Genomic DNA, 56,364 nt, shown 5'->3' on the forward strand with positions numbered 1-56,364 from the left:
ATGTGCAAAAAGCAGTGCTCTATGTTGCTGTGGGTGTGGCTTATGTGGATGCATTGTATGCCTCTCAATGGCATCTCGTCACCAAGAAATTAATAAAATTAAACCAAGACATAGTTTCTGCAATAGATCGCCGTGTAAAAGCGGGAGCTGGAGCGGAATTAGATTTACGATTAGCCCAGGTGCGATTGGGTGAAGCGCGTATTCAAGAGAATAAAGCAGGACGTGAGGCCTTGTTACAGCGCGCAAAATTGGCGCGGTTATTAGGAACTAGTTTCCGTATTGATAATGTATTGGTGGATAGAGGATTGCCAGGTACGTTGTGGGACTGGCCGCAATTATTGAAGAAAATAGCGGGAAGCCCGCAATTACTGCAAATGAAACTTCTGCTGCAAGCCAAACGCGCCACCATTACTGCGGTAAAAAAATCGGTTTGGCCTGATTTAAACATCCAATTGGGTGGCCGTCATTTTTCAGACGATGGCAGTAATGCGGCTGTTGCCTCAGCTTATGCCCAAGTTCCTGTATACGAGCGAAACCAAGGAAAAATTCTCACAGCTGAAGCACAATACACTCAAACTGCTCATGAATATCGAGGAACCCAATTGGAATTGCGCCAAAATCTCTACGCGTTCTTTTTACAGGCACAGCAAAACAATTATGAAGCACAATTGGTTACTAAATCGTTGTTACCCTTAGCACGTAAATCCATAAACCTTGCTCAAGAAGGGTATCAAATGGGGCGTTACACCTACATTGAATTATCCGTAGCTTTAAATGCGTTATACGAGGAAGAGCGACATTATCAACAAGCTCATGCCGATTATCATAAATCATTAATTCAGATCACAGGACTTTTGGGGCTGGATAATCCCAAGGAGAGCAAATGAACTTTTTAAAACCCTTCATTATTATAGTCAGTGTTCTGTGTTTTTTTCATGTATGGGCGGGAGAAGATTCAACCGCTGCGGAAGAAACTGAACATCAAGAAAGTATAGAAAAAGGACCACAAGGCGGTCGTTTATTTAAAAAAGATTCATTGGCTATGGAGCTTTTAATTTTTGAACGGGGCATGCCTCCTCATTTTCGTGCCTACTTTTATGAGAATGGAGAAGTCATGTCACCTGATAAAGCGCGATTAACTGTTGCGTTAACTCGCTTTTCTGGAAAAAAAGAAACTATTCATTTCACACCTGTTGAGACTTTTTTACAAAGTAATGAAGTGATTCGTGAACCCCATTCATTTGAAGTAGGGATTAACTTAAACATCCAGGGGCAAAACATAACCTGGCATTATGAGACTGCGGAAGGGCGCGTTAAAATTCCCCAGACCGTTTTAAAAGCTGCAGACATCCAAACAGTGGTCGCACAAAGCCAAACCATTAAAACTCAATTAAAGGTAGTAGGAAAAATTGTTCCCAATCGCGATACCCTTACCCCTATTTATGCCCGTTATTCAGGTATTATTAAAGCCATCAATAAAAATTTGGGGGATGAGGTGACCAAAGGCGAGGTGCTAGTCACGATTGAAAGTAACGAGAGCTTACAAAATTACACTATAACCGCACCGATGACCGGGACTATTGTACAAAAATATGCAACCAATGGTGAGTTGGCACAAAGTACAAAACCCATTTTTGAAGTGGCTAATCTTGCTAATGTATGGGCAGATTTTACCTTATATCGCAAAGAAGCACCTTTGATAAAGTCAGGTATGGAAGTCACCGTAACAGGTGATGAAGGTAAGCCCCAATCCACGAGCATCATTTCTTACATTGCTCCTTTAGGGATTGAAGACAGTCAAACCACTTTAGCTCGAGCAATAATCCCCAATGAAGCTCGTGCGTGGTTACCTGGCATGTATGTGAATGCAGCCATCACCATTAAAGAAAAAGAAGTGCCTGTTGCGGTGCTTCTTTCTGCCATTCAACGTCTAAATGATCGCGAGGTGGTTTTTGTACAGCAAGGTGATTATTTTGAAGCCACTCCAGTGACTTTAGGGCAGAAGGACGACGAGTGGGCGGAGGTAGTGTCAGGTCTTGATAAAGACCAACGCTATGTGAGTAGAAACAGTTTCTTTATGAAAGCTGAATTAGGTAAAGATGGCGCAAGCCATGAGCACTAAGGATCAATAATGCTTGAGAAAATTATTCGGTTTTCCTTAAAACACCGTTGGTTTGTGTTGTTGTTTACTGCTGCTATTGCTGGTCTTGGGGTTTATAACTTTCAACGCCTTCCAATAGATGCCGTGCCTGATATTACGAACGTGCAAGTACAGATTAATACTCAGGCTTCGGGGTACTCCCCATTTGAGGTGGAGCAACGCATTACCTTCCCAATGGAATTGGCGATGAGTGGTTTGCCAAGTCTTAGTTACACCCGCTCTTTATCACGTTATGGATTATCTCAGGTGACGGTGGTCTTTAAAGACGGTACCAATATTTATTTTGCACGGCAGCTCATTAATGAACGCTTGCAAGAAGTGAAAAATAAGCTACCCCCTGAGGTGGAAACAACTCTTGGACCCATTTCTACCGGTCTTGGTGAGATTTTTATGTACACCGTGACCAATCAGGCGAACGTGCCTGTCAGCCAACGGTACAATCCTACAGAGCTGCGTACCATTCAAGATTGGATTATTAAACCGCAATTACGTAATGTTGAAGGCGTTGCAGAGGTTAATACGATTGGAGGTTATGAAAAGCAATTTCATATCACGCCCGACCCCATGAAACTGGTGCGCTATCGGTTGAGTTTAAATGATGTCGTTGAGGCTTTGGAACGCAATAATGCTAATGTGGGTGCTGGCTATATTGAAACTAATGGCGAGCAAAATTTAATTCGTGTTCCAGGTCAAGTAAAAGATAGTGCAGATATAGAGAACATTGTTATTGCAAGTTTTGAAGGAACTCCTGTTCGTATACGCGATGTAGCTGAGGTGGCTATAGGAAAAGAATTACGTACTGGTGCTGCGACTGAGAATGGTAAGGAAGTCGTTTTAGGAACGGTATTTATGTTGATGGGTGAGAACAGCAGAACCGTATCTGAGCGTGTGGCTGCAAAAATGAAGGAAATTAATAAATCACTTCCGTCCGGGGTTGAGGCCGTGACAGTCTACAACAGAACCTTATTAGTAAATGCAACGATTAATACAGTCAAGAAAAATTTACTGGAAGGGGCGTTATTAGTCTGTGTGATTCTGTTTCTCTTTTTAGGTAACGTTCGCGCGGCTTTAATTACTGCCATGGTTATTCCCTTATCAATGTTACTAACTATTACAGGGATGGTTGAGAATAAAATCAGTGCCAATTTAATGAGCTTAGGAGCGCTGGATTTTGGTTTGATAGTGGATGGTGCGGTGATTATCGTTGAAAATTGCATCAAACATTTAGGAGAGCAACAGCATGCTTTGAAGCGCATTTTAAATCTTGAAGAGCGCTTAAAAGTCATCTCCTATGCCACAACAGAAGTCATTAGACCAAGCATCTTCGGAGTGTTCATTATTACCGTGGTTTATTTGCCCATTTTAACCTTAACCGGAGTTGAAGGTAAAATGTTTCTGCCTATGGCAGAAACGGTCATCATTGCCCTGTTAGCTTCTATGCTCTTTGCCTTAACCTTTGTGCCTGCAGCAGTTGCTATCTTTTTAAATGGTCGGGTCCAAGAAAAAGAAAATTGGTTAGTGCATCATCTGAGTCTAGGATATGCCGTCGTATTAAGACGGTGTTTTCATGCCCGAAAAGTGGTCTTGGGTGCCGCATTATGTTTAGTAGCAGTAAGCCTTTTCCTGGCTTTTCGTTTAGGCGGAGAATTTATACCCAGCCTTGATGAGGGAGACATCGCCATGCATGCGATGCGTATTCCTGGAACCAGTTTAACCCAAGCCCTTACCATGCAGGATTTAGTAGAAAAACGGGTAAAAGAGTTCCCTGAAGTAAGCACTGTGTTTGGAAAATTAGGTACTGCAGAAGTCGCTACTGATCCCATGCCGCCTAACGTGGCAGATACCTTTATTATGCTAAAGCCACGTAAAGATTGGCCTAATCCTAAAAAAACTAAACAGGAATTAGTCCAAGAAATTGAACAAGCAGTTCAGCAAGTTCCAGGTAACAATTATGAGTTCACTCAACCCATTCAAATGCGTTTTAATGAGCTGATTTCAGGGGTTCGCAGTGATGTGGCTGTGAAAGTATTTGGTGATGATATGGATGTTTTGTTAAAAATTGCTGAATCTATAAGCGCCCAATTAAAAAAGGTTCCAGGGGCTGCGGATGTAAAAGTCGAACAGGTGAGCGGGTTACCTCTTTTAACCGTTAAGATTAATCGTGAGGCTTTAGCACGTTATGGACTACAAATCAGTAGCGTACAAGATGCCATTGTCATTGCGACAGGCGGTAAGAAGGGAGGGGAGTTGTTTGAAGGGGACAAACGTTTTGATTTGATCGTCCGTCTGCCAGAATCCATGCGCTCAGATCCTAATGTATTGCGCCAAATATTTATTCCTCTGCCGCCCTCAAAAGATGGAGAGCGTCATTTTATACCTCTAAATGAAGTCGCCTCTTTTGTTCGAAGTGAAAGTCCGAATCAAATCAGTCGTGAAAGTGGTAAGCGCCGTGTTGTGGTCAGTTCCAATGTACGAAATCGTGACTTAAGTTCTTTTGTGAATGAAGCAAAACAACGAATTGAGCAAAATGTCAAGATCCCTAGCGGTTATTGGATTACCTGGGGAGGACAATTTGAACAATTGCAATCCGCCACGCAACGCCTCCAAATTGTAGTGCCGATTACTTTAATCGGGATTTTCTTACTCCTTTTTATGAGTTTTGGGAGCGTTAAAAATGCCTTATTAGTATTCTCAGGAATACCCTTGGCCTTAACAGGTGGGATTATTGCTTTATGGTTACGGGATATTCCTTTATCTATTTCAGCAGGTGTAGGATTTATTGCTTTATCGGGTGTTGCGGTACTCAATGGCTTGGTTATGATTACCTTTATTAATAAATTGCGGGAACAAAAAAAGTTTTATTTAAAAGATGCAGTATTGCAAGGCTCACTAGCACGACTTCGCCCAGTATTGATGACCGCGTTAGTCGCCTCCTTGGGTTTTGTGCCTATGGCACTTGCAACAGGTACCGGTTCTGAGGTGCAACGCCCTTTGGCAACAGTAGTTATTGGCGGGATTATTTCATCCACTTTCCTGACCCTGTTGGTTTTACCAGGACTATATTACATTTTTCATGACCGCCGTAAAAATGGGCAACTCAGTCCACAAAAAAAGTCAGAGTGAATTTGACAAAGCACGGTATTTAGCTATAGTAATAGTTAAATACTTGTTTAACTGTTTAAGTCATTATGCTAACACACGATCAAATGATAACGCTAAGTGATATTTTACATTTAATGGGTGAACCTAATCGCTTAAGACTTTTGGTGACTTGTTTAGAAGGTGCTAAGTCTGTTTCTGAACTGGCACAACAATTACAATTATCGGTACCACTAACCAGTCATCATTTGAGTTTACTTCGTTCGGCTCGACTGCTCGTTGCTAACCGAGAAGGCAAACACATTTATTACAGTATTTATGATGCGCATGTACGCTGTATTTTAGATGACATGCTAAAGCACTTTACCGAAGAGACGGACAGTTAATAGGTTTTTTCTAATGGAACACGTCTTTGAGAGCAAGGTGTTGAATATCTTAATTGGTAGAACAAGGCCTATTTGGAGTGTTAACTATGACCGCACCTTTAACATTAACGACCTTTTTTGTTGCAGGCCTTGATTGTCCTTCTGAGGAACAATTAATCAGAAAGCAATTACAAACGATACCTGAAATAAAACAATTAGATTTTAATTTCATCGCGGAAGAAGTAACCGTACACCATTCTTTATCTACTATTGAGCCCATACAGCAAAAAATTGAAAGCCTGGGTATGAGCGTTCGTTCTAAAAGTAGCAATGTGTCAGACCAAAAGGGCAAGCGTTTTGGTATTGATGCGTCTTGGGGTGCCATTGGAATTGCTGGATTATTTGCACTTTTTTCAGAATTAGCTGCGTATTATTTTGCATCAGAACAATCCATTTGGGTCATTGTTCCTGCCTTATTAGCTATAGCGTTAAGTGGTCCTGCAACCATTAAAAAAGGGTGGATTGCTTTACGCACGAAAGCGATGAACATTAACAGCTTAATGTTAATTGCCATAACGGGTGCTGCCTTTATTGGTGCATGGCCAGAAGCTGCAATGGTGACCGTTTTATTTGCACTTGCTGAGCGTATTGAGCGTTATTCCTTAGATAAGGCACGTCAGGCGATTCGAAGTTTAATGGAAATTGCCCCAGAGGTCGCTCTGGTTAAAGGGGACAATGGTCAATGGCACACACTACTTGTTACAGAAGTACAACCTGGTGCCGTATTTAGAGTGAAACCCGGTGAGCGTATTCCTCTCGATGGTCATTTGATTTCAGGTCAAAGTACGGTGAATCAAGCGCCTATTACTGGAGAATCAATGCCGGTGAGTAAACGAGTAGGGGATAGTGTTTTTGCCGGAACACTCAATGAACATGGTTCGTTTGAGGTTAAAGTGAGTAATGCTTCAGGGGATACCCTACTTGCAAAAATTGGCAAAGCAATTGAACAAGCACAAAGTGAGCGTGCGCCAACTCAGCGATTTGTCGATCAATTTGCGAGATACTATACCCCAATAATGGTCCTCATTGCCGTTCTAATCGCCCTCATCCCACCCTTGGTATTTGGCTATCCCTTTTATGATTGGATCTATAAAGCATTAACCTTACTGGTCATTGCGTGTCCTTGTGCTTTAGTTATCTCGACACCTGTTACAGTGGTAAGTGGTTTAGCCGCTGCAGCAAAGAGCGGGATACTCATTAAAGGGGGAAGTTATTTAGAGAATGGATATCGCTTAAAATTAATTGCTCTGGATAAAACAGGCACATTAACCGAAGGAAAACCGGTAGTTACTGATTTTATTGCTTATGATAAAAACCATACAAAGAGCGAGTTATTACTCTTGGCAGCAAGCCTTGATTCTCACTCCGAACATCCCGTAGCACACGCATTGGTGGCCTATTGGCATAAAGAGCAACCTAATGAAGAAATGCTCTCTATAGATCAATTTACCGCATTACCCGGTCGAGGTGTTAAAGGCCTCGTTGACCAAGAACTTTATTATGTGGGTAATCATCAATTAGCTGAAGACAATGAAGTATGTAATTTAGGAGTTGAACAAGAGCTTGAGCGATTGGAAGAAGAAGGCAAAACAACAGTGATTTTAAGCAATAAGATGAAGGTTTTAGCGATTTTTGCCGTAGCAGATACACTTCGTCCCACCAGTAAAAAGGCTATTGAAGCCTTGCATCAACAAGGCATAAAAACTGCGATGCTCACCGGAGATAATGCCATTACCGCTCGTGCTATTGCAACGCTTGTAGGAATTGATGAAGTACAAGCGAATGTATTACCTACAGACAAAATGAAGGCTATTGGTCTTCTTCTGAAGGAATATAAAGCAGTAGGGATGGTCGGTGATGGAATTAATGATGCCCCAGCCTTGGCTGCAGCTACTATAAGTTTTGCTATGGGAAAAGGCACTGATACTGCTTTAGAAACAGCCGATGTCGCTTTAATGAATGATAATCTGGCGATGCTGCCTTTATACATTCACTTAAGTCGTAAAACGTCTCGTATTCTACAGCAAAACATCAGCCTATCCCTGATTATTAAATTGGTGTTCTTTATTTTAGCTCTTAGTGGATTAGCTACCCTGTGGATGGCTGTATTTGCTGATATGGGTGCTAGTTTAATTGTGGTGGCAAATGGTTTACGATTGCTGAATTCTCATAAAAGCTATATGAAAAAGAGTCATTTAGCCGAAAGTGACACGTTAATTAAGTAATTAAAGGGCGTAAATAGTACGCTTGTTACATGAGTCAGGAGGTCGTTATGTTGCAGTATAAAGGCTACATTGGACATGCGGTATTTGACGATCTCAATGAATTGTTTTTTGGAGAAATAATTAATACGCAGACGGTAATTACTTTTCAGGCAACCATGTCTCATCAGTTAAAAAATGCGTTCATGGAAGCGATTGATAATTATCTAAAAAGTTGTGAGAAACAATTGAAAGAGCCTGAATTACCTTTATCAGGCCAATTGGCACTCACTGTTTCGCCCGAACTTCATCGGGATGTATTCATGGCTGCAAAAAACTCAGGAGTGAGTTTGAATGTTTGGATTTGTAGTGCTTTAAGGCATGCCGTGTGTAGACAATAAAAATTAAGAAAGAAGGTCGTGTTAACGAAAGAGGCTATGTATTGAGAGGTGGTAGATGAATGGCATATTGCATTTCTTAGTAACCGAACCCTCTCTTGGCGCACGTATTATTATACGCGCTCAAATAACTCAATTGGGGCATTGTGTCGATATGGCCTTAGATATTGAATCGACCTTGGTTTTGGTGGAATTAAAAACCTATCATGTCATTTTGATTGATGCTGAACTTAATAAAGAATGCGATTGTTTTGAACTGATTGATCTTATCCGGGAACAATCAATTTTTAATAAACTGACACCTATTATAGTACTGAGTACATCACCTCATAAAATTTTAAAAAACAGTCTTTACCCTTGCTTTGCAAAGCCTATGAACATTAACGATGTCACCAAGATAATTAATTATTTGGAGGAATATAATAAAAATAAATGATGTAGTGTTGGGGTTGGGACATATTATCCTCAAATAGAAGAGGAATACATACTAATATTCAGTATGTTATGCTTAATAAGTATCGATACAAAAGGAAATTAAAAATGACTATGGGATTTAAAAAAATTATTGTTTTGATAGGGGTATTCTTATTAGGTTGCAGTTTAATGTCCTGTGCAAAAAACAATCCTGATACAGCTCATCCTGAGGAAGGATATCAAGGAGGGTTTGGTGGTGATGGTGGACATATGCATGAACCTAAAGAATAGCTCAGGTGTTTAATCAGTCAAGGAAAGATGATGGAACTTACTCCATGGTTTTTAGTCGCTCTGTCTGCAGCAGTCATTGTGTTATGCGGGCTTTCTCTTTTCATGTTTAAAAAAAGAAAAAACCGGCATTTCATTATTGTTCTCTTTATTTTTCTAATGTTTGCAGCCATTTTTTTACATGGGGTTTCATTTAGAATGTTATAAAGGGTGTGCCAAGTGCCTTTAAGTGCTAATTGTTAGATGCATCGGGAGTGATGTGACACATCATTGTTAGGAAGACATTATGGACAAAAAGATTAAGCCCAATGTTCAAGGAGTTTCGAGAGAACAATCACTTTGGTGGGCTCTTTCATTAACAGGTGGTTTTTTGATTGCTGAGGTAATCGGCGGTATTCTAACCGGCAGCCTTGCATTAATCTCCGACGCTGCGCATATGTTAACCGATGTTACTGCGTTAATTATTGCACTAATTGCTATTCATGTAAGTAAACGACCGGCTGATGCACGCCGTACTTTTGGTTACTATCGATTTGAAATTCTAGCTGCTGCATTTAATGCCGCTCTTCTTTTTGTAGTAGCGCTTTATATTATATATGAGGCATATCAACGGTTAAAACAACCTCCTGAAATTTATTCCACCGGTATGTTAATTATTGCCAGTCTCGGTCTGCTTATTAATTTAGCATCTATGTATTTATTATCCCGTGACAAAGATAAAAATTTAAATTTAAAAAGTGCTTATCTTGAGGTATGGAGTGATATGTTAGGCTCTGTAGGGGTGATTATTGCAGCGCTTTTAATTCGCTTCACAGATTGGAGCTGGGTGGACTCAGCTATCGCAGTTTTAATTGGATTGTGGGTATTGCCCCGCACGTGGATACTTCTCAAAGAGACTATAAACATCCTTTTAGAAGGCGTACCCGCAGGAATTGATTTTAACCAAATTAAGTCTCGAATAATGTCTATAAAAGGTATTTTAGACGTACATGATTTACATATTTGGGCTATTACTTCCGATAAGATTAGCTTAACAGCTCACCTTGTCATTGATTCTCGTTTTAAGGAAGAACTGGTCAGGGATGAAGTTCAGTTATTATTATTAAACCAATTTAAAATTTCCCATACTACCCTACAAACAGAAAATAAAAAGACACTTAGTCTGTGCAATAGGATTAATAATAATGAGTAATGACCAGGATTATCCAGTTAATCGTAAACGTTTTTTCGATGTCCTATATGGACAATAAGAATTATAAAATGATCGTCTTCAATTTTTGCGATAATACGATAATCCCCCGTACGATAACGCCACAGCCCCGAAAGGTTACCTGATAATGGTTTACCAAATGATCGCGGATCTTCAGCAGGAATTACTTGCTCCTTTAGATATTTAATAACTCTCTTTTGGGCAGAGTGTCCTAGTTTTTTTAGATCTTTTTCTACATCAGTATCAAATTCAATCTTCCAGGCCAAGGCGGTTTTCCATTTCTTCAAGAGTTATACGAGGATTTCTCTTTTCTAATCGTGAAAGGACAATAAGGTGCTCTTCCTGTTCATTTAGAAAATCTTCGATTGCTTGTTTTACATAATAACTTTTAGAACGATGTGTTTGTTCTGCTAAGCGTGACAAACGTTCTTCAAGTTTCTCCGGTAAGCGAACGGCTAACATAAGTTTCCTTTAAGTGTAACACATGTATTACAAGTATAGCATAGTGCAAGAGTTTGCACTATGCTCAGAGAATTTAAATTCTTATTAGGGCTGTAAGTTTTATATTTATTTGGCAGGAAAAAATTAAGCCTTAAATAGCATTAGTCCAAAAAATAGAAGGCTTATAAATTATATATTTTTATACAATCGAACGATACAAGACGATATCATGACGTCATTGCGTTCCCTGCCAGGGAATTTTAATAGTCAATTGTGTAAAGAGGCAAAAAATGAACACCACCAAAATCAGAGAAACATTAGATACTTGGCAAATTAGCATTTATTTTGGTGCGGTTGTAGTGGCAATCTTAATTTCTATGATTTTTTCAAGCACAATAGCTTTTGAACATGTAGTAAATCCGGCATTAGCACTGATGTTATTTGTAACGTTCCTCCAAGTGCCAATTGCTGATTTGAAGAGGTCACTCTTACAGTTTCACTTTCTAGGCATCCTGCTTTTAGTCAATTTTATGGTACTTCCGTCATTAGTTGCGATTTTAGTTCCATTTCTTCCCACGGATTTTATGGTGCGACTTGGAGTACTGTTGGTTTTGCTCACTCCTTGCATCGATTATGTCGTAACCTTTTCACATCTCGGGCAAGCCAATGCTCGCTTATTGCTGGTAGCTACACCAGTGCTTCTTATCGTACAGATACTACTGCTCCCAATTTATCTCGGTTTGTTCCTTGGAGAGAGAGCCACACACTTAGTTCAAATTGGTCCATTTGTTCAAGCGTTTATATGGTTAATTGCTATTCCCCTTTTATTTGCACTATTCGTGCAGGCATGGGCATCACGTAGCCTAACAGGGAAGAGAGTTTTAATAGCACTTGGATTACTTCCAGTACCAGCAACAGCTCTTGTGCTTTTCTTGGTAATTGCGTCGGTAATCCCACAACTTGGACTTTCCATTAAGTTGGTTTTAAAAGTAATTCCGATTTACATTGCCTTTGCAATTATCGCGCCTCTAATCGGATGGTTTGTCGCCCGAATGCTCCGACTGGATGTGCCGGCCAGTCGTTCAGTAGCTTTTAGCGCAAGTACTCGCAATTCACTTGTAGTTTTACCGCTTGCCCTAGCAATTCCAGGTGCTACTCCAATACTTCCTGCAATCATTGTTACTCAGACACTCATAGAACTGCTCTGTGAATTGATTTATGTGCGCTTAATTCCTAAATTGATGTACTCAAAATAATAAACAATTATATGGTATAAAAATTATCTACCAAATAAACAAAACGACTCATTTGGGGTAGATAACGTACCTTATCTACCCCAAATGAGGTAAAATGAGAAAAACACTCATGGAGCATGCCTTGAACTTACTGAATGACAAAAACGACAAAAATCGAAAGTTTGGGGTAGATAAGGTTTTTCATCCCTTGGATGTTCATTTTGATACCAATTCGTTATCGGCCTGGTTGTCATTTTATGTTCAGGTTCATGTCAAAGGTGCACCGGAAAAAACAGTTCAGGCTAAACAAAAAGACTTATCTAAATTTTTAAATTTTTTTCAGGTCGAAGTAGGGCACGACCAGGTAGATAATTGGACACCAGCAGTAAGTAAACAATTTCAACGTTCCTTATGCAATACCATTTCGGAGAAAACCGGAAAAGCATACAAAGCGACTTCCATTAATCGGACCATGGCAACCATTCGTCATGCAGGCCGTTGGCTTTATCAACAACGACCCTTAATTGCGGGCGATCCTTTATCAGGGGTTAAAGATTTACAGACAGATGCTCCAGAATGGAATGGCTTGAACTCGAAACAGCTTATGCGCTTAAAAGCAGCCTGCGAGCAACGCGCTAAAATATGTACTCGAAAAAATCAAAATGCATTATTGGAAACTGCTGTTTTTTATGTGTTGTTGGGAACAGGTTTGCGGGAATCTGAATTGGTCTCATTAAATGTACACCAATATCATTCAAAAGGGCTTCATTCTGTAGTACGACATAAAAGTAAACGGGTGACTACTAAAATTCCCTTACCGCAAGAAAGTAGAGAACATTTGGATAATTATTTAAAGAGTCGAGCTATAGAATCTGACCAACCCTTATTTATTAATAGGGCAGGGAATCGTATTAATACTCGGAATATATTTCGAATATGTCAGCGAGTTTTAAAACAAGTGCTTGCACTTTTACCAGAGAATGAGCGATTTGAATTTACACCTCATAAACTTCGGCATACTTTTTTGAAAAAAGTAACAGATAAGCATGGAGTGCATTTTGCTCAGGAACTTAGTGGAAATGTTTCAATAAAAGAAATTTTTCGTTATGCGAAGCCCAGTCAGGACGAAATGCAGGAAACAATAGAAGAATTATTTGACTCATAATTTGGTCTTATTTAAGCCATTAAAGTAAAGTAGATGTTAATGAGAATAAAATACAAAACGGTGGACAACTAATGAATAACAGAAATGATCTCATGATCCGCTTTGATAAGGCTTGGAAGCAAGGTGTAAAAAAAGTTGGTGTTGAATTTTTTAACCTAAAAGCATCCTCACTCAATGATGCTCACAAAAGATGGCAGTTAGAACCCAACTATCAATTCATTAAAGAGTCCATAGGCGGTTATAGCCATAGCAAACAAGTATTGCTTGCTATGATGTACTCTTTTTTTGATCCTGAGTGCGGTCAAGAACTACTTGAAAAAGTTGGTACATCAAACTTTGTTGATGCTCGATCCTACCTTGATGAAGAGGGGGTTTACATTATTTCTGAGCTTTGGAATAGCCATTACGGATGGTGAAATTCTCCCGAAATTCAGCATGTCCTTTATTTCTATAAGGTTAATATTCTGGATTTCCATCTATCAGGATTTAATCATTTAGAATTTATCTGTTAATAATTGGGTTAGTATTTGGGTCAGTATTTCTTGAAATATAGAACTGAGTGCTATATAATTACACCATATAATAAAAAGAAATATGGAATGTTATTTTGCGGGTTTTTAAAAACAAATGGTTTACTAAATTTGCAAAGAAAGAGCGTATTTTAGATTCTCAATTATGTAAGTTAATAAAAGAGATTGAAAAAGGATTAATCGATGTTGATTATGGTGGTGGAGTTATAAAGCAAAGGCTTGGCAGAGCAAACCAAGGAAAGTCGGGTGGGTATCGGTGTATTATTTTATATCGATATAAAGATCTGGCCTTTTTAGTGTATGGATTTCCAAAAAATGAACGTGACAACATAAGCCAGGAAGAAGAGCAAATATTTAAAGATTTATCTTCGCAGATGCTTAATTTTTCTGGTGATGACATTGAGCGATTGCTCCAATCAGGTGCACTTGTGGAGGTACTATATAATGAGCACAAATAAAACATATAAAAGTGAGGTTTTTGAGGCTGTACATGAAACTGTTGTTGATATGTTTGATGCGGGTGTTATTGATAAAAAAACAATGCGACAATTTGATCGCGCATGTTTAACCCCGATACATGAATTTTTACCTGTAGAAATAAAGGCATTGCGTGAACGAGAAAATGTGAGCCAACCCATATTTGCGTATTGTCTTAATGTATCTAAAGATCTTATTAGCCAATGGGAGAGGGGGCTTAAAAAACCAGCAGGTACTTCTTTGAAATTACTTTCTTTAATCGAAAAGAAAGGACTAAACGCTATATTATAAATATATGAGACGAGTCAGTATACCTGTGATTACGATTGTAACCCAATCTTAATCACAAATAGAAATGGAGGCACTTACCCAATTTTTTAGCCGAAGAAGAGTCTTATTGCCCTAATTCAGAATCCAGATAACCTCGGACTGCTTTAAGAATCTCAACCAGGTAGTAATCCATCTTTTGCCATTCACTTTCACTGACACCAAAAAAAACGGAAAAACGAAGCCAGTGGCTGAATAAAGCATTAGTAATGGCTTCGATGCGCATATCCTTTTTAAGGAAATCACAGGTGATGGTGTGAATGGCTGTGTTGACCGCTTCGGTCTGCTCCAGGGCAATTTTCTGCGGCACGTTATCCAATTTTTCAGGGTGGGTCAGATGTTTTTTTAATTGTTGCATGGAATCGTTTAGCGCACGAATTTCCTTGCTTAATTCTGGCTTGGGCAGGGAGTGGGTAGTTGATTTGACCAGTTTAATGACGGGCAGCATGTGGTGGAAAGGGTCAGTCTTGCCCAGTGTTTGTTCACTCACTCCATTTATAGGAGCCTCCAGGATAAACCAGAAATAAAAAAGGCTCATTAAAATGATTTTAACTTCATACCCCTGGGTTATCAGCTCCATGAGTGTTTTTTCAATGCCAGCATGGGCGATGAGAACCTCTTTTTGAAATGCATTGGCAGCGGGCGTTTTTTGGTTGTAGGTCTGTTCGGAAAGGTGGCGAATTTCACTTAAAAGGGATTCCGTTTCTTCATAATGAGCGCTTTGCTGGGCTTCTATTTTTGCATGCTCTGCGGTGGCGTACGATTCCATTAAGCGATAAATATGTTCTTGAAAGAGGCTCACTAAGGGTAGGCCATAATCAAAATATTGTGATTCTTTGAGGGATTTGTTTTGAAGGTGAGTGAAATAGCCCATCACCCAACCAATTTGGATGGCTAATTGATTGAGAACATAATGGTCTGAAAGCCCATCGAGTTCTTCTCTCCATTGTGCGCATTGTTCTGAGCCCATCAGCAGCATGAGTTTTGTCAGTGATTCATCAGAGCAGAAGGGGGTAGGTTGCTTTTTCTTGCTTCTGATTCCTGGCTGATTATTTATTTCGTCAAACATGTCCATGATTTCTCGCCCAAGGCGCATGGTTTGCACCACGATGCTGCCAGGGGTGATGTTGCGCAGTTGATCAAGATGGATTTTCTTTTTTTCCGTACTTTTGACGCTGTGATTGATGGGGTGTTGTGCAAAAGCATCGAGTGAGGCTTTTGCCTGGTGCTGGATGAGCGTAAGGAGAGATGGTACTAAAGCTTCTGCTTTTTTAACGGTGTGTACCGTGGTGATTGTACCGAGGTAGGCGCAAAGATAACCACACAGAATTTGAGGTATCTGCACCAGTTTTTCTTCGATGAGTACCCATTTGAGTTCTTCCAGAAAATGACTACAGCTTTTCATGGTGTCGTATTCAAGATCAGTTAACGAAAAATAAGCGTCTTCGTCAAGCAGTGCGTAATTGACATCGGGGAGCATCGGGGCTTGGTAGGAAATCATAAATTCTTCTTGTTACAAAATAGAAAGGGCTGATCCTGTGCCAAAATCAGCCCTTTGTGTTGGTATATGCAAGTCCAACCTTGCAAAGATGAAGCAATGATAATAGGTTTTTTGAAAAATTCAAGGCAAAAAAAAAGCCCCAGGATATGGGGCTTTGAACAGATTAGTTCTAAGGGCAAGATAACAAAGTATTTTCAGCAATGCTCCAAAGATCCCGATTTATTTTGATATTTTGATCAATTGCTTTAATTTGCCGGCTTCGAGCGCGTCGCCAGCGTCCTTTCTCATCCTGTCTGTAGCCAGGCAATCCTCCTTTGATAAGGTTCTCTTGAACGACATTTAAAACAGAAAATAAATCACGTTTCATGTCTTCACGTCGCCTTGGAGTTAACAGAGTTTTTGCCTCGATGACCAGGTTATCATCCTCACTAAAACGAAGAGCATGCGCCTGTTGAGCAAAATCCAGAAGCCTCTCATTGGTTAATTGAATCTCCTCCATTTGCTCCACAGCATCAAGCATTCTGTGAGACGACTCAACAACTTGATAGGTTCCTTCAATGACGTTTCTAATAACATCACCTTGATGTCTAACGCGCACTTCATTGTAGTTTTTACCGGCAACCATACCATTGGTGCACACCTGACGATACAGTCCTGCCATCAAACGATACGAGGACATGCCATCGTGAGAGTTGACCAATACCAGTTCAGGAAATAAACCGCCATCCTGCTCGTGATAGTTTCTATGTCGAAATCGGACCATGTGTTTTGCAAAGGCCTTCCTTTCTTCATGTCTACTCGCTGATTGTGTTGCCTTGGTTGGATAAAACCCTTCCTGAAGCAATACATTAATGATGTCAGAAGTGGCAATTGGCTGATATCGCTCACTGGTATGTTCAGCAGCTCCTTGAGTAAATAGCGAAGGGGCTGCTTTATAAAGTTGTTCTGTTGTTAAAATATTCATTATGTTCTCCTGATTCAAAGAAAAAGGAGCAAGTCCCTAATGGGAGTCTTGCTCCCATTAGGGTTATTAAATTACTTTAATTAATTAAACTGGATAGGCTATACCCACAAAGACAAGTGAAGCAATTATCAATTGCCTGCCTGTCGGTGCTATTAAGGTACGATTCGACTAAAAGCTCCGACTGTTTCTCTGTTGGCTCTTCATCCTCTAATACAGCTGCGGTAATTTTCTCAATTAAATTCATGATGTTTTCCTTAAAAACAGTCAAAAATCCATCCCTTTCAGGATAGATTCCTGCAAGGGTTATGCTAGAGTATGAAACGTTTTAACCAATCGTTCATGCAATGTTTCTATGCATTCCGCGATGAATACACCTGGGTAGTATTCAAAAGGCTGCCAAAAATCTATTGCATCGTCATCAGTCCCTAATTCATCATTGTTTAACCGATTGATAAGGGTTGAATATTCAATATCATCGGGAAAATAACTGAGGAAAGTAGATGCTGCTGTCAGTTCAAATGGATTCATTTTAAGTGGTTCTCCTTAAGTTTTAAAAAAGGAGTTGTTCCCAAAGGGATAACTCCCTTCGGGATTAATGAAACAATTAAAAAGGAACTTCTTCACATTCCAACATCGAGTGCATTTGAGCTAAATACTCTTCTGGTGTTGGTTTATCAGTTTGCTCGGGTAGCTCTTTGGGTTTTGCGTTATCAAGTAACTGTATGGTTTGCACCACAATATTGATTGATTGGCGTTTAACACCTTCTGTATCAGTCCAGTTATTTGAGCGCAATTTGCCCTCAATATATACTTGACTGCCTTTTTGCAGGCGTTCCACAGCTAAAGTTGCTAATTTTCCAAAAAACACCAGATGATGCCATTCAGTAATGGTTTCCCATTCGCCATTACGGCGATAGGATTCATTCGTGGCAAGCGAGACTGAAGCAACAGGTTGATGTTCCTTTGTTTGGGTACTTCTAGGTGAATGACCCACGTGACCGATTAATTGGACTTTGTTTAATACTGCCATTTTAGTTCTCCTTTAAATGTAATTAATAAAAAATCGCACAATCGGAGAACTCCCGCACAAGGCAGAAGTTTTCCGATTGTGCGGATTAAAACGGGTAAAACAAGTAACAGGGTTAATCCTGCTTCCTAGACCAACTGTATGGAATGGTTCGTTGTGGTATTCCTTGCAATTATTCCATTCAACGTTCGAGCGCCAATTTGAAGTTGTGCTATGTCTTCTGCTGATATTTCATGCTGATAGGCATGAAGTTCAGCTATAGAGCGCAATAAATCAAAAAAGACTAAATCAGTTCGAGTGCATTGATTGGTGTATTCTGCAAAAGATGTTTGTTGCATGGGTTCTCTCCTTAGATTTTGGGAAATACCCTTGCCCCATGAGGAAGTGTGATTTCCCCGATGGGTTACAAACCTTTAAATAGGTTTAGTGATTGAAATGAATTAATGCTGAAAGATAAGCGGCTAATGAAAGACCGACTGTGATGATTGTACCAATCATCCAGCGTCTTGATGCCAACAACTCACTCCTGTTTTCACGCAGTTGTTCATTGTAGGATTTCATTCGCTCATCGAACTCGCGACGCTGTTCAACAAGTTTTTTATCTTGTTCAACAAACACTTGTCTGACGGCTTCACTTAACATGTTATCCACCTCATCAATACTATAAATGTTGTGAATTTCTATTTGAGTCAGTGTGGAAAAAAATCCCTCAGATAACTCTTTAGAAAACCCACTCTCTTTAAGAATCTTAGCATATTTTAAGGTATCTGTCTGAATACGCACGACCATTTCTCCTGTAAAAAGCCAGAGAAATAGTCAGCAAACGCTGAGTTCTTCTCCAGCGTAAGCCTACGTCATTCACCTTTTTTTAAACATGGTTGAATAACCCAAATTGTTAAAGAATACATTCTCAAAATGGGTTTGTCTGATAGGTATCAGACAATGAATTCAAACGGGTTCAAAACAAGATTAATTGCTTTAATGAAATAAAAATAAAGGAGTACACCTCTATTCTTTTAATAGGATTCAATATTTGTGTATTGAATTAATGGTATATCAGGTTCCCGACTAAACGCTCAGCTACAGTGATTGGGGAATTAGGGTAGCAAGTCACAAGACCGAAGAGTTCGGTTTCACCAGGATTACACTGGTTCATCAGTTGTGTTTTCTGTTTCTTATTCTACTAAACTCAGTTAATAAATTCTATAAAAAACGGTGAATTAACCACAATAAATCTTGGTTATCGACATTCTGGAGTGACCTAATTCTCTGGAAATAATTTGTCTGGCACGTATGTCCCAGTCTTTTTCTTTTGGTGACAACTCTTTAAAAAGTTTTCCTCCTGCAATTGGTGGCAAAAGCCCTTGTTTGTTTTCATCAAACCAGCAGGTCAGTTCGTGATAACGACGCTGTGCATAAGCATGTCGAAGCCCATGTAAATTAGAGAGACCTAATTGAGCTGTAATCGTTTTATAATGTCCCACCTGTTCTTTATAGGACTTCTCAGGTGGTATCAACGATTGTCCAGGACTGACCAGCTGGCTGACTCGATTAAGCCATTGTCGTTGTTCTTCAGTCCTTATTTTAATAATCCGGCCTATACCACCTTTGGTCCAGCTGGGCTGGATATTAAAATGGTTTCCTTCATAAGCCTCACTCAAGGTAAATTTAAGTGATTCTTCACGCCTAAATCCAAATAATGCCTGGCCTTCAAGTGACAAGCGTATGTAAGCATCGTGGCACTGTGAAAAATCAATATCAGTAATGGCTTTATTGACTGAGGGGATGTAAGAGCGACTTTCAATTTGATAAGCAATGTTTTCTGATTTGATCAACTCTGGAGTGCCTAGTTGTATTGCCATTTTACGCAGTTTGGCCATGTAATTTTTAATGGTAGCTGGATTTTTCCCCTGGCTTTTCCAATGTTCTATTAAGGCATGGACATGCCGTTCTTTAATTCCTTTGATATGCCCTACTTTAAATCCCAGCTCATGTAAGTCTTTAATGCAACGCACCAGCATGACACGCGTATCTGCACGAGTATTGAAGGATGAGATCCTCATTTGTTTCACCACATGATGAATGGAGTAAGTAGCACTTCTCAATTTTGTTTTACTCATGGATCGTGTTCCAAAGAGGACTGGTTTTATTAATATTTGTTTCAATAATCACTATTTTTTTTGCATCTGATTTGCTGTGGTTTTTACATAAATGATCAAAGCGTGATTTAGCATATAAATATCGATAGCTCACCTGCGTAGGGAGTTTTAAGGCACTTAATGCAAATTTATAAGCAAGGCGTAAATGATGTTCGCCAAATTGTTGATGCAGGCTCTTTTTGTTTTCCGTCAAGGTGACTAACTTAGTAATGATTAGTTGTTGCTCTTCATTAATAATGGGGATCAGGCGATCTTTACGATTAGTGCTGATTTCTCTAGTAATCCAAAGTTCATTTTCATGAATGTGGATGGCTGGTACAAGAAACATGGATTCAAGGAGTGTGAGACCAAATTTGGCTTGTAAAGCAAATAATAGATAAGCAATGGGCTCGTTGATTGCATTTAAAATGGTGTCGCTATGAATTTCTGGCCTCATGTTGTTTCGTGGTTTTACAAGACTCAAGGATTGATTGTCTATACCCTCTATAGTGTGATTAATTTTATTTAAAAAATAGCGCAAACAAACCAGGTAATTCATAATGGTTGCCGTTTTTAACCCTTTATTTTGCCAATAGCTCACTAACTTTTTAATATGTTCTGTTGTGAGTGCATACCAGGTTATGGGAACGATACGCGCTGCAAACAAATCGTCAATGATTCGATTCATCGAAAAAAGGCGAACCTGTCTTGTGTTCAATGATCCCTGGTTGTCCTGTTTCAGATATTGAATCATGGTTTGGGTTAATTTTTGCTTTCTGCTCATTGGCTTTAAGTTCCTATTAATGTCACTACGCTTACCCAGGATTTTGTTTAGTGTTATTCGAGCAGCTCATATAAATGATGCTTGGTAAGGACCACTAGGCTCGATGCGGGGGTAAACCCGTAGTTACTTTTTTAATCGATACTACACTTCGTTTTAAAGTCTTATTCTCCTTATACGATTCTTGGTTTAAAGGTCACAATTTCAGATTACGCCATTTGTTTAATCAAACGCTCAGTAAGAGTGTTCAATGCTTCTTCAGTCACTAAACTATTAATCAATTTCTTAAAGGTTGGTCTCATTTCAGTTGCTTGTTCTACGGTTTTTTGGACATTCATCAAACGTTCAAAGTTTTCCTGACTTAATAAATACTCTTTTTTATCCTGCATCTCATCAACGGTGTTCAACATGTCGCTACCACTTATTTCACGGGTGTTATTACTCATAGAGTTCTCCAGTTAAAATTTTAAAAACAAAAAAAGCAAAGTCATTTAATCCATTGCTTCACAATACAAACCCTCAAAAATTTCAGTGTATTAATTCACAACACAAAAAAATAAATGTAATGGGTCAAAAAGTCACAATTTATAGTCAAAGTTTTTTATTCAAATAATTAATAAGTTATTAATCATTCAAGAGGTTCAACGAGGTGCAGAGCATTGCGTTGATTAGGATAGGTCAACATGTACGACATGTTGTTAGTGACTAATTATTAAAATAATTAGTTTTTTTAGGTCCTGAAGATTCAGGTTAATTTTGGTTCCCGACTAGGCGTCCGCTACAGAAGTTAGGGAATTAGGGTAGCAATTCACAAGACCAGGTTAACTTGGTTTCATCCGGCTTTCACGGATTCATCAGTTGTGATTGAAGTTAGTGTAGCAAAGGCCTGCATATCTCACAATCCAATCAAGGGATTTTTGCTGGATTTTTTACATTTATTTGAGTGCATTTTATGCGCATTTGAGTAATCGCTTTTAAATTGTGACAGAGTTTTCAAGGATAGCCCTTGAAAACTCTGATGTTTGATGCAGCGAATCGCTGCGTCACTGGCAGTAAAAGGCCAGTGACGCAGCGGGCAAAGCCCGGGAAAAACGCCTCATTCCAGAGGCTAAAAAGGTGCAGCAATTTAAAGTGATGCTGCAAGGGTAGTATGTTATTTCTTGCAAAATAACATGCTAATTACCTCAGGCTTTGCCTCCCCTTAAAGGGGATATTGGTCTTGTTGAGGATGATTTCTTGGCCTGAACTGGCCGCAAAATCATCCTGCAAGACACTTAAAAGGAGTCATCTTATTGCCCACATACCCACACTAGAGCTTCACTTAGGTTGAAGTTTGTTACGCTTCGTGTGGGTATGTGGACAAAAGAATCAAATGATTTTTCAGTAGCATAAAATTTGATGTTTGATACATCAGCAAGTTAAAAGAGATGATACAGTTATTTAACACTCTCGTTATTACTTATTGATATTAAGCTCTTCCTCTATGATTTTTTGCATATCCTCTTTCTTCGGTAGCTCTAACATATATTTAGACACGAATAAGTTATTGTCCATACCAGCTAGAGCATATTCTGCTAGGGCATGATTTTTATCTGTACATAATAAAATTCCTACGGGAGGATTGTCCCCTTCCATCATTATATTTTTTTTGTACCAATTCACATAAGTATTAAGTTGCCCTATGTTTTCATGAGTAAACTTCTCAAGCTTTAATTCAACCAATACATGGCATTTAAGAATCCGATTATAAAAAACTAAATCTACAAAGAAATGCTCTCCACCTATAAGAATTCTTTTTTGGCGTGCTTCAAAACAAAATCCATGACCCAGTTCTAAAAGAAATTCCTCTATTTTAGAAATTAATTGTTCCTCTAAATGTGACTCACTCATGACTTCTTTTGGCGTTAATCCTAAAAATTCAAATATATAGGGATCTCTAATATCTAAAGGCTTACTCTGAATCTCTGCCTTTTCTTTTGTTAGCTTAACTAATTCTTTTTTATCAATGGAAAGGCCTAATCTTTCATAGTAAAGGCTATCTATTTGCCTTTTTAACTCACGAACCGACCAGTTTCCCTTAATACATTCTACTTCATAGAAGTTCCTTTTCTGCTCATCTTTTATTTCTACTAGCATCTTAAACATGCTATACGAAATGTTATTCAAAAGCTCACTAGATGAAACTTTGAATTGTGCCGACACCGTAGGCACTTTTTCATCAGATACAAGAAAACCAGGAAGTTTTTCATTGAATTGTGCCGACACTGTAGGCGCAATTTGAGTATAGGTACGATAAAAATTAATGTAATCATAAAGTTGTCTTTTATTGCAATTGCTGACTTGGAGTCTACCAAGACTTAAAGAAAGCTCTTTTAATAATTTATCTCCATAATTAGCGCGATCATCTCCTTTAAGCTCATATTCAGAAATATAATAACCAATTAGCCAATTTCTAATGGTGAGATATGTATTAACTGCTTTCTTAGCTTGGGAAGATAACTGATTATGAGTATCATTTATTATTTTTATGAGATCAGTAAAATTCGTTGGCTGCTTTTGAATCTGGTTTTTATTGCTCATTTATATCCTGTTAAAACCTATAAAAATAATTGATATTATACGCTTAACCAATGATAGTGTCCTTAATGAGTAATATTAGATAAGAAAATAAAGCAAGGGTCATGGGGTTGAAGCCCAACGGAAACGTACGCTAAGCTGAGCTGCTCATAACGTAAAAAAAAGATTAAGTTACCACCAAAATAAAAAACCCTGAATATCAGGGTTCTTAATAAATTAAACTGGGATCGCTTTATAACCGCTCTTGGGCTGGTACCTTAATAAGGTGGAGGAGTGCATAGCATGGCTATCCTGTTCATACACTCATTAACAACATAATGGCACTTCATTGCTCAAAGCGCAAAAATTTTTTGGTTAGCATCCTTTTTATATCAACATAATGTGGTTTTTTTTCAATAAAGAATGCTTATCCATCCTTGGGAAGGATATTAGCGATTTTGTACGATTTTTAGAATTACAAATAACATAAAGATAGAAAATCCTGCAAAAAGACACACGTTTCCAGCTGTTTCAATAAGAGGATACAAACCCTTTAGCAAATCACCTTCCGCAGGTGGTTTCTTTAAATGATATCCTACAAATAGAAATCCTAAAGTGGATAGTATTGCAAGTGCAGGCTCGGTAATCAGCCGGTATATTCCATAGATCAAACCTTCAATATTCATTTAATTTCCTTGTTTCAAATAACGTGATTAACATAATTGGTTTTGTAGGTCTGTTGCAAGCTTATTTAGCTCCCATTAAAAGAAATTAAACGAACAACCAATCAATACTGCCTGTTGTGCTGGGATGTGGTGCAACACTCCAGTCTCAGTTTCAGGGGAGACAGTTAGTTCGGGTTTTTTACCCCAGATGGTTTGATAACCTATAGTGATGGTGGCTTGTTGATTAATTCGATAGCCAAAGCCGGCCTGAATTTCAGGAGAATAGGCCTGCACATCATTGACCTCAACACGGTCTACTTGAAGTTGTCGAAAAGCAACCCCTCCCTTCATCCAGGCAATCAATGGGAAACCACCCATCGGCTCGGTTTTTAAGCCAATGAGTACATCAAGTAAGGGTTTAATCTGAGCAGATATTGGAACACCTCCTAATACATCAATAGACTCTTTGGACAAGGCAAGCCGCTGGGTATTTCCACTTTGAATGCCAGCCTCAATATCTGCTTGCCAATAAGGGTTGGTGAATAAAGTACGCCCTAAACTGAACCGACCCACAGCTGATTGGCCGTCATTATTGGTCATGTCAGGAGTATGTCCCATACCAAAGGCAGCATTGACTGTCCATGGTTTAAAATTAGTTTCATTATAGGCGTAAGTAAGTCCGGTTAAATTCATTAAGGTGAGTAACAGTATTATTTTTTGTTTCATGATAAGTTCCTTAGTATTTCTCATAATTAGAGGTTAAAAACGACTGATAGCACGCACGCGCCCAATAGTGTTTGATTTGCTGCTGGCGGTTATTTCTCCCGTAGAAAAATTTTGCAGCCAGGCATTGCTCACACTAGCTTCGGTGGAGCTCCAATAAAATTCAGGGGCAAAAGACGATAAATTGGAAAGATGCAGATTAGTGTGCAGTAATTGCAGTTCAAACGCCGAGGGAAGATACCAGCCACCGTAACACGTGTTGCCTACAGCAATTGGGGTTTTGCACGGCGTTACCCCATCCTCAAGCACTTGGAAATTAGCGGCCTGTAAGGCTGCAAAAACACCGCTTTGATTATCAATTGTCTGCGCTGCGATGATTACCCGAGTATTACTTTCCCCAGCCCCAATACCATCCCCCTTGGCATTGGTGATTTTGTTTCCCGAAGCTCCATTGCGCCATTGAATTCCTTGACCGTTGACATCAATCTTGCTGGCAATCAAACCGTGCTGCCCGCTTTCATCCACATAAAATACCAGGCCACCGCGGTAGTCTTCGCCAATTTGATGGGATATTCGGGACATTTTAATCACATCACCCTCAATCGTTATGCCATCTCCTGCTGTATAGGTTCCTGGAAGCCCACGCAGTCCTTCTGCACCCATTGGCCCTTGAGATCCTGGTATTCCTCGCAGACCTTGTGGGCCTTGAGGACCTGGTGCGCCCTTCTCACCTGGAATACCTTGTTTCCCTTCGGGGATGTTGGCAATTTGAGTTTGTAATGAATCGGTCTTCACTTGTAATGCGGTTACTTTGGTATCCAATACTTTGATTAGATACAATATCTCCCCAATAGGATCTGCATGAGTGCTAAAGGATGCGGTGAGTAATAAAACACTAATTAATTTTTTCATCATGGTTCTCTTCAATTAAAATGCATGGATGGCGCGAACCAGTGCGGGCGTTGATTTTTCATGGACACTTGGCTCTCCACTACTAAAATCCACAAGCCAGGCTTCGGTGGTAGAACTTTCGGTGGAACTCCAGTAAGAGAGATCAGCCAACTGGCCTAAACCCATCCGTTTTAAATGGGTATGTAATAACACGAGTTCATAAACTGATGGTAAATACCAACCTCCATAGCAGGCTAAAGTCGCAGTTATTGTGGCAGGACAAGGAGTCATTCCATCGGCTGAAACCTGGTAATTAGCAGCAAGGAGTGCTGCAAACTGACCTTCTTGTTGATCAATGGTTTGTTCGGCAACGATGAGGCGGGTATTATTTTCTCCAGCGCCCAATCCTTTCGCGTGGGCATTAACGGTTCTGTCCCCTCCTTCCCCATTACGCCATTCAATGCCCTCTGATCCATTAAGATCAGCAAGAGAAACCATTAATCCATGTTGTTGACTGGCATCGACCCAAAAAACCATGCCGCCTTGAAATACTTCACCAATGTGATGGGTGATAAGTGGCAGTTCATTGACTTGCTTTTGAACTGAACCCACCCCTGTATTGAGCGCTTTAATTTGACCATTAAGTTCAGTGCGCAATGCATCTATTGATGCTTTTACATACTCCGTGGATGCCGGACTACACCATGCATTAATACTTAACCCATAAACCAACACTCCTGTTGCAATCAATTTTTTTGTAGCCATTTTTTACCTTCCTCTTAAACATAAAAGTATTCATTCATCATCCTTAAATGGTTTAGTCCTGTTTATAGTGCGTTGTTCTCTTTGTTCTGCGATAAGTCATCATTAAAGATGACTTGGCAAACCCGTGATTCGTGGTGCTCCTTTATTATCTGAAAAGGTGATTTTACATTTAGGAAATCCCGAGCATCCCCACCAAAACCCTTTTGTCCCTTCACGTCTGTACAGGGTGTTTTGACACTCTGGACAGGAAAATTGACTTACTTCACAGGGCTTTTTATAAGCGGGTGCGAGGTGAACTAATTGCTCTAGCATGCCGGTGAGCGTGTCACTTTGATCATCAAGAAAATCGGTGATCTCGCTCACCCCATTGGCAATACCATCCAATACTTGCTCCCAAAGTGCGGTGGTTGCCGGATTGGTAATGCTGGGTGGTAATTTCTGGATGAGATCGCGCCCTTTTTGTGTGGAGATGAGTTGCTTGCCCTGGCGATTGATGTATTCTCTACTGATCAAGGTTTCTAAAATATTGGCACGGGTGGCTTCCGTGCCGATGCCTGCCGTTTCTTTTAGAATTTTTTTAAGCTGAGGGTTGTCCACGTATTTGGCAATGGACTTCATCGCAGTGATTAAGGTTCCTTCTGTAAATCGTGCGGGTGGATTGGTTTTTCGTTTATCCACTTGGCAACTATTGACTGCTATCGGTTGTCCTTTGATTAATTGGGGAATGTTGCCTAAATGTTTCTGATGAGAGCCTTCTGGTTCTTCTTGATCCTCCTTCTCTTTAATTGCGTTTTTCCAACCTAATACTAAAGCTGTAGCACTTGAACCTTTAAAGAAATGTCCCCTGATATCAAGCACAACACTTCTTTGTAGGTATTCATAATCACCAAGAAATTGCGCCAGATAATATGAGCGAATGATGTGGTAGAGCTGACGCTCAGGCGGTGACATAGAGTAGAGGGTTACCTGAGTGTTTGCTGTTGGGATGATGCCATGGTGGGCCGTGATTTTTTTATCGTTCCATACCCTTGATTGGAACGTCTTCGAACATTGAGACAGTAAGGGTTCAATTTCTTTATCTACCTGTCCCAGCGCTTTTAATACGATGCTTGCTTCTGCAAATTGACTTTCGGGTAGATAACCGCAATCGGTTCGCGGGTAGGTGGTCGCCTTATGCTGCTCATACAAAGATTGAGCTACATCCAGGGTTTGTTTGGCACTAAATCCAAGTTTTGCCGAGGCGATTTGCTGCAAGGCAGATAAGGACAGGCATAAGGGCGGTGCCTCTTTTTTTCGGGTTTCCTTAAATTCGTTAATAGTTCCCTGTTGGCCTTGTATTTGAAGTACCACTGCATCAATCAGCGATTGATTAATGCATCGTCCTTCCTCATCAGTAACCTCTTCAGGCATTTCCCAGGTAGTCCAGAACAATTCTTGACTTATCGAGGCACATTGGACTTTTAAAACAAAATAATCCTTAGATTTAAAGTGTTCAATTTCAATGTCCCTATCCACAACTAATTTCAAAGTAGGCGTTTGTACCCGCCCTACAGATAAAACACCTTGCCCAGGAACACTGAATAAGCAGCTCACCGCCATCGTTAAATTCATGCCAATCAACCAATCGGCGCGGGCTCTGCCAAGTCCTGCTTGATAGAGCGATTCGGTGGAGCTGCCTGGACGAATAGAATTCAGTGCTTTTTTAATGGAAGACTCATCCAGGGCAGACAACCATAACCGCTCAACAGGACCTTTATAATTACAGTAATCCAACACTTCACGGCCAATCACATCGCCTTCGCGGTCAGCATCCGTAGAAATCACCACCGAGGTTGCTTTTTTTAATAACTGTTCAATGGCTTTGAGCTGTTTTTTGGTTTTTTCTTGTGGCTTTAAAACCCAAATCTTTGGAACAATAGGTAAAATTTCCATCCTCCAAGGTTTTATGTGTTCGCAATAGTGATCGGGTGGCATTAGTTCCAGTAAATGACCTATACACCAGGTGACTGCAATGCCCTGCCCTTCAAAACAGGATTGAGTTTTAATCTTAGCCCCAAGAACCGCAGCAATGTCTTTGGCTTGAGAAGGTTTTTCGCAAATATATAATTTCATGCAGCGCCCCTTTCTTCGGAATGGTGGCTACTCAAAGGCTTGCTATCCTGTTCTAGTCTTTTGTTTAAACAAGACAGCAGCGGTTGCCTTAGTTTTTCTTCAATCCTTGGTGCCACATTGGAGGTAAGTGCCTTATAAAGGAGGGAGTAATCCATTTCACCATGGTGTTTTGCATGGAGTTGATAGGGCTCTTTCTGATGAATTGATTCATCGAGAGTAATCGAGGGCAGCTCTTTAACTGAGCTTAATAAAAGGGCACTTAAAAGACGATTCACCTCTTTAAAAGCGCGTCTTAGGTTATTAAAGTAATCATCATCATTGGTAAAGCATCCTGCTGTCCTTAAGGTTTTAAGAAGAGAGATGAAGTGGTCGTACACTTCAAAGAGTTCAACCAGACTACTGGCTAGCGCACTATCAAAGCGTACTTCAGGAAAGTGCACGGGTTGGTAGGTGATTTTTTTTCCAGCCAAATGCTTTTTCTTCTCCAACACCCCTTCGAATGTATCAATGTCATCATAAAATTTTTGGATGGTGGTATTAACGGCTTCATTCATTTGATAAAGGCTTAAGAGCGCATAAACACGCTGCTCCTGGCAGCACTTGATTAAACTCGCTACCTTGTTCATGAGCTTTTGGTAAAAATTCACCCCATTTTTTAGCTCGCGAGTAAACAGACGGTTCACTTCATTATTACTTAAAGTAAGTTTTACAAATGTGGTCATGATGGATTTCCTTCTTTAATGTCAGTGGAATATTCAGTTCGAACAGGTTGGCTTAATCGACAAGGCATCACTTCCTGTTGCTGCCCCGATCTATTGATGAAATAAGTTTTTTCCTCACTAAAGGCTTGTTTTAAGGCGGTTTCCAGAACTTCGGTCACAATTCCTGAGCGACTTTGGTATTTGCCAAGAACTTCAGGCAGTAAAAAAACACGCTGGTCGTCTTGTTCTTGGAGTGGTCGCAGAATTAATTCTTGAGCATCTAACGAAAATTGTTTGTTACCAGATTGCATGCGGTGTTCAAGCCATTTGATAAAGTCTGGTATTATCTTTTGCGTTACATCGGGAGTTTCCAGCTCTTCTTGAATTACCACCAAGGACTCTTGAGCGGGTTCCTCAACGCATGGCACGGAACGACTCACCTCAATTTCAGGACTTGATTCTGGGATTAATGGTTCAGCAGTTCGCGGCTGTTCGAGCTTATTGATGTCACACAAAACGCTTTTAATATCATCAGGTGCCAGTCCATCGTTAAGAGGCAATGGAATTCGAACCTTATATAATTCTCCGCCATTAACCAAAACAAACGCCTGGCCTTTAGGCAACGAGGTAATGTCGTTGACCTCCAGCATGCCAATTGAATTTTTTTGTACTCGGTCTTCATTGGTGGTATTAAAAAACACACCCTCTTCACCATGTGGCGTATCACTAACCATTGACACCTGGGTATGTGATACCACATCAACACTGGGTAGAACTTTGATTAAAAGATTCGCGGTTTCATCATTTTCTACCCGTAAAATAATCAGCGTGTTTAAGTTGCCTTTGGTGACCTCAGCCATCGCCTTTGAGCCTAAAGCCACTTCTAAATCCTGTTTGGTTTGTGCATAAGCCGTAACCTGAAAGCCTGCTCCTCCTGCTTTATTTAATATTTTTACAAAGGAGTCCTGAATGATTTCAGACAGCTCGTCACAGTGAAGGTTCAGGCGGTAATTGGCGTGACTTTCTTTATAAATTTTCCCTGCAGTTGACACTAAATCAGATAAGAAGGCCTTACCCACCGCTTGGGCGATGTTGGGGTTGGTTAAGCTATCCAGTCCAATGTAGATGACCCGTTTGTGCTTAATGGAGGCCATCAATTCAATTTCAGAAGACGCTTCTGAAAAAGAAAAAATCCCCGAAGCATTGCTTTTATTAATTTCGGATAAAACAGGTCCGACACTGGCTGTAATTTTATCGTAATAGGTCTTATCCATAAGGGCTGCATCGTATAAATCAATAAGTACCTGGTCGTGTAACGACTCCACATTGCCTTGGGCAATGGTATTGGAAATGTATTGTTTAAAGTATTTTGCAACGGCTTTAGCCCTGTCCATTGGAGGATACGGATTGCCATATTTATCAACTCGGGCATCATTATCTGCAATGATTGCGGCAACCTCATTTAGATAATTGGGCTCACGCTGCGGCATAATAGTATCGGCATAAGCCATCAGTAATTGATCGAGGCGACTGATGTAAAAAGCGATGGTTTTATAGGTAATGGGTTGGTGCATTTCCTCCAGACAAATCGCTACAATATTGACGTATTTCCAAGCAAAAGCAGCAAATTGCTTGCCCTCACCTTCTGCAGCAATCGCATCAGTAATGCGGGTAGCCACCTCACTGACCTGGTCAAAATTTTTCAAAGGATTATAGCAGGCGGACAGCTCAGGAAATCCTAAATGAACAATACGAAAATCCTCCAATCGATTAGAGGCTTTGCAGGCAGAATACATATCCCTAACCAATTCCAGATCCCCTTTAGGATCAACCACAATCACCGCATCACCATTTCGAATGTCTTGATTGATTAAAATGCTGGCCAGGCGTGTTTTTCCAACTCGGGTAGTACCCACCACGAAGGTATGTCCCACGCGAATACTTTGCGGGATATAAACAGGCTTATCGCTGTCACCAAGCCCATGTAAATAAGGCTTGCCACCAACGTCAGGTGCGGGACGAAATGGATTTAACCGTGAAGGACTTCTAAGCCATGAAGCCAAATGTGTGGCTTCATGTTTTTTACAAAAGGCACTGACGGCTTGATGCACTACGTTTCGTTGTATAAAACGCTCATTTTCAACTTGTTTGATTTGATGAAGGCGTTGGGTATGACGGGGAAACCAACGAAAGCCGCGTCCTACAAAAAGCCAACGTTGCGACAGAGGTACTTGTGTTGTCGACATGGCATAATAAGGCATTGCTATCAAACGTTTTTGATAGCGAATTACGCGATAAGCTTGTAGTGCACGATAACCTCCCAGACCACCTAAGCTTAGGGCTGCATAAAGCCCCATTTTTTGGGTTAATAGCAGTATATGAGGTAAGCAATAAGCTAAAACAGCAAATGATCCCAACGTTAGGGCAGAGTAGATCTCCGTGGGATCTCTTAATAAATTTTCAACAGGGTATCGGTTAGCCATGTTCTTACCTTAATAAATTTAAAACTTCGAAAATGACAAAGGCGCCAATTAAATAAAGTCGCGCATTCAACGCACATCGCCGCTGCTCCTCACCAGGAGGAGAGGCTTGTTTTTGACTCAGTAGGTTGATTAAAAAAGGCCATGCAAAATAAAGGACTGCATAAAAAAGCCCATGGGTCATGAGTAAAGCCCACTTGAAGTGCTGAACTAATTGGCGAAATTGATTCAATGAATCCGTATTTCTTAATAAAAATGGCGTGATGAAGGCGATTAAAATCGCTAGCAAAATCAATTGAATTGCCACTATAATTGAAGGTCGAAGGAATTTTTTTAACATAAGGATGACTCCTGATGAGTGCCATATTGGAGGTTGGAAAAGGCTTGCTGAAACTGACTTGGTTTATGCTTAAAATAACCGCGTTTGTAATTGATGCAGTACTCAATACCCCTAAAAAACCCACCTCTCCGTACAGTATTTATGAGGTTGATGAGCTCTTTGACAAGGGACAAATCTCGGTTGAAGAGTACAATAACGCTTTCAAATCTAAATAACATGTCTATCTCCTCATTAAGCCTGTGGCCATAGTTATGCCTTTTTTAGCAATGGTTCCCGCTGTTTCAGCGGACTCATTTGCGGCATTACTTCCAGCGCTGATTAATCCTGCCAAACCCGCTCCCGCATCCCCGCCAAAATGACTGGACAATTTAAACAGCAATAAGGGTGCTACGTAGTAAAAAAGTACGGCCATATTACGCATTGCAGCCACTAAATCACTGTCGCCCATGGGATCAATAACACTGCGTTCTAAAATGCCCACGTAATGCCAAATGCATTGGACAAAAATGGCCATAACATATAATCCGCAGAGTGCTCCCAAAGCTCGTGGGCTATAACCGCTTAAAGCAAGAACAAGCGGTGTAAAGACAATTAAGAAAAAATAAAAGAATGCATGCATTACCGGCAGGGTTTGCATGGTGGCCTCTCTTTTTAAAGGAGTAGATGTATACGATTTAACGGACTGTCCTATATTCACAAGACCGCGAGAAAGAGAGGTTCCGATGCTGCTGTTGGTTGTATTCATCAGCGATTCAGAACTTTGTTCCTGTAAATCACGGTTATCCTGGATTAAAACTTTGGCGATGTAGTCTTGTGGGGTTAGATCAGAATTCCATGCAGACTGATGCTTTTGTTTGTAATCCAGTACTCGTTTACTCACATCAAGTGAGCCAATGTGTTTGTCGAAATACCCTGCTCGTTCAGATGCTTTCACCAAATCAGCCTGAATTTTGTCCCACCATTGATTGCATGTTGGGTACCCATTAGTAGGTTTATGGTTATTTACCGACGCATCATCCTTAGCCGCCGACTCAAAATTGGGATTGGGGTATTGGGCGTAGGAAAATCCAGGCACCGGTTCTCTTGCTCTTGATTTGCCATAATAAAAAGTACGGAAGGTTTTAGAGCCCATCCAATTGAGATCGTCCTCACCACCATGACGCTTTAATATTTTTTTAATTTGTTCTTTTTCGTTATCAGTTCTAGGCTCATTTAAATAACTGCCGCGTGCTTCTAAAAAGCACTGGCGATGAAACTGCAAGGCCTGCTGACGCAGCTCTTGTGGAATGTAGGTTGAAATCAAATCCCCCTGGATGGACTGAAGGCTATCAGTACACCCCGCCACTTTCATGAGCCCATAGCTGAAACTAGAGAACAGGTTTTGCAATACCGCAAATCCAATAGGCATTTTGACCTGATTGGTTAGTACGTTTGCAAAGGCTTCATCATAAGTAGTTCCTGAATCTTTAATATGCGATTCGCTGACTTCAGTGCCTTTTTTCATCGTGCACATCGGCTTAAATGACAGCCCCTTTTGTTCTAAAGGAACACAGGGGTAGACAAATAACCCGCAAATTAAAAAAGTAATGGCCAACTCATACAAAAAATTATTTAGTGCATGCTCCGCCGCATTATGAGTCGAACCTGCTGGAGCCAGCACGTTTTTTAGATAGCGATACCCCACCATCAAAAAACCAATGTATAAGAGTCCTGTTTGCCATAGGGCATCAAACAACACATCATACTGCTGCCAGCCCAGATAGGTGGTATATAAAGCTAATGGACTAAATACAATCATGGTTCTACTCCTTCTTATCGCTGTTTTGATACACTGCGCCGTTTTTAATGAGATCAGTCTCATGAGTGCTGCCTGGCATTGATTTGGCTAAATCATGAGTGCGCAAATCCATAATGAGGTTTAGGGTTTGGGTCATCATTTTTTTACGAACCTCACTTTCAAAGGCCAGGGAGTGAATTTCTTTATCCAGCTTGCTGAGCGCGGCATTCACCATAGTTTGAGCGGGCTTTAGATTTTGTACCTCTTGAATTTGCATACCGGCTTGTAGGAGGTGGCGTAACATAATCGCCTCATCTAATAGATTTTGAATGGCAATTTCCTCTCCTAATTTGGATACGGTCATGATTTGTTGCTCGCGTGGCATGCGTTGGATTGCGGTAATGATTTCATCGGTAATAACTATATTAGAGGCGCTGATTTTTCGTAGATTCACTTCAGTTAAAGGCCACTTCTTATCAACCAACTTCCATAAAGCGCTACTTACATTAGTAACGCAGGTTGAGCTGCTGGCACTCTTTGGGCAGCTTTGAAGTAATGGGGAGAGACCAATGCCAGCCTTGGCATCATGTGCGCTGTTCTCTTTTTTATGACTGATGTGAATGTCACCTAAAACCAGTACCGCCCAATGAGCGGCCTCTTCGGGAGTACGCCAAATTTGAGCGAAATGATTTTTTTTAATATTGTCCTCTGAAGGAGCTGTCGCATCATCAAGCCCACGTGAAGGGGTGAGTAATACGTTATAACCTGCAATCACTACATCATTAATGACTTTAATAGGGACTTGTTTACTCCCACCCGCATTGCCTTTATCTCGATGCACCCAGGGTAGACCGTATTCTTCCCCCTTATTGGCAATGTCTTTGGCAGCTTTTGAAATATCGACAGACTCGCCCTTTTTGGCACGCCTTGCCGCATCCACCCACCCTTGAGAATCAGATACTGACAGCATGCCGCTAATGGGCGAATTTCCTTCCTCAAGGGCTCGTTTTGTTTCCTGACAATCAGCTACTTTTAAGGCAAATTCATTTTGTGCACCTGCAGAAGCATTTTGTAAGATATTATAAAGTCCTGGCATGGCTTGTTGCAGCTTGTACATAGGAAAGCCCGCAACAGAGCCTTTTAAATTATCGACGACATCCGAAGGCATGCCATTGACGGAATTTTTAAAATCATTAAACGTATTGGTAATAGTGACTACCGGATTAAACAAATTACAGCTCAACCCTCCTCCGTTGATGAACCCACCAATGGTCACGGTCTGGTCCCGATTTACAGGAGGTACGAACACATCCGATGAACTCCCCAATTGATAGTAATATTCAGATTGTTCTGGAAAGAGAGAACTCGCCAAAACCCCAGTACTGAATAAAACTCCTAACGCCACTACAGTTAATTTCATTGGTTTCTTCCTATCGTTTTTGAGGGGTGCCCACATCGGGTGTGCCCCAGAACAATTTGCCAGATTGTGTGACACAACCCTTGTATTTGCGCCACACCACAAAGACATAATTCCCATTGCCTTTGCGCTCATCATCGATACCCTCATCTGTTGGGTCGCCCGGGATGATGTTGCGATTGTTTGGATAAACTTCCTGCCAAATAACCTGTTTTTGGTGGGGATCAAACACCACATTAGCCGACACACAATGAGGCCCACAGGTATTGCTGGTCGAAATTTTTAAGTGCATGCCGCCTTCGTTGGTTACAATGTCTGCAGCATGCATTGCAGCCACGACTGAGGCTCTAAACCGTGAGGGCTGGGTGACGCGCATGAGGCGGGGCAGTTCATGACCCCATATATAGGATGAAGTTCCAATATCGTGATTCATTAAAAGCGAAAGCCTGCTTGCCATATAAGCAATTTCAGCGAGTTCCGTCCGTTCATTCACCGCATCAGCAAGACTTGAGTAATACAATTTCATGAACGTGGTTTCAGGCTTATGGGTTACTCCTTTCATTTGATAAATTGCTGATGGAGAGCCGATGACACTGACCACTCGGGTTCGGTCTTCATTAATGTGTTGCGACGCCAATTGTCCACTGCCATCACCAAAGCCCAAAGGCAGGTTTAGTGCTGTTGTAAATAACGACTTATAGGTGGTTAATGCCGCTTTATTTTCATAAAGAGTATTCGCCTCAATCCAGGGATTTTCACCAGGATTATTGGAAACGGTCACGATTAAATCAGGGACAAACTGAGATACTGCAGGACCTGGGGTTAATTTCGGTGGAAAATTACGTTCTAACCACATGCAACCGCCAATCACCCGTGGATGGCTATTTTCTATTTGCTTTTTTAATACCCTGACTGCGATTTTAGGGGTGCTAATCGGCTTAATCGGTTTGGTGCTTTCAAACCCAAGGGCTGCCAATGAAAAAAGGACCATGTAAACGCACAGTATCCACTTAATCATGATGAGACTCTTTGTAATGACGACTTGCAATCAATGCCTTATCTGCTGCGCGTAGGCCATAAGTTACATAGCGCTTATCGATGACGATGGCAGGTAGTGATGACAGCGCATAAAGTCTTGCCCGCATCTGGCAGCGATAAAAGGCGGTCAGACGGGAATTTTGAACGGTATCAACCCGTTGTACTGCTGTAATCTCGGATGCATTACGGTTTAATTCCAAAGTCATTTCATTTAATGAATCAAGCGCACAGACTTCGGCCTGTAAGCCATTAAGTGCCACAGAGTATGCAGAGGTTGTAAAGACCTCGATGAGCTCTGCGTGAGTATTGAAACTAATCAGGCTAATCATCATAAAAACAATGCTCTTCAAGGCTGTGGCTTCGTTTATTTTCCAAGCGTGTGGCCACCAATTCTGCCGCTTTAAGTACGCCATGTTCTTCCTCCAAAAGATGTCGGGTTGCTTTTTCTGATTTTTCATTCAGGAGTAACGCCAATAAATAGCGTGGTGGAATGACTCGAAATAAACCCTGATAGCGTGAACCTAATAAAACGGCTTCGGCATAGAGACCTTTTTGTGAGTCAATATCTCGAATAAGTGCTTCTTGCTCCGGGGTTAATTGTTTGAACTTTTTTACATCAGCCAGTTCTTTTTCATCAAGTCCTAATAAAATCCAGGTTTCAATCAGGGAGAGAATTTTCATGGCCTTTTCTGAGCTCATGTCCCCCACATTCTGGGTAATGGGAACCAGCCATAGCCCTAATTTCCTGGCTACTTTTGCAGCCAGTAGACACGCCGACACAATCACATCAATTTGAAATTGCAGGTGGGCTTCATCAATAAATAAAAAAGTAGGTCTGTTATCGTTTTGGGTGGCCTCGGCCATAGCCAAGATCCGCGGCAGCAAGGACACCATCACCAAAGCCAATTTCCCTTTATCGTCTTTAATGGCTGAAATATCGATATGAAAAATATCAAAGTCCCCTAAGGGCTCAGTGGGTACGTTAAAAAAGCGCGACTTATTGCTGTTAATTACATAGCTGTTGAGTCGGTCATGCATCTCCAAAATACGGTCTTTTTTACGAGGAACCTCCTCAAGAGCAAGTCGTTTTGCAAAGGCTTCCAATACATGTTCGGTCAGCATCTGCGGCACTTCATTTTTAAATGAAGTCAGGATGGCATCACTTAACACTTCAATCAGCAGGGTTTCATCACTTAAGGAAAACAACTCTTCTTCTTTTTCGTTCGCTTCCGTTATCATGGTACGCAAGGCTAAAAGCAGTTCACTTAAATAGCTGCGTGACTCTTCATCACAATTTAAATCAGAGTCTTGCGCTTTTACCGCCAGATTGGCTTGTAAATCCAGCATCTTTTGGGCAAGTTTTGCGGCTTTTTCTTCCGATAAATTCTCACTGATTTCAGGGATTGCCTTATACGCTTCACAAAAAGGGTTTAAGGGAACCGCTTTGCTCTTTTGATTGCTGAGTAATAATTGTTTGGTGGATTTGCCCATCTTTTTGGCGTGAATGAGCATGCGATCAAAGGAGTTGCCCATTTCGAACAAAACAATACGCGCATTTTTAGTGGCCATTAAGGAGTTAATCATCCAGCCGGTTGCCACCGACTTTCCCGCACCAGAGTTAGCAAAAAGGGCCATATGTGAGTTTTGGCTGATGAAGTCATGATGCAAGATATCGAATAAAACAGGCTCACCTAAGCGATTAAAGAAGGTAAAGCAGGGAAGATGCCTTGCCCCTTGATTGCGTCCATACACTGGGAGTAATGCCGCAAGCTCTGATGCAAACACCAGGCGGTCATAACACAGGTGCTTGCGTGCAAAGGAGGGAACGAAACTAAAAGGCAGACTATTGAGGTAGCTGTTTAATGGATGTAAATCAAAGCTTGAATTAATGAGCGGCATCTTGGCATCAATAAATAACGAGTGCAGTTCTTTTTCAATCTGCAACAACGTTTGGTCATCACAGCCCCGGTAATACACCGCTTGATTCACCCAAAAAAGTCGATTGCCACAAGCCAGCTCATCACGGGCAGACTTAATGTCCTGACGTACTTCAGAGGGCTTAAGGCTTGTGCCAATAACGCCCTTTTCGATGCGCATCAAGTGCGCATCCAATGATTCATCGCTTTCAAAGACCACCGATAAAGTATAAATAGAGCCTTCGGGTAAGCGATCTAATAAAGCGTAACGATGCTTGGGGTTGGCCTGGGGTTTTTCTCGGGAAATCAAACCAATTTCCGGGGCTTCTTTTAAGCCGTCTACATAAAGCACTCGATGCTTGATGCCATCAAACATAAAACCCTTCTCATCGCTTGCCACAGGACTAAAGAAGATGTTTTGAGGAAAGCAAAAGCTTGCAGGTTTATTCTTTTGTGGATAGGGGAAGCGCTTTAATAGCGCTTCACTATCGCCTTGTGTCAGAAGAGGATTGGGGTTAAACCATTTGACCCACCAGCTGTAATACGCCCTACCGGTTAGGCGTTTTAAAGTAAGTCCTGGGGAGATGAGTTTGGCGGCAATTTGGGCGCATACTTCCTCGTGTTCGCTCACAGCCGCATCTCTCGTTGTTTTGAGTCGCTGGTAGCGTCGATAAAACAACACCCGAATGCGCCTGCGTCGCCCACGAAAAGCCGCCCCTGTTTTGGGATCTAAAAACAAGCCTTCGGGGCGCGCCATTTTCTGAAATAAGTCCTGTAGGCGATTGAGGTACTCTTGAGTAAATTGAGTGTTTAATAGCTTAGGTTCAATGGCGTTTTGAATGTGTTTTAGCACAGGATCTAATGAATATTCATCGCAGACGTACATTTGCATCACCCAAGGGTCGTCTTTGTGTAAAGGCACCACATTGGCAAAAGTATCGCGGATTTTATTAAAGACGGCTTCCAGGTGCTGAGGTGAGGTGGCCTCCGCCGGAATGTCGCCTAATTCAAAACCGCTTCCTACGCTTACTCCATCGTTGAGTAAAAAAAGATTTTTTTCATCACAAAAATCTACAAAGGCCAGGCGCTCTGCTAAGGAAGGGCCTTCTTTGGCGTACCCCTTCTCTACAGTTTTTGTTTTTAGCGGGCTAAGACTCCCCTCCCCTAATAACCAATTGATGGCCTGATTCACACGATTCATTCCTTGCCCCTTAATTAGTAGCGTTCACTGGCCAGCGCGAACTGGTTTTGCTTATAGAGAAAAAATTCGGTGGTGAACCCTGGTTTTACTAACTGCTCATCGCCAATGAGGGCAACGTGCGGGTAGATGTAAATAGGGATAGCCGGATTATCCAAAGCTTTAAACAAAGCTTTGGTTTCATTAGCCGCGGTTCGTGTTTCACCCTGGTAGTTCACCGCCATTTGGCCATTCGCGGTGCGTTTATAACGCGGTGCAGTCCAGGAAGGCGCGGAAGTCGCCACACTTTGGTTGTAAATCTGACTCACAGTAAGCCCCTCTTCAGGAATGGTTCCTGAGGCGACTGATTTGGCACAAGAGCTCAGCAACAGCAAACTACTTGAGACTAAAATCATGCGTATAGTGTTGTAAGTGACCATAATCTAATACCCTCCCTTTGGGTTCTTTGTCGAGTTGAATGGTTTGAGTGAAATGAAGAGACATCCGGTTAGGACGATAATGCGTTTGATTCCCCATCCGATACGGCACACTGGCAGGTACAAACACCATGTCAAAACTGCCTTGTATGCGCTTTTCAAGCCAATCGGCAGCTTTAACCGAGCCTTGCGCCAGAGCGCCACCTGCAGCATAGGGGGCAAAAGAGCCAGTAGGTGCAGCAGTTGCCCCGTTGGGTCCTGCAAAATAAGTCATCTGCCATTGGGATAATGCATTACCAGCCCCTTCCATACCCCCTGCTGCCAGCATGGCGGTAAGGACTCTTGGTGCGTTGGTGTAGTATTTGCCATGAATACACGGATTACCGTAAGCCGTAGTTAAATAGCCAAGACTTTCGTTATTGACTAAATCAACCGAATTGGTCATCTGCTCTTTACCAACCACCACAAAGTGGCCGTCTTGAAAAGTGAAGAGCACGGAGGTGACATAAGCCCTGGCACAGGAAATATTATCTAAAAAGGAGCCCACGCCGATTGCGTAGCCACTGACTTTCATCCCTGAAATATCAGGAGGAAGGGCTACGCCATTAGAGGCCATTAAATCCCCGCGGCTGATAATGGCGCTGAAGGGGAATAACGGTTGCATCAGCTTTCCATCAATGGGAACTTCACCGATTAATGCGGATAACAAGGTGGTATTGCCCAGGTCACTTCCTGCAGGAATGGTGTAATAAGGAATACTTTGTTTTTTATCATCCTGATTGGGGATCTGCTTCTTAACTTTGCGAGTCAGTGTTTTTTGAATGCGCTTCCTTCTTTCATTGAACTTATTCCAATACCTCACCTCCTGTTCACTTAAAGGACGTTTCATGAGCTGTGCATCAATGTCAGTGACGCCACCCATTGCATGAGGCGCTTCATTTTGAGCGAGTTGCCCTACGGGGTAGCCCGCAGCATTGTCCGCAGACGTTCGTGATTCTTTTAACTGGACCAGCTCTTTTTTCAGCTCTTCTATTGTTTGAGCTACTTCAGGGGGAAGCTCTTGGCGAACCACCACCCCACCCTCTTCTTTAGATGCAATGAGCGCTGCATTGCGTTCACTTAACGTTTTATTCTGTACTTCGATGGCGTGCATCTTTTGTTCGGTCTGTACCAAGCGCGCTGATACGTCACGAATATTGTCATTAAACTGACTGGCGATGGCTTCATTGATGTTATTAGGATTGGTTTTGTTCTCCGTTGTAACGGACTCCCCACTGTTCCCGGAGTTGATTAAAACTAAAGCCACCACACCAACCACAACTCCTGTTAATACTTTAAGGCTTAAATTCTTTTTCATCGGACAAACTCCTGGGTCTGAGATGATGCCTCGCCAAAGGGTCGGTCAGATACCACAAAAACAGTGGTGGTGTCGGCGGTGCCACGAGGCTCTAGAGTATTGGTTGGGAAAAAGGTTGCTGTTTGCCAGTTGCCTATTAAATGATGCGGATCGAGTACCACTCTTTTTTTAAGCTCGTTTTTTAATTCAATGGCCGTCACATACAAGTCCCCACCCTGCCAGGAAATTAGGGGTCTTGCTAAAATACTGGCCCCATAAACCAAGGTGATGTTTTTATGGGTTCGCATCGCCGTGCGCGCCACCCCAGGAGGGATTACTAACAAACGCTCTGGAGCATACAGCGATTGAATGGCAAACCGGGTTAATGACACCGGATTTACTTCAGGCGTTTTGCTGATTTTTGACGGCTCCTCTTCCTGCTCTGTGGCAGTGGATTCCTCACCATCTGATGCCATTAGGACTTCAATCGGTGCTGCATCCGTGGCCTCCTTGCTTGCCGAAAGACTTAACACAATGGGCTCGCCCTCAGGCATTAATTGCACGACCAATCGTTTATTGGTAAAGGGCTCTTTGGCATTCAAGTACAATGCGTCTTGGATTTTCATCAGACCTATATCTTTGTCGAGTTCAGAATCCACAATGCTGATGGCCAAAGGAAATCTAATCAGTCGCTCCTGGTTCAATGGCAGCGTGATGTGGATTGGCGTTTTATCCCACAGTACATGTTGCGTGGGTTGAATCTCGGCGTAGACCGTGCTGATAGACAGCATCATTAAGAGTATCCATCGTTTAAAGTTCATGTTCATCTCCTGTACGTTCCTGGCTTAATAAGTCTTTGACTAAGCGTTCGGGCTTGGTGTATCCATCAAGAGCCAATTGAAAGGGATTGAGTAATTTGGATAGGCTCACCTTGACTACTCGCAGGTGGTAATCCACTACTTTGTCTGCAATCACCATGGGGCTTTTGTCGTTTAGCCTCTGGGTAATGCGCAAGACCACATGCACCTCCCAGGTGTTGTTGCTTAGTCGTTTCACATCTCCTGGCTCTAAAAAACGATAAAGGCTTGCCACCTGTGCTCGATTAAAGAGTTGTGCCTGTTGGTAGGCGTTAAAAGTCTGTGTCACAAGCTCTTGATGGCGAGGAGTGAAATAGTAATGAAAACCTTTCAGGTTCGTTGCAAACTCCTCTTTCCCCATTTGAGACCAGGAATTTAGGGGCGGGACTAAAGAGGTGACAAACCCATGCACGTATTCATCAGGCACCTCTCCGGCTTTCATTAATCCCCCATTAGCCACCATGTTGGGCGCCAGCCAAAACTCCAGCTTCTTAGGGACTGTGCTCAAGGCGCCAATGAGTCCTGCAACCAAAAGCACTAAAATAATAATAAAAGTGAACAGCACGCGATTCACTTGATTGAGTGCATCAATCTTGTTCCAGTAATTAAACACGACGTGCTCCTAATCGTTTTGAGGTATGCCAAAGACCGCGATGGGCTAGATAAGGTGGTCGCACCAGGCCCCATCTGGCCAGTTTTATTCTTATTTTTTTCATTAAATATCCGTGTGGTTTGCCCGCTTTTAAGCGAGAAATCGGTTTTGGCGCGAGGCTCACCCCGACAATGAAGCCAAGCACCAAACCGAGACAGCCAAAAGCGCCAGGAAAGCTGAAAAACACGCCGATGATCGTGAACACCAACGCCATCACCCCTGTGGTGATGGCCACAAGAATCATAAGTTCACGTAAAGTCAGCCCCTTAAATGCGGGAAAATCATGGGATAAATGACGGCTTGATGGGGTAGTCATGTTGTATCCTTAAAGTTTAAATTTATCGATTACGGTGTACCCTAAATAGCCCGTTGCAATACTGATGGTCAGATAGACAATCCCCATCACTGCAAAATTAGCAAATACTGCAAGCGAGCCGCCTTCATGTTTTTTAGCTTCTTCAATCCCATGCGATATCGTGGATATAAATTTGGTGAACATCACCACCGAGACGATGAATAACAAAATCATCAATCCCTGTCTCACCACATTGGATAAGACAGTCATGGCACTCTTATTGCCTTGAGTCATGTCATCAGATGCCGCGACCTTAGGAAACCAACCACTATCAGCCCAAAGTGCGGGCGCGTAGCTTAAATTGACCAGGGCGAGGCTGGCACTAAGTGCCCAGCGATTTATTGTTTTTGGTAGGTGCATCATATCTAACTTCCTTTTGTTGTTAATAAACCGATAAATAAGGTGAGGCCTATGAGCAAACGCACGGTTCTTGAGCCTAGAGCCACCATGAATAGTTCCGAGGCTTTCGCCTCCTCACTCATAAAGTGCACAATCGACCAAAGAATGGCTAAAATCACACACATCAATGCAACGAAGCGAATCAGCCCGCTATAAGTTAAGGCCTGTTGCCCTCCTGCTTCGTTAAATGCTCTGGCAAAGTCACCCGCAAGTTGTTCTCTCATCGCTAGTTCCCCACAAAATCAAATGCGAGTGGCTTAACGGTTTTAGGCTCAATGGCAGGCTTATTGATGTAGTCAATCAAGGCATTGCGAATGGCCACTAAATCCTCGCGAACCCCTGGATGGGTCTTTTTATCACTGCCTTCAAAGGCATTAATATGTAATTGAATGCGGGAATTAGGCTCAATTTCCTCTTCTGCCTCGGCTAATAAGGGCAGCGTGGCGTTAATTTGATTAATCACCCGCACTAAGGTTTTATTAAGCTCCGCCTGATTGCTGAAACTCACAGCACTTAAGAGCATTAATCCCAATCCAAACAGTGTTTTTTTCATCACATCTCCTTATAAATATTTTTTAAATCGACTGGAGGTCACGCTCACCAAACAAGCGAGCAACACGCTTAAACTCACGAAAATAGGGGTTGGTGATAAGGCATGCGGGATGGCAAGCCATAGAATCAAGACCCAAAACAAGGCGCGTCGCGCCAAAGGAATGGATTTATGAAAGACATAGGTTGATTCACGCCCTAAAGAGGCCGTACGAATGGCTCGTTGATTTAATCCGTCCACAAGTCCTGCACTAATGGCTAATAAAAACAGCGGAATGGCTGCAACTAGAATGGCACCTTTAATCAGTAATAAATGGCCTGTTACTCTTAATAAAAGCCGAGTTTGTTGTGCCTTTAACCAAAACTCATTAAAGGTTTGTGTTAACTCTGGCGCTATTGAAATTGGGTCTGGTTGAATCACCGCATCCATTTGCTCTTGTGCCATTTGAGCAAGCCTACCCCCTACATCTTGTGCTTTGATCAAAGTGCTCGCCGAATGAGTGCGAAGGTCAGGGGTAACCCTTTGGCTTAACCAAGTAGTGAATGAGGTGTCGCTAAATTCACTAACAACCACTGCTTGCTTTAGGGACAGGGCTTGAATGGCGTTAGCAGCTGATTCAAAGCCTACATGAACCCAAGACCATAATGCCCAGGCCATTAAAACCATCCATCCAAGAAAGGCGACACACACCCAGCTCACCACTGCTCGTTTAAGCCAAGATGATTTTTTAACAGGTCTTTGTTTTTTTTCTACTGCCATATAACCCCCGAATCATAGGCAAAGGGGTAGTGACGCACATCCAGTAAAGAGGCTAATTCATCGACATCCACTGCCTGTAAGGGTAGGCCCGCCAATTGTGTTAACTCATGCAGCGCGCGCGATGTGGCCACATTAGTAACAAGTCCCAATGCCTTGCTCTTTTGCAATTGCAAGGCATGTGCTTTTAACCAGACGCGGGAACGTGCATCATCGCCTACTACAAAAAGAGCGTGTGACAAGTTGCTGTTTCTAATGGTTTGTGTGTTCACGACTCCAGGATTTATACGGCTGGTTACTGGTAAGGGAAATTCTTCTGGTTCAGTTTGTGCTCCTTCCTGTTTTGAGGGAACCTGACCTGCCTCTAAATAGGGAGTTGCATCAATAACGGGTGATTCAATGGCTATCACTTTCAGCGCATAACAGGCTGCAATGAGACTCCAGGAGATGAAAAAAAACAGGGTTCGCATGTTAAAAAACTCCCAAATCAACAACGCTTGAGGCGCCGCCTCTGGCCAACAGCAATAAAGGCGTGGTTTTTTTAGAGGCATTCAGTGCGTCAAAACTTAATTCACCGTGATTTAGGGTAATAGTTCCATTGCTTACTAATTCTCGTGGAATTTGATTAAGGTTTGCCCACACCTGAACCGCACGGTCATCCATGCCCATGAGCATCAAATGCAATCGTGTATTGGGACTTGCATTAATTGCATCCATTAAGGTTAAAAGGATTGTTTTGATTGCGTCATTTGTTTTGATGAATAGAAATAAAGTATCGCCTTCATTTAGACGTATCGGTTTGTAGGCCGCAGGAGAATAAGGGGACGCATCAAACTCACCCACAACAGGTACATTGGCAAATAATTGATTGTAGGCTTTGTAAAACGCGTTATTCCATGCGATGTTTTTGGATACCTTTTGGGCTTCATGGCGAGCAGAAAGCGCTGCAAAATGGGCGCGCTCCGCCTCATTTTGAGCATTAATGCCTAAGACATCCACAGGGGTTTGCCTTAATCCTTTATAATATACCGCACTGCGATTTTGCATTAAAAACACGTAGCGTTTTTCTTCCTCTTCAGTTAATCCCCAAACTCTTGCCTCATGGAGTTGCAAAGGGGTAAGTTTTAAGGTGTTCAAATCTTGCTCTGCGGTGATGTCGTCTTCATTCACTGAAAGACCTGTTTTGGCAAGCGTTTTATCGGTTGATGCCAAAGCATTGGAATTGTTGTGGTGCATGGCAATCCCAGGAATGGTTAAATCAGCATGTGCCTGGACATTTAAGAACATGAGGCTTAATAACAGTGATTTTTTAGACATGACTCACCCCTTCCTTAACCTATGTGCTCATGAGTTATAAGTACTCGCTCAGCGCGTGTATTTTCTAATTCAAGGCGTTGTTTGCCGTAATCAACGCTCACCACCTTCCATCCCGCGAGCGCATCGCCCTTCTCCAGGGGAATGGTTTTGTAGTCATAAGCAACACTGGCAACGGGAACTTGTTGAATGCTGTCAATACTCACGACAGAAAATGGCAGGCTTTTTATGGGTACGTATTTGACCGAGGATTTTTTATCATCCAGGTGAGTTACCACTTCTTTGATGGAATGAAGCTCTTGGCCTAAGGTATTTTGGGTGTGGTTTAGAGTCTCCGTTAATTGTTTGCTGTCGGCTTCTCGAAGCTGGTCGAGCCGACTGGATAACTGTGTAATTTGTTGGGTAATGGCATCAAAATTAACCTCTGGCAGGGGCTTATTAACCGTTTCGCCCAACGTTTTTAATTGAGACTGCAGCTCGTTTAAGCGTGAAACGACCAGAGTGTCAGTCGCTGCGTCCTGTGTTGAAGATGGCTCATTTCGAATGGTTGCCAAACCCAGCAAGGTGGACGTACCTATTGCCAGCATTAAGCCCCCAAAAAACACTCCTTTGCGAGTGGGTAGAATCAAAAGATTTTTTAATTGTTTGATGGCGTTGTTGTTCATGCTTTTTTTCCTTGGAGATTGGTTTGTGCTTTGGCGTATTGCGGTTTTAATTTAAAATTAACCTGGCGATGAAGTGGGTCTTGGATCAGAGAAAACACTTGCTGTCCCACCAGAACCTCTAATCCATCCTGTACCGTCAATGGCCCGAGATTTCTCACCACTTGCGGTAGGGGTTGATTCATGATGTTTTTAAGCGCCTGGCTTTGTACCTTCTCATCAACCAGAGCGTATCCTGAATACTGCATCCAATGAGTTAATGCTTCACCTACGGTATGAATGCTTTGAGGAAAATGGATTTGTTGCACGGTGAGCAAAGGGTTAATTTGTGAGGTTAACGGCTTATTCTCAACGGTTGCATAACGATTCACCTGGGTGACTTGAGCTGCACTCACAACGCTGGCAGACAGGCACAAAAACACGATGCTGGTTGTGGTTTTTAACTGATTTACTGTTTTCACGGTCAAAAATCCCCCATCACGCTTCAAAAAGCGCAATTTTTTATTTCATTGATTTTTTATCTGCCAATACTTAAGCGCATTGGCAGTCCATTGGATTTAGATTAGAAAATGCCTGATAAGGTCCTCACTAATCCTTGCTCTAGAACAGGACGTGCGTCTTTAAAAGACAGGTTCACTTTATTGGCATCGGATACCACTCGAGTTCGATAATGCTTATAGTTAGTTTGATTACTCGAAGTTTGATACGTGCCTGATGAGGTTCCATTTTCAAGTGCCGAAGTAAAATGCTCCTGCACCGTGACTCCTTTTCCAACTCGTTCAGAAATTTGAACATCAGTCACCACAGTGTAATTAACATCTTTTACTAAGGAATCTGCAGCCAGTCCTACAAGCCCCCCTGCAATTCCACCGCCCAGCATGGTATTGGAGTTTCCAAAGGAACCAATGGCAGCCCCAGTTGCTGCTCCTGCTAAAGCCGAGCCATAACCGCCACCGAGTGCATTTTCAGAGGCAGAGTGACTCATTTTTCCAACTTTACGAATGTTTGCTTGAATCATGTAATGGGCTTGTGCGGGATTAGTAACAACGCGATAGCCGCGTTCAGTTAATGCTTGAGCCAGCGGTTTCTCAATCGCCAAGCTCTCTTCTGAGGTGTTTTTTACGGAGACAAACACCGTTTTTTGTGACGGCGCAACGGGATCGAGAAAGATGGTTTTACTTAATTTAGTATTCGCCTCTAAAGTATGGTGCTCTAGTGCTGTTTGGGTTGCGGCACAGCCTATTAATGTTGATACAGCACAAGCTATTACAGTATATTGGATTGCTGTCTTAAGCCCTACTCTTGTTACGCTCATCATTATTCCTTTAAGTATTGTTGTTATTAGTTCACTGTATTTTTTCTTAATTAATGGCTCTTATTGGCATTATTGTTAACATGTATAGGCTTTATATAAAAACCACCCTGCTCTTTCTCTTTTTTTAATTTCAGATAAATCTCTTCACGATGTACGGAAATGGATAATGGTGCATTAATACCAAAGCGCACTTGATTGCCTTTAACGCCTAAGACGGTGATATTGACCTCGTCACCAATCATCAGAGCTTCTCCTATTCTCCTGGTTAAAATGAGCATTTGTTTTTTTCCTTTTTTTATTAATGAATAGTCATTGATGGATTTGAATTCTGTTGAAACGCAAGGGTTTCGCATGCATCGGCTGTCTTTTCAAAAGCCTCCCAGACGTCAGGTCTTAGGGTTTCGTCATACGCTAATAAAAGCTTGTTGGCGCATTGTTGCAGCATGGTCAGTAAGTCTTCAGTCAAGGTTCTCATTGAGTTACGCTCCTATGTGTTGTTTGATTTGGTTTAAGTACCCATCCCCTACCTCAATATTTCGGGCTGGTTTGATTCGATGTGGCGCCTCTATTTTAGGGAGCTCATGGCCTTGTTGAATCAAATGACATACTTGCTCATACTTATCTTTAAATTTCCTATAAGCTTCGCCATCATCATCAATTGAGAAGAAATCAAAAGGCATTTTTTTTGCTACGAATTCAATCACTGGATGACTCCAGCGTGGAATCGCCTTGCGAACGCTATTCTTGAACTCCCAATAGGCATCGGATGCTTTCGGCAGTTTTAAATCATCATAAAAAGCCATACATAGTGCTTTGAATTGCAAGCAATTAGGTGGGTACTCAGCAAACTTTCCATTGCCCGATAAGTTTCTTAATCGTTCCATTCCGCTCTCCAGAGCTTTAGGCGTTAAGCCTTTTAATGTGTCAAACCAAGTGCCGTTGTCATGCGTACCAAATTTAGTTAGAAACAAAGTGCCGTAGATTTTGGTGAGTTCCATCCAAAGCCAGGACACATGGTCTGTACTCAAGTTCGGCGCTGATGACTTTTGAGGTTGGGAATAACTCTTCTGTTGAAGGTTTGCAGGCGTTCTGGTTGAATCTTGCGACTGTCTCCAAGGCTGCGTCATAAGAATTGACTTTAGGGGATGCACGCTCATTGTTTGTACTCCTTGTCTGAGTGTTTGATATCATGGGCTCTTGTTGTTTGCGTTCGGCATGTTTAGCAAGAAAACTTAAATAAATGGGGTTGAAGTCAGCAAAAGTACTTCCCCATGCAGTGTTTTTGTCAATGAATTCTTGGATGATGTTGCTGTCAGTTGCAAAGCCGTAGCCTGATGCAATTGCTCGTGCAATTGTTTTTTGGCTGGGGTAGAAATTTGGCGATATGAGTTGTTTTAAATTTTTATTCCCAATTTCCTCGCCTAAGTTGTTGTTGTTTGTATTGTTATTTATATTAATAAATAACTTCTTTACACAGGGGTTAGGTATGTTAACTTCTGTGTTAAGTTCTATGTTAACTTCCTCATCAAAAACAACCTTTTCGTCAATGTTTTCTTGATTGTTGACTGGGTTTGTTAGTGTGTTAACTTCCGTGTTTTCAAAGATTTTACTAAAAATTTTAGGTAGTTGAGGAAAAAGGAATTTGAGGGATTGACCTTCGGAAACCACTTTAAAATATTCCCCGCATTCCCTCTCAATTGATTTGATGTAATTACGAATAGTTTGTTTGGATGGCGTACCACTTTCTTTTCTTCCTGGTGCGGAGTTAATTTCAATTAGCTTAGCAATATCATGATAGGAAACATCATAAACGATGCCCGTTGCTGGATCTGCCAAATTAATAAGAGACTTAATTAATAATGCGGGACCATAAGGGAATCCAATAAATGGGCGCTCTACATCTATTCTAGCTTTATTGAAGCATACGACTGCTTGAAGTTTATTTATAATTGAAATTTCATTACACATCTTAAAGATCCATTATTAATTGTTAATTGGCTGTTGCCATCAAATTAAACAAATTGTTCTATTGGATTATTTTTAACGAAGATTGTGTAAAGAATATTGTATTGAGCTATCATCCATAATTTCCTTGTCTAATGAATGCAATGGCTCAATCTATATGTTATGATTTTCACCATGGCATTCTGTCTTATGCCCGAATACACCGAGAGTTACTGTTTGGCGACCGTTCTCTCGGTGTTTTTTTTAAAACCTATGAAGATATTAACGCATAGCAATTCATGATTCAACATTTTACTCGATTTTTTTTCGACAAAAGTGTATTTTAATGAGATTAACCTAAATTTACACTAAAGATTACTATGACAGCACGCGGATCAATTACAGTTTCCTGGGAAGATGTGAAACAGGATGTGGCTAGACTAAACCCATCTTTACATCAAATTATTGAAAATGATATTAACTTAGTTCCATCGGAATTAACTATCCTAAGCTATAATTATGGCAGCCAGATAGGTGATGAATCGTATTTTTATTTCCCCGATTTAAAAAAATCTCCAACAATGCCATTCTGCATGGTCTATGAAAACAATTTTGAAATGTATATGGAGTTTAATGAACGAACATCACCATGGAAAATATATAAACCAGGGCAAATTTTCCCATATACTAAATTTTTAAAAAATAATTACCTATATGAGCCATCTGACATACTTAAAATGACAGCAGGTATAAGGAATTCCTTTTTATTAATGAATAAATTCAGCGATAAAAAGAGACATTCATGGTTACAAAAAAAATATAATCTAACATGCTCCGTTCCCAATAATTTCGATGAACAATTTTTTGTTTTAAAACAAATCAGTGATCATATTAATCCTTCATGGAAAGCTAAATTACTTTCATTTCCTAAAACATGGGAAGAAAAAGCGTATAAATCACCTATGTTTGTAGATTATTTAAATTCTGTTGCCAATAATGATCATATTTTTAAGAGAAATATTTTATTGTATGACTATCTTCTAAATACCATTAATTTGGATAATAAAATAACTAATAATGGATTTATTAAGGAAGTAATTCGATATTTATTTTTCGTAGCCTGTGGAGATCAACCCGCTTATTTACCAACATCTAATGAATCAAACGCACCAATAAGCCTCTTTAGAGAAGCATATATTGACATTTTTAAATCTGAAACGATTCCCATTTTTATGACGCCACATAAATTGTCACCTTTTGAGTCAAATGAAACAGTGTATTATTCTCTTAATAAAGAAGATTTTTTATTCAAACCAAATCAAATCTCTAACTTAAATAAATTGTCTTCTGAAATTAAATCAGCTTTTGAAAATACTTGTGAAAAGATCTACTCTTCCAAAGTTGCAGTAAATACAATACTCCATAAATGCGCTGATAATTTAAATATTAATTTAATTCATCGTTGGAATATCAACTCTTCATCTGAAAACAATCAAGAAGAACTATTCTTTAATAAAGACAATTATCTCATGGACGAAATATCAAAATATAAAAACCTGGAATTTCCATTGAATTCATTATTTTTATCAGGGTGTTTTTCCATATCATATAAAAAAAATTATAAAGTATTAAATAAATGACCATTGGAAAGGAAATATGATTCTAATTTTAAAATGCCGTCAAAAATTGCCGTCAAATTACTCTTGGATATCTTTTTTTTATCTAAAAATTTAATAAAGTCGGATGATAAAAATAGTTTTTGTTCACGTCTAATTTTATCCGAAACAATTTTAAGTCTTGTTTGTTTGTAACTAAAAGAATCTAATTCATTTAATATATAGGTAATTTTATGAGTATGATTTTTCTTATACTCTAAATAAATAACAATATCGTGTGCTATCTTTTCTAAGAATGGGGTCGCTGATTGTATCGGGATTGATGTCATGCTCTGTAGATTTTTTTCTAAATAATCTATAAGAGTAGGATACATTTTATTTGCTAGATCCCTGATAATATAGATATTTTTTGAACTATGCACGATAGGGATTTCACTTTTGATTGATTGATGATTTTTTTGAAAATATAAAAGCACATCTTTCTTTTTTTGATCTATGTAGTGCGCTTTTAATTGAACAAAAATTGCTTCTGGAACAGCAGCTTTTAGTGTCAACCAATTTCGTTTTTTAAAGTGAATTTTCCTTAATTTACAGATTAAATTATTGTCACATAAGTGTAACTTTTCTAATGTGGCTCTAATGTTCACCATAGCAATGGTTTTATCAAAACCATGGGTAGAGGGAAAATATGAAATTGCAACTTCATCATCCCCATCTAATACACCTGATAGATAATCTTCAAAAACCTTCCCAGATCCTAACATCCCATAATTACGAAGCTCATATGCCCGAAGAGCCCCCAGAGAAGATAATCCGATTACTTTTATTCCTTGCTCTAATACCCACAAAATCTCTTTATGAGTAACACTAGCTTGTTGTTCAAACACACCATCTACAATAACTATTATTTCTATGCTTGGGTGTTTGAGTAAAACTCCGATTATATCCCCTCTTCTAATCGCTGGTAACAATAAATCGCTATCCTGAATATATTCTGATAATTCATCATGAGAAATTGTTGAGTCAACAAATATAGCTCTTTTTTTATTATTCATTATTTATTAGGAAAGTTTTTAAAATACATATATCTTCGTTACAGTAAGAGTATACAGCTAAGTCGTTATTGTTGTAATTTAGAAGTTTAACAATTTGATCGAATTGTTGTACCAGAGAAAGGTTCGAGGAATTAAGATTTTCGAAATAGATTTTTTCTGGAATTTGAGTCAATGTCTTTAATTTTAAAAAATTATAACAAGATTGATCCAAATCATCTCTTGCGCCAGATATAATACCAACTTTTGATTGAATTGCCTCAATATAGGCTTTCATAACCGCCTCATGCTTTGAAAAATGACAGCTATAACCAGCTACTACAGACTGATTATTTAGAGGATTACTATTTAAAATATTACTTTCAATCACAGGCAAATTAAAAATATTCTCATAAAAATAAAACGAGGCACTTATTTTATTCATATCTGTAAATCTGAATATGTCGCATTCAACGTGCTCTAGCTGTTTTTTTTTGGATAACTTGGTTGAATTTCTTTCTATTAATTCTAAAAAACTATAAATTAATGCTTCTTTATAATTTGACCCCGACGCAATACCATCGGAATTTTGTCCAAATATTTTAGAAAGAAGTAAATTACTATCAAGAGATAACGCTATATGTGGTATGTATATTTCTTTATTTGATATTAGGGTTCTTCCAAGGCACCAATCAAGACTTTGCTTACTTAATACTGTGGCGCCATAGTCTTGTTTATTTAAATTAACAAATAAATCATGATTATTAGCCAAATCTTCTTGTGAAACATTAATTATTTCTGGTTTAACTTCTTCTGCAAAATAAGTCTCTATAGATTCCATCAATGCTGCACACTGGGCCTCATCTTTATGTATTGATTTGCCCATGCTGACAGTTATTGATTTTGCATTCGGACGAATAGCAGAAAATATTTTTAGATCGGATGTATCATCTAAATAACTTAAATCAGCAAGCCTTGAAATTCCAGCTTGCTTTATATATTTTGAAAGCAGGGATAAAGTATCACCAGCAGATCTAAACCTCAAACTCATGATAAAATCATCCACCAGAAATTGCAGATAAAATATTCAAGGAGTCCTTATCTGTTAATTTAATGTAATTCAGTGTGTCTATTTTTATGCCATTTAAATAAAGTAATATATAATCTTTTGGCAAATCATCTTCGAATAAATACTTATATTTAGTTTTTAAAACATCACTTAGAAGTTCTTTCCAATATATTTTATCATTTACGATAAAACTATTGCTCAGATGATTTAACGCTCCAGGAAAGCTAACAGAAACTTCCATTTTAAATTAGGCTGATGGAATTCAAGGAAATAGGATTTTCAAATATATCATAAACTTCCTGAATATCTGTTTCAAAAAGATTAATATCCTGTTCAGATAAGGATACATTAAATTCTTGTTTATCATCCATTTTGCACCATATAGAACGAATTAATCATATTTTATTATATCATTGTTTTCTAAAGAGAAAAAATCATCTATTAAATCACTGTAAACGGAACTATATCCAACGAATGAAGCTGCAGTATTACTTGCTGATTTTGGAGTGTCATAATAACCACCAATATGAACTCGAAAATCAAAATTGTATTGTCCTTTAAGTTTTGGTAGGGATATTTGTGATACTTTGCCTTTTTTAAGAGGTATGTATCCACAAAAATCATATACCTCATTATTATTAAGCTTAATCGTCATATCTTTATCTAGCTCAAGGAGTACCATAGCGGTCTCCAGAGAAATCCCTGCCCTTCTTCTATGAATCAGATTTATAGCACCACCTGCTTGGCGAATATTAGTTTCTAGGAAAATGGGCTCTTGGTAATCATCTAGAAAAAATTCTGTATGCATAACACCATTTTTATATTCTAGTAATTGCTGAACTTTAATGGATTCTTGCTCTATTTTTTTTTCAAGAGACAAATCAACTATAGGGAAACTGGCAATTATTTTCCCGTTTAGAAACCTATGATTAGGATAAGAATATCTCCGTGCCTGAATATACTTAACTACGCCATTTTTTACTATCAATTCACAATGAAACAAGGGTTCAGGATAGAATTTTTGCAAAATAAACTTTATTTTAGAGTCAAAGCAAGTACTCTTCCAAACTATAAAGTCATTTTTACTTTTAATATGATAACCACCCTCTGCACCAGCAAGATTGTCTGGTTTGATGAAATACTCACTGTAACCTATTGAATCAATAATATCTTCATACGCAAGATCTTCATGATAATCCAATGTTTTTGGAACCATCATATAAGGACTTAATAGTCTGTACATCTCTGATTTGACTTTATATTTCTCTATTGTTGGATAATTAATCCCAGGAATATTATATTTTGTTCTGAGCTTAGCTGCTTCAATTAGAAAATTATCATTAAAACAAACAATAGCATCAACCCTATTATTTTCTATGATTTTCGCTATTTCATCTATACACAAAGAATTATAATAAACACTGTTCTCTTTTCCGACTGTCTCTGTGCCCTCAAAATAAGCCAATGTTGGTTCAATATCGTTGGTTTTTAACAATTCAAAATCAACCAACTTATATGTAAAGGGCATACCAATTAATAAAGGGAATAATTTTTGCATTTAAGTAACCCTGTATTTAAATATAGAATTATATGCTAATGAGATTACTATCAAACCCATCATCGTGTTGATAAGCATTGCATCTAAAGATAAGTTAGTTAACTGAGAGCAAATGTATACCGAAAGATAGATTAATGAAGGACACAAACCATTAAGCACAATTACATTAAAGCTAGCTAAGCGCGTGCCTTGAAAATTATTGTAACCCGAAAGTTGTGCTACCTGACGCATAAAAAACATACTCATGTATTCTATATATGCAAAAACTCCAAACATAGTTATTAGTAAAATACTCACATGCTGCTCACTAATTAAAGAATAATAAAAAATCAAAAAAACCAATGGTACTAAGTAATTTATATAAGAAATTTGTTGATATAATTTAATCCGGGAATATTCAGTACGGCTCTTTACTAGTGACCAGGCCATTATGGCGCCTAAAATTAAAGAAACAAAAGGTTCAGAGGAATATGCAAAATTAAATAAATCAATACTGCTATGCAGATTGTGTAAGAAATAAGTTAATACCGAACCGGTAAACACTGCTAAAATAAGCCCATAACCCAATGAAATATTAATTATCAGTTTAAGGTCATTCGTGTGTAATGATTTTTTAAAATTATTATATATTATGCCTATGAATACAATTGTCAGCATTGGAGCTAGAACCCCAATAGACATAACAAATAAAGATAAACAACCAGAAAATATTAATGCTATAGTGATCAATATAATATAAGAAAATGCCCCTAATCTCCCAAATTTTAAGACTATCTTTAAACAGTCCCTCCAATATCCACGAATAATCAGTAAGTAAATAACAAATATGACTTCTAAATAAACACAATATTTACTATAAACTGTTAACTCGTTATTTTCATAAAACCATCCAAAAATAAATATTGAAATGATTCCAACTAGGTTCAAACTAAAACCGAAGTAATTATTAGCCTGGGTCACACTGATTCTTTGATTTTTTGTATATGTATTTAACTCAGCTCTGATTAAAAGCTGAAAAAATGAGATAATGAAATAATGAGCCCCACTCCAAAAATAAAGCTGGAGCTTATTAGCCGGATTTAAGACGAAGTAACTACTAATAACAAAAATAATACTAAGGATTGATGCAATAAAACGATACCAGTGAATAAACAAATGTTCTCTGTTTTTAAA

At 40.2% G+C, this 56,364-nt stretch carries 66 protein-coding genes (1 of these 66 only partly in view); 16 read left to right on the forward strand and 50 right to left on the reverse strand.

What is annotated here, in order from left to right; genetic code table 11:
• The 9 genes from G543_RS0106315 to G543_RS0106360 all read left to right on the forward strand — a co-directional run.
• Nucleotides 1-887 (forward strand): TolC family protein (locus tag G543_RS0106315; protein WP_028383791.1); only part of this gene is annotated, 887 nt, incomplete at its 5' end.
• Complete coding sequence (locus G543_RS0106320; protein ID WP_028383792.1) at nt 884-2,122, forward strand: efflux RND transporter periplasmic adaptor subunit; 1,239 nt, start codon at nt 884-886, stop codon at nt 2,120-2,122. The genes G543_RS0106315 and G543_RS0106320, both read left to right, overlap by 4 nt.
• A 9-nt stretch (nt 2,123-2,131) precedes the next feature.
• On the forward strand, nt 2,132-5,284 hold the full coding sequence (locus G543_RS0106325) for an efflux RND transporter permease subunit (RefSeq protein ID WP_028383793.1): 3,153 nt from the start codon (nt 2,132-2,134) through the stop codon (nt 5,282-5,284).
• Nucleotides 5,285-5,349: 65 nt separating this feature from the next.
• Nucleotides 5,350-5,646 carry an ArsR/SmtB family transcription factor gene (locus tag G543_RS0106330; RefSeq protein WP_028383794.1) on the forward strand — a complete coding sequence of 99 codons (297 nt, stop codon included), beginning with the start codon at nt 5,350-5,352 and terminating at the stop codon, nt 5,644-5,646.
• 86 nt (nt 5,647-5,732) lie between these two features.
• Nucleotides 5,733-7,910: a heavy metal translocating P-type ATPase gene (locus G543_RS0106335; RefSeq protein WP_028383795.1), complete on the forward strand. Its 2,178-nt coding sequence runs from the start codon at nt 5,733-5,735 to the stop codon at nt 7,908-7,910.
• 47 nt (nt 7,911-7,957) lie between these two features.
• Entirely contained in the window at nt 7,958-8,287 is a 330-nt protein-coding gene (locus G543_RS0106340) for a type II toxin-antitoxin system HicB family antitoxin (RefSeq protein ID WP_028383796.1), read from the forward strand.
• Between the two features lie 55 nt (nt 8,288-8,342).
• The gene (locus G543_RS17235) at nt 8,343-8,720 is read left to right on the forward strand and encodes a response regulator (protein WP_051190609.1); all 378 of its coding nucleotides are present in this window, start codon (nt 8,343-8,345) and stop codon (nt 8,718-8,720) included.
• 104 nt (nt 8,721-8,824) lie between these two features.
• Nucleotides 8,825-8,989 carry a hypothetical protein gene (locus tag G543_RS19175; protein ID WP_165482378.1) on the forward strand — a complete coding sequence of 55 codons (165 nt, stop codon included), beginning with the start codon at nt 8,825-8,827 and terminating at the stop codon, nt 8,987-8,989.
• A gap of 283 nt (nt 8,990-9,272) precedes the next feature.
• Nucleotides 9,273-10,178, forward strand: coding sequence for a cation diffusion facilitator family transporter (locus tag G543_RS0106360; protein WP_006871704.1), 906 nt, complete (start codon nt 9,273-9,275; stop codon nt 10,176-10,178).
• A 17-nt stretch (nt 10,179-10,195) separates the two neighbouring features.
• Here G543_RS0106360 and G543_RS0106365 read toward each other — a convergent pair whose 3' ends face one another.
• Both G543_RS0106365 and relB read right to left on the reverse strand, forming a co-directional pair.
• Nucleotides 10,196-10,462 carry a type II toxin-antitoxin system RelE family toxin gene (locus G543_RS0106365; protein ID WP_006871705.1) on the reverse strand — a complete coding sequence of 89 codons (267 nt, stop codon included), beginning with the start codon at nt 10,460-10,462 and terminating at the stop codon, nt 10,196-10,198.
• Nucleotides 10,446-10,658 (reverse strand): type II toxin-antitoxin system RelB family antitoxin, encoded by a 213-nt coding sequence (gene relB, locus G543_RS0106370; RefSeq protein WP_006871706.1) that lies wholly within the window; start codon nt 10,656-10,658, stop codon nt 10,446-10,448. The genes G543_RS0106365 and relB overlap by 17 nt, the downstream gene beginning before the upstream one ends.
• Nucleotides 10,659-10,927: 269 nt before the next feature.
• Here relB and G543_RS0106375 point away from each other — a divergent pair, with 269 nt between their 5' ends.
• From G543_RS0106375 to G543_RS0106395, 5 genes are all read left to right on the forward strand, one after another.
• Nucleotides 10,928-11,893, forward strand: coding sequence for an arsenic resistance protein (locus tag G543_RS0106375; protein WP_028383798.1), 966 nt, complete (start codon nt 10,928-10,930; stop codon nt 11,891-11,893).
• Between the two features lie 94 nt (nt 11,894-11,987).
• The gene (locus G543_RS0106380) at nt 11,988-13,037 is read left to right on the forward strand and encodes a tyrosine-type recombinase/integrase (RefSeq protein ID WP_065236033.1); all 1,050 of its coding nucleotides are present in this window, start codon (nt 11,988-11,990) and stop codon (nt 13,035-13,037) included.
• Nucleotides 13,038-13,108: 71 nt separating this feature from the next.
• Nucleotides 13,109-13,453, forward strand: a complete 345-nt coding sequence (locus tag G543_RS0106385; protein ID WP_028383800.1) for a hypothetical protein — start codon at nt 13,109-13,111, stop codon at nt 13,451-13,453.
• Nucleotides 13,454-13,644: 191 nt separating this feature from the next.
• Nucleotides 13,645-14,025 (forward strand): type II toxin-antitoxin system RelE/ParE family toxin, encoded by a 381-nt coding sequence (locus G543_RS0106390; RefSeq protein WP_028383801.1) that lies wholly within the window; start codon nt 13,645-13,647, stop codon nt 14,023-14,025.
• Nucleotides 14,012-14,335: a helix-turn-helix domain-containing protein gene (locus G543_RS0106395; protein WP_015444995.1), complete on the forward strand. Its 324-nt coding sequence runs from the start codon at nt 14,012-14,014 to the stop codon at nt 14,333-14,335. Before G543_RS0106390 ends, G543_RS0106395 begins: the two co-directional genes overlap by 14 nt.
• Before the next feature lie 103 nt (nt 14,336-14,438).
• On the opposite strand, the gene G543_RS0106400 is transcribed toward G543_RS0106395, so the two are convergent.
• The 19 genes from G543_RS0106400 to G543_RS17250 form a co-directional block, all read right to left on the reverse strand.
• On the reverse strand, nt 14,439-15,872 hold the full coding sequence (locus G543_RS0106400) for a hypothetical protein (RefSeq protein ID WP_028383802.1): 1,434 nt from the start codon (nt 15,870-15,872) through the stop codon (nt 14,439-14,441).
• A 169-nt stretch (nt 15,873-16,041) separates the two neighbouring features.
• Nucleotides 16,042-16,836, reverse strand: coding sequence for a DUF932 domain-containing protein (locus G543_RS0106405; protein WP_006871713.1), 795 nt, complete (start codon nt 16,834-16,836; stop codon nt 16,042-16,044).
• A 76-nt stretch (nt 16,837-16,912) separates the two neighbouring features.
• Nucleotides 16,913-17,080, reverse strand: a complete 168-nt coding sequence (locus tag G543_RS18955; protein WP_006871714.1) for a hypothetical protein — start codon at nt 17,078-17,080, stop codon at nt 16,913-16,915.
• 59 nt (nt 17,081-17,139) lie between these two features.
• Entirely contained in the window at nt 17,140-17,364 is a 225-nt protein-coding gene (locus tag G543_RS0106415) for a hypothetical protein (protein ID WP_006871715.1), read from the reverse strand.
• A gap of 76 nt (nt 17,365-17,440) precedes the next feature.
• Nucleotides 17,441-17,866 (reverse strand): single-stranded DNA-binding protein, encoded by a 426-nt coding sequence (locus G543_RS0106420; RefSeq protein ID WP_028383803.1) that lies wholly within the window; start codon nt 17,864-17,866, stop codon nt 17,441-17,443.
• A 125-nt stretch (nt 17,867-17,991) separates the two neighbouring features.
• Entirely contained in the window at nt 17,992-18,201 is a 210-nt protein-coding gene (locus tag G543_RS0106425) for a hypothetical protein (protein WP_028383804.1), read from the reverse strand.
• A gap of 85 nt (nt 18,202-18,286) precedes the next feature.
• Complete coding sequence (locus G543_RS0106430; protein ID WP_035921593.1) at nt 18,287-18,646, reverse strand: hypothetical protein; 360 nt, start codon at nt 18,644-18,646, stop codon at nt 18,287-18,289.
• A gap of 437 nt (nt 18,647-19,083) precedes the next feature.
• A complete protein-coding gene (locus G543_RS0106435) occupies nt 19,084-19,983 on the reverse strand; it encodes a phage integrase N-terminal domain-containing protein (protein ID WP_028383806.1) in 900 nt (299 codons plus the stop codon).
• Complete coding sequence (locus G543_RS17240) at nt 19,976-20,785, reverse strand: phage integrase N-terminal domain-containing protein (protein WP_051190610.1); 810 nt, start codon at nt 20,783-20,785, stop codon at nt 19,976-19,978. Before G543_RS17240 ends, G543_RS0106435 begins: the two co-directional genes overlap by 8 nt.
• 206 nt (nt 20,786-20,991) lie before the next feature.
• Entirely contained in the window at nt 20,992-21,228 is a 237-nt protein-coding gene (locus tag G543_RS0106445; protein WP_028383807.1) for a hypothetical protein, read from the reverse strand.
• A gap of 1,009 nt (nt 21,229-22,237) precedes the next feature.
• Entirely contained in the window at nt 22,238-23,362 is a 1,125-nt protein-coding gene (locus G543_RS0106450) for a PDDEXK nuclease domain-containing protein (RefSeq protein ID WP_028383808.1), read from the reverse strand.
• A 425-nt stretch (nt 23,363-23,787) separates the two neighbouring features.
• Complete coding sequence (locus G543_RS0106455) at nt 23,788-24,024, reverse strand: hypothetical protein (RefSeq protein ID WP_028383809.1); 237 nt, start codon at nt 24,022-24,024, stop codon at nt 23,788-23,790.
• 75 nt (nt 24,025-24,099) lie between these two features.
• Nucleotides 24,100-24,729, reverse strand: coding sequence for a hypothetical protein (locus tag G543_RS0106460; protein WP_028383810.1), 630 nt, complete (start codon nt 24,727-24,729; stop codon nt 24,100-24,102).
• 33 nt (nt 24,730-24,762) lie between these two features.
• Nucleotides 24,763-25,638: a DUF1566 domain-containing protein gene (locus tag G543_RS0106465; RefSeq protein ID WP_028383811.1), complete on the reverse strand. Its 876-nt coding sequence runs from the start codon at nt 25,636-25,638 to the stop codon at nt 24,763-24,765.
• A gap of 15 nt (nt 25,639-25,653) precedes the next feature.
• Nucleotides 25,654-26,382, reverse strand: coding sequence for an Lcl C-terminal domain-containing protein (locus G543_RS0106470; protein WP_028383812.1), 729 nt, complete (start codon nt 26,380-26,382; stop codon nt 25,654-25,656).
• A 102-nt stretch (nt 26,383-26,484) separates the two neighbouring features.
• On the reverse strand, nt 26,485-28,494 hold the full coding sequence (locus G543_RS17245) for a DNA topoisomerase III (protein ID WP_051190611.1): 2,010 nt from the start codon (nt 28,492-28,494) through the stop codon (nt 26,485-26,487).
• Complete coding sequence (locus tag G543_RS0106480) at nt 28,491-29,216, reverse strand: AcaB family transcriptional regulator (protein WP_028383813.1); 726 nt, start codon at nt 29,214-29,216, stop codon at nt 28,491-28,493. The genes G543_RS17245 and G543_RS0106480 overlap by 4 nt, the downstream gene beginning before the upstream one ends.
• Entirely contained in the window at nt 29,213-31,678 is a 2,466-nt protein-coding gene (gene traD, locus G543_RS0106485; RefSeq protein WP_028383814.1) for a type IV conjugative transfer system coupling protein TraD, read from the reverse strand. The genes G543_RS0106480 and traD overlap by 4 nt, the downstream gene beginning before the upstream one ends.
• A 4-nt stretch (nt 31,679-31,682) precedes the next feature.
• Nucleotides 31,683-32,015, reverse strand: coding sequence for a hypothetical protein (locus G543_RS17250; RefSeq protein ID WP_035921596.1), 333 nt, complete (start codon nt 32,013-32,015; stop codon nt 31,683-31,685).
• 14 nt (nt 32,016-32,029) lie between these two features.
• Between G543_RS17250 and G543_RS17255 the strand changes: the two genes are divergently transcribed.
• Entirely contained in the window at nt 32,030-32,230 is a 201-nt protein-coding gene (locus G543_RS17255; RefSeq protein ID WP_035921598.1) for a hypothetical protein, read from the forward strand.
• Between the two features lie 5 nt (nt 32,231-32,235).
• Here G543_RS17255 and G543_RS0106500 read toward each other — a convergent pair whose 3' ends face one another.
• From G543_RS0106500 to G543_RS0106610, 23 genes are all read right to left on the reverse strand, one after another.
• Complete coding sequence (locus G543_RS0106500; protein WP_028383815.1) at nt 32,236-33,813, reverse strand: conjugal transfer protein TraG N-terminal domain-containing protein; 1,578 nt, start codon at nt 33,811-33,813, stop codon at nt 32,236-32,238.
• Between the two features lie 4 nt (nt 33,814-33,817).
• The gene (locus tag G543_RS0106505; protein ID WP_028383816.1) at nt 33,818-35,212 is read right to left on the reverse strand and encodes an integrating conjugative element protein; all 1,395 of its coding nucleotides are present in this window, start codon (nt 35,210-35,212) and stop codon (nt 33,818-33,820) included.
• Nucleotides 35,213-35,222: 10 nt separating this feature from the next.
• Nucleotides 35,223-36,227 carry a TIGR03756 family integrating conjugative element protein gene (locus G543_RS0106510; RefSeq protein WP_115343604.1) on the reverse strand — a complete coding sequence of 335 codons (1,005 nt, stop codon included), beginning with the start codon at nt 36,225-36,227 and terminating at the stop codon, nt 35,223-35,225.
• The gene (locus G543_RS0106515; RefSeq protein WP_028383818.1) at nt 36,220-36,579 is read right to left on the reverse strand and encodes a DUF1525 domain-containing protein; all 360 of its coding nucleotides are present in this window, start codon (nt 36,577-36,579) and stop codon (nt 36,220-36,222) included. The genes G543_RS0106510 and G543_RS0106515 overlap by 8 nt, the downstream gene beginning before the upstream one ends.
• The gene (locus G543_RS0106520) at nt 36,569-39,364 is read right to left on the reverse strand and encodes a conjugative transfer ATPase (protein ID WP_028383819.1); all 2,796 of its coding nucleotides are present in this window, start codon (nt 39,362-39,364) and stop codon (nt 36,569-36,571) included. The genes G543_RS0106515 and G543_RS0106520 overlap by 11 nt, the downstream gene beginning before the upstream one ends.
• Before the next feature lie 14 nt (nt 39,365-39,378).
• Nucleotides 39,379-39,780 (reverse strand): TIGR03751 family conjugal transfer lipoprotein, encoded by a 402-nt coding sequence (locus tag G543_RS0106525; protein WP_028383820.1) that lies wholly within the window; start codon nt 39,778-39,780, stop codon nt 39,379-39,381.
• Nucleotides 39,737-41,134 carry a TIGR03752 family integrating conjugative element protein gene (locus G543_RS0106530; RefSeq protein ID WP_028383821.1) on the reverse strand — a complete coding sequence of 466 codons (1,398 nt, stop codon included), beginning with the start codon at nt 41,132-41,134 and terminating at the stop codon, nt 39,737-39,739. The genes G543_RS0106525 and G543_RS0106530 overlap by 44 nt, the downstream gene beginning before the upstream one ends.
• Nucleotides 41,131-41,934: a TIGR03749 family integrating conjugative element protein gene (locus G543_RS0106535; protein WP_028383822.1), complete on the reverse strand. Its 804-nt coding sequence runs from the start codon at nt 41,932-41,934 to the stop codon at nt 41,131-41,133. The genes G543_RS0106530 and G543_RS0106535 overlap by 4 nt, the downstream gene beginning before the upstream one ends.
• Nucleotides 41,924-42,583 (reverse strand): DUF2895 family protein, encoded by a 660-nt coding sequence (locus G543_RS0106540; RefSeq protein WP_028383823.1) that lies wholly within the window; start codon nt 42,581-42,583, stop codon nt 41,924-41,926. The genes G543_RS0106535 and G543_RS0106540 overlap by 11 nt, the downstream gene beginning before the upstream one ends.
• Complete coding sequence (locus G543_RS0106545) at nt 42,576-42,938, reverse strand: TIGR03750 family conjugal transfer protein (RefSeq protein ID WP_028383824.1); 363 nt, start codon at nt 42,936-42,938, stop codon at nt 42,576-42,578. The genes G543_RS0106540 and G543_RS0106545 overlap by 8 nt, the downstream gene beginning before the upstream one ends.
• A 9-nt stretch (nt 42,939-42,947) precedes the next feature.
• Complete coding sequence (locus tag G543_RS0106550) at nt 42,948-43,340, reverse strand: hypothetical protein (RefSeq protein ID WP_051190612.1); 393 nt, start codon at nt 43,338-43,340, stop codon at nt 42,948-42,950.
• A gap of 2 nt (nt 43,341-43,342) precedes the next feature.
• Complete coding sequence (locus G543_RS0106555) at nt 43,343-43,600, reverse strand: hypothetical protein (protein ID WP_028383826.1); 258 nt, start codon at nt 43,598-43,600, stop codon at nt 43,343-43,345.
• Between the two features lie 2 nt (nt 43,601-43,602).
• Complete coding sequence (locus G543_RS0106560) at nt 43,603-43,899, reverse strand: hypothetical protein (protein ID WP_370529218.1); 297 nt, start codon at nt 43,897-43,899, stop codon at nt 43,603-43,605.
• A gap of 39 nt (nt 43,900-43,938) precedes the next feature.
• Entirely contained in the window at nt 43,939-44,685 is a 747-nt protein-coding gene (locus tag G543_RS0106565) for an IncC plasmid conjugative DNA transfer DtrJ family protein (RefSeq protein WP_028383828.1), read from the reverse strand.
• Nucleotides 44,676-45,152, reverse strand: coding sequence for a PFL_4695 family integrating conjugative element protein (locus tag G543_RS17260; protein WP_051190613.1), 477 nt, complete (start codon nt 45,150-45,152; stop codon nt 44,676-44,678). The genes G543_RS0106565 and G543_RS17260 overlap by 10 nt, the downstream gene beginning before the upstream one ends.
• A 1-nt stretch (nt 45,153) precedes the next feature.
• The gene (locus tag G543_RS0106575) at nt 45,154-45,999 is read right to left on the reverse strand and encodes a TIGR03759 family integrating conjugative element protein (RefSeq protein WP_028383829.1); all 846 of its coding nucleotides are present in this window, start codon (nt 45,997-45,999) and stop codon (nt 45,154-45,156) included.
• 14 nt (nt 46,000-46,013) lie between these two features.
• Complete coding sequence (locus G543_RS17265) at nt 46,014-46,661, reverse strand: hypothetical protein (protein ID WP_081675635.1); 648 nt, start codon at nt 46,659-46,661, stop codon at nt 46,014-46,016.
• The gene (gene pilL2, locus G543_RS0106585; RefSeq protein WP_051190619.1) at nt 46,658-47,119 is read right to left on the reverse strand and encodes a PFGI-1 class ICE element type IV pilus protein PilL2; all 462 of its coding nucleotides are present in this window, start codon (nt 47,117-47,119) and stop codon (nt 46,658-46,660) included. Before pilL2 ends, G543_RS17265 begins: the two co-directional genes overlap by 4 nt.
• A gap of 101 nt (nt 47,120-47,220) precedes the next feature.
• Entirely contained in the window at nt 47,221-47,973 is a 753-nt protein-coding gene (locus G543_RS0106590; RefSeq protein ID WP_028383831.1) for a complement resistance protein TraT, read from the reverse strand.
• Between the two features lie 50 nt (nt 47,974-48,023).
• A complete protein-coding gene (csrA, locus tag G543_RS0106595; RefSeq protein ID WP_028383832.1) occupies nt 48,024-48,251 on the reverse strand; it encodes a carbon storage regulator CsrA in 228 nt (75 codons plus the stop codon).
• Between the two features lie 20 nt (nt 48,252-48,271).
• Nucleotides 48,272-48,448 carry a hypothetical protein gene (locus G543_RS18960; protein ID WP_155824912.1) on the reverse strand — a complete coding sequence of 59 codons (177 nt, stop codon included), beginning with the start codon at nt 48,446-48,448 and terminating at the stop codon, nt 48,272-48,274.
• Between the two features lie 4 nt (nt 48,449-48,452).
• Nucleotides 48,453-48,857, reverse strand: coding sequence for a hypothetical protein (locus G543_RS0106605; RefSeq protein WP_242602581.1), 405 nt, complete (start codon nt 48,855-48,857; stop codon nt 48,453-48,455).
• Nucleotides 48,858-48,930: 73 nt separating this feature from the next.
• Nucleotides 48,931-49,941, reverse strand: a complete 1,011-nt coding sequence (locus tag G543_RS0106610; protein ID WP_051190614.1) for a hypothetical protein — start codon at nt 49,939-49,941, stop codon at nt 48,931-48,933.
• A 356-nt stretch (nt 49,942-50,297) separates the two neighbouring features.
• On the opposite strand from G543_RS0106610, the gene G543_RS0106620 reads away from it, so the two are divergent.
• A complete protein-coding gene (locus G543_RS0106620; protein WP_028383835.1) occupies nt 50,298-51,557 on the forward strand; it encodes a hypothetical protein in 1,260 nt (419 codons plus the stop codon).
• Here G543_RS0106620 and G543_RS18355 read toward each other — a convergent pair.
• The 6 genes in view from G543_RS18355 to G543_RS0106650 are tightly spaced (at most 20 nt apart) and all read right to left on the reverse strand, a layout consistent with a single transcriptional unit that may run on beyond the window.
• Nucleotides 51,536-52,588, reverse strand: coding sequence for a TfuA-like protein (locus G543_RS18355; protein ID WP_028383836.1), 1,053 nt, complete (start codon nt 52,586-52,588; stop codon nt 51,536-51,538). The genes G543_RS0106620 and G543_RS18355 overlap by 22 nt on opposite strands.
• On the reverse strand, nt 52,581-53,630 hold the full coding sequence (locus G543_RS0106630) for a YcaO-like family protein (RefSeq protein ID WP_028383837.1): 1,050 nt from the start codon (nt 53,628-53,630) through the stop codon (nt 52,581-52,583). Before G543_RS0106630 ends, G543_RS18355 begins: the two co-directional genes overlap by 8 nt.
• Nucleotides 53,623-53,874: a MoaD/ThiS family protein gene (locus tag G543_RS0106635; RefSeq protein ID WP_028383838.1), complete on the reverse strand. Its 252-nt coding sequence runs from the start codon at nt 53,872-53,874 to the stop codon at nt 53,623-53,625. The genes G543_RS0106630 and G543_RS0106635 overlap by 8 nt, the downstream gene beginning before the upstream one ends.
• A gap of 1 nt (nt 53,875) precedes the next feature.
• The gene (locus G543_RS19415) at nt 53,876-54,004 is read right to left on the reverse strand and encodes a hypothetical protein (RefSeq protein WP_255466126.1); all 129 of its coding nucleotides are present in this window, start codon (nt 54,002-54,004) and stop codon (nt 53,876-53,878) included.
• A gap of 20 nt (nt 54,005-54,024) precedes the next feature.
• The gene (locus tag G543_RS0106645; protein WP_028383839.1) at nt 54,025-55,191 is read right to left on the reverse strand and encodes an ATP-grasp domain-containing protein; all 1,167 of its coding nucleotides are present in this window, start codon (nt 55,189-55,191) and stop codon (nt 54,025-54,027) included.
• Nucleotides 55,192-56,364, reverse strand: the 3' portion of a protein-coding gene (locus G543_RS0106650; protein WP_028383840.1) for a hypothetical protein. Its footprint extends 240 nt past the window's final position; only the last 1,173 of its 1,413 coding nucleotides appear in the window; the start codon falls outside the window, past its right edge; the stop codon is at nt 55,192-55,194.

Source organism: Legionella moravica DSM 19234, assembly GCF_000423305.1.
GTDB lineage: Bacteria > Pseudomonadota > Gammaproteobacteria > Legionellales > Legionellaceae > Legionella > Legionella moravica.

What these genes read in the sequence shown, in the direction of transcription:
- G543_RS17265 (WP_081675635.1), bottom strand. Translation starts at nt 46,661, where the DNA reads ATGAACAACAACGCCATCAAACAATTAAAAAATCTTTTGATTCTACCC.
- G543_RS0106385 (WP_028383800.1), top strand. Translation starts at nt 13,109, where the DNA reads ATGAATAACAGAAATGATCTCATGATCCGCTTTGATAAGGCTTGGAAG.
- G543_RS0106420 (WP_028383803.1), bottom strand. Translation starts at nt 17,866, where the DNA reads ATGGCAGTATTAAACAAAGTCCAATTAATCGGTCACGTGGGTCATTCA.
- G543_RS0106635 (WP_028383838.1), bottom strand. Translation starts at nt 53,874, where the DNA reads ATGGAAGTTTCTGTTAGCTTTCCTGGAGCGTTAAATCATCTGAGCAAT.
- G543_RS0106550 (WP_051190612.1), bottom strand. Translation starts at nt 43,340, where the DNA reads ATGATGCACCTACCAAAAACAATAAATCGCTGGGCACTTAGTGCCAGC.
- G543_RS0106560 (WP_370529218.1), bottom strand. Translation starts at nt 43,899, where the DNA reads ATGCTCTTAAGTGCTGTGAGTTTCAGCAATCAGGCGGAGCTTAATAAA.
- G543_RS0106425 (WP_028383804.1), bottom strand. Translation starts at nt 18,201, where the DNA reads ATGCAACAAACATCTTTTGCAGAATACACCAATCAATGCACTCGAACT.
- G543_RS0106330 (WP_028383794.1), top strand. Translation starts at nt 5,350, where the DNA reads ATGCTAACACACGATCAAATGATAACGCTAAGTGATATTTTACATTTA.
- G543_RS0106575 (WP_028383829.1), bottom strand. Translation starts at nt 45,999, where the DNA reads ATGTCTAAAAAATCACTGTTATTAAGCCTCATGTTCTTAAATGTCCAG.
- G543_RS17235 (WP_051190609.1), top strand. Translation starts at nt 8,343, where the DNA reads ATGAATGGCATATTGCATTTCTTAGTAACCGAACCCTCTCTTGGCGCA.
- G543_RS0106450 (WP_028383808.1), bottom strand. Translation starts at nt 23,362, where the DNA reads ATGAGCAATAAAAACCAGATTCAAAAGCAGCCAACGAATTTTACTGAT.
- G543_RS0106435 (WP_028383806.1), bottom strand. Translation starts at nt 19,983, where the DNA reads ATGAGTAAAACAAAATTGAGAAGTGCTACTTACTCCATTCATCATGTG.
- csrA (WP_028383832.1), bottom strand. Translation starts at nt 48,251, where the DNA reads ATGCTCATTTTAACCAGGAGAATAGGAGAAGCTCTGATGATTGGTGAC.
- traD (WP_028383814.1), bottom strand. Translation starts at nt 31,678, where the DNA reads ATGGCTAACCGATACCCTGTTGAAAATTTATTAAGAGATCCCACGGAG.
- G543_RS0106515 (WP_028383818.1), bottom strand. Translation starts at nt 36,579, where the DNA reads ATGATGATTAGCCTGATTAGTTTCAATACTCACGCAGAGCTCATCGAG.
- G543_RS0106445 (WP_028383807.1), bottom strand. Translation starts at nt 21,228, where the DNA reads ATGAGTAATAACACCCGTGAAATAAGTGGTAGCGACATGTTGAACACC.
- G543_RS0106325 (WP_028383793.1), top strand. Translation starts at nt 2,132, where the DNA reads ATGCTTGAGAAAATTATTCGGTTTTCCTTAAAACACCGTTGGTTTGTG.
- G543_RS0106455 (WP_028383809.1), bottom strand. Translation starts at nt 24,024, where the DNA reads ATGAATATTGAAGGTTTGATCTATGGAATATACCGGCTGATTACCGAG.
- G543_RS0106565 (WP_028383828.1), bottom strand. Translation starts at nt 44,685, where the DNA reads ATGGCAGTAGAAAAAAAACAAAGACCTGTTAAAAAATCATCTTGGCTT.
- G543_RS19175 (WP_165482378.1), top strand. Translation starts at nt 8,825, where the DNA reads ATGACTATGGGATTTAAAAAAATTATTGTTTTGATAGGGGTATTCTTA.
- G543_RS0106530 (WP_028383821.1), bottom strand. Translation starts at nt 41,134, where the DNA reads ATGAAAAAGAATTTAAGCCTTAAAGTATTAACAGGAGTTGTGGTTGGT.
- G543_RS0106605 (WP_242602581.1), bottom strand. Translation starts at nt 48,857, where the DNA reads ATGGAACGATTAAGAAACTTATCGGGCAATGGAAAGTTTGCTGAGTAC.
- G543_RS0106405 (WP_006871713.1), bottom strand. Translation starts at nt 16,836, where the DNA reads ATGAATATTTTAACAACAGAACAACTTTATAAAGCAGCCCCTTCGCTA.
- G543_RS17250 (WP_035921596.1), bottom strand. Translation starts at nt 32,015, where the DNA reads ATGTTAAAAAAATTCCTTCGACCTTCAATTATAGTGGCAATTCAATTG.
- G543_RS18355 (WP_028383836.1), bottom strand. Translation starts at nt 52,588, where the DNA reads ATGAATAATAAAAAAAGAGCTATATTTGTTGACTCAACAATTTCTCAT.
- G543_RS0106340 (WP_028383796.1), top strand. Translation starts at nt 7,958, where the DNA reads ATGTTGCAGTATAAAGGCTACATTGGACATGCGGTATTTGACGATCTC.
- G543_RS0106380 (WP_065236033.1), top strand. Translation starts at nt 11,988, where the DNA reads ATGAGAAAAACACTCATGGAGCATGCCTTGAACTTACTGAATGACAAA.
- G543_RS0106500 (WP_028383815.1), bottom strand. Translation starts at nt 33,813, where the DNA reads ATGATTGTATTTAGTCCATTAGCTTTATATACCACCTATCTGGGCTGG.
- G543_RS0106590 (WP_028383831.1), bottom strand. Translation starts at nt 47,973, where the DNA reads ATGAGCGTAACAAGAGTAGGGCTTAAGACAGCAATCCAATATACTGTA.
- G543_RS0106545 (WP_028383824.1), bottom strand. Translation starts at nt 42,938, where the DNA reads ATGACTACCCCATCAAGCCGTCATTTATCCCATGATTTTCCCGCATTT.
- G543_RS0106525 (WP_028383820.1), bottom strand. Translation starts at nt 39,780, where the DNA reads ATGGTCACTTACAACACTATACGCATGATTTTAGTCTCAAGTAGTTTG.
- G543_RS0106520 (WP_028383819.1), bottom strand. Translation starts at nt 39,364, where the DNA reads ATGAATCGTGTGAATCAGGCCATCAATTGGTTATTAGGGGAGGGGAGT.
- G543_RS0106555 (WP_028383826.1), bottom strand. Translation starts at nt 43,600, where the DNA reads ATGAGAGAACAACTTGCGGGTGACTTTGCCAGAGCATTTAACGAAGCA.
- G543_RS17255 (WP_035921598.1), top strand. Translation starts at nt 32,030, where the DNA reads ATGAGTGCCATATTGGAGGTTGGAAAAGGCTTGCTGAAACTGACTTGG.
- G543_RS0106335 (WP_028383795.1), top strand. Translation starts at nt 5,733, where the DNA reads ATGACCGCACCTTTAACATTAACGACCTTTTTTGTTGCAGGCCTTGAT.
- G543_RS17245 (WP_051190611.1), bottom strand. Translation starts at nt 28,494, where the DNA reads ATGAAATTATATATTTGCGAAAAACCTTCTCAAGCCAAAGACATTGCT.
- G543_RS18955 (WP_006871714.1), bottom strand. Translation starts at nt 17,080, where the DNA reads ATGAATTTAATTGAGAAAATTACCGCAGCTGTATTAGAGGATGAAGAG.
- G543_RS0106645 (WP_028383839.1), bottom strand. Translation starts at nt 55,191, where the DNA reads ATGCAAAAATTATTCCCTTTATTAATTGGTATGCCCTTTACATATAAG.
- G543_RS0106400 (WP_028383802.1), bottom strand. Translation starts at nt 15,872, where the DNA reads ATGATTTCCTACCAAGCCCCGATGCTCCCCGATGTCAATTACGCACTG.
- G543_RS0106470 (WP_028383812.1), bottom strand. Translation starts at nt 26,382, where the DNA reads ATGGCTACAAAAAAATTGATTGCAACAGGAGTGTTGGTTTATGGGTTA.
- G543_RS17260 (WP_051190613.1), bottom strand. Translation starts at nt 45,152, where the DNA reads ATGCGAACCCTGTTTTTTTTCATCTCCTGGAGTCTCATTGCAGCCTGT.
- relB (WP_006871706.1), bottom strand. Translation starts at nt 10,658, where the DNA reads ATGTTAGCCGTTCGCTTACCGGAGAAACTTGAAGAACGTTTGTCACGC.
- G543_RS19415 (WP_255466126.1), bottom strand. Translation starts at nt 54,004, where the DNA reads ATGGATGATAAACAAGAATTTAATGTATCCTTATCTGAACAGGATATT.
- G543_RS18960 (WP_155824912.1), bottom strand. Translation starts at nt 48,448, where the DNA reads ATGAGAACCTTGACTGAAGACTTACTGACCATGCTGCAACAATGCGCC.
- G543_RS0106610 (WP_051190614.1), bottom strand. Translation starts at nt 49,941, where the DNA reads ATGTGTAATGAAATTTCAATTATAAATAAACTTCAAGCAGTCGTATGC.
- G543_RS0106620 (WP_028383835.1), top strand. Translation starts at nt 50,298, where the DNA reads ATGACAGCACGCGGATCAATTACAGTTTCCTGGGAAGATGTGAAACAG.
- G543_RS0106395 (WP_015444995.1), top strand. Translation starts at nt 14,012, where the DNA reads ATGAGCACAAATAAAACATATAAAAGTGAGGTTTTTGAGGCTGTACAT.
- G543_RS0106535 (WP_028383822.1), bottom strand. Translation starts at nt 41,934, where the DNA reads ATGAACTTTAAACGATGGATACTCTTAATGATGCTGTCTATCAGCACG.
- G543_RS0106360 (WP_006871704.1), top strand. Translation starts at nt 9,273, where the DNA reads ATGGACAAAAAGATTAAGCCCAATGTTCAAGGAGTTTCGAGAGAACAA.
- G543_RS0106505 (WP_028383816.1), bottom strand. Translation starts at nt 35,212, where the DNA reads ATGAAATTAACTGTAGTGGCGTTAGGAGTTTTATTCAGTACTGGGGTT.
- G543_RS0106480 (WP_028383813.1), bottom strand. Translation starts at nt 29,216, where the DNA reads ATGACCACATTTGTAAAACTTACTTTAAGTAATAATGAAGTGAACCGT.
- G543_RS17240 (WP_051190610.1), bottom strand. Translation starts at nt 20,785, where the DNA reads ATGAGCAGAAAGCAAAAATTAACCCAAACCATGATTCAATATCTGAAA.
- G543_RS0106415 (WP_006871715.1), bottom strand. Translation starts at nt 17,364, where the DNA reads ATGAATCCATTTGAACTGACAGCAGCATCTACTTTCCTCAGTTATTTT.
- G543_RS0106375 (WP_028383798.1), top strand. Translation starts at nt 10,928, where the DNA reads ATGAACACCACCAAAATCAGAGAAACATTAGATACTTGGCAAATTAGC.
- G543_RS0106465 (WP_028383811.1), bottom strand. Translation starts at nt 25,638, where the DNA reads ATGAAAAAATTAATTAGTGTTTTATTACTCACCGCATCCTTTAGCACT.
- G543_RS0106510 (WP_115343604.1), bottom strand. Translation starts at nt 36,227, where the DNA reads ATGATTAAGTGGATACTGTGCGTTTACATGGTCCTTTTTTCATTGGCA.
- G543_RS0106460 (WP_028383810.1), bottom strand. Translation starts at nt 24,729, where the DNA reads ATGAAACAAAAAATAATACTGTTACTCACCTTAATGAATTTAACCGGA.
- G543_RS0106320 (WP_028383792.1), top strand. Translation starts at nt 884, where the DNA reads ATGAACTTTTTAAAACCCTTCATTATTATAGTCAGTGTTCTGTGTTTT.